54 protein-coding genes (1 of these 54 running past the window's edge) are annotated in these 56615 nt (G+C 69.7%); 18 read left to right on the forward strand and 36 right to left on the reverse strand.

The annotated features are described in order from the left end of the window. Positions 1 to 910: sensor domain-containing protein (locus BST44_RS09450; RefSeq protein WP_142274434.1), on the forward strand; the 910-nt coding region annotated here is incomplete at its 5' end. A gap of 10 nt (positions 911 to 920) precedes the next feature. Beyond that, on the forward strand, positions 921 to 1889 hold the full coding sequence (locus BST44_RS09455; RefSeq protein ID WP_083176969.1) for an aldo/keto reductase: 969 nt from the start codon (positions 921 to 923) through the stop codon (positions 1887 to 1889). A gap of 92 nt (positions 1890 to 1981) precedes the next feature. Here BST44_RS09455 and BST44_RS09460 read toward each other — a convergent pair whose 3' ends face one another. From BST44_RS09460 to BST44_RS09480, 5 genes are all read right to left on the reverse strand, one after another. Next, complete coding sequence (locus tag BST44_RS09460) at positions 1982 to 2767, reverse strand: SDR family oxidoreductase (RefSeq protein WP_083176865.1); 786 nt, start codon at positions 2765 to 2767, stop codon at positions 1982 to 1984. A 78-nt stretch (positions 2768 to 2845) separates the two neighbouring features. Further along, a complete protein-coding gene (locus BST44_RS09465; RefSeq protein WP_083176866.1) occupies positions 2846 to 4600 on the reverse strand; it encodes a sensor domain-containing diguanylate cyclase in 1755 nt (584 codons plus the stop codon). A gap of 173 nt (positions 4601 to 4773) precedes the next feature. Continuing rightward, positions 4774 to 6933, reverse strand: a complete 2160-nt coding sequence (gene glgX / locus BST44_RS09470) for a glycogen debranching protein GlgX (protein WP_083176867.1) — start codon at positions 6931 to 6933, stop codon at positions 4774 to 4776. A 69-nt stretch (positions 6934 to 7002) separates the two neighbouring features. Continuing rightward, positions 7003 to 8184, reverse strand: a complete 1182-nt coding sequence (locus tag BST44_RS09475) for a zinc-dependent alcohol dehydrogenase (protein WP_083176970.1) — start codon at positions 8182 to 8184, stop codon at positions 7003 to 7005. Positions 8185 to 8233: 49 nt separating this feature from the next. Then, positions 8234 to 8941 carry a GAF and ANTAR domain-containing protein gene (locus tag BST44_RS09480; protein ID WP_083176868.1) on the reverse strand — a complete coding sequence of 236 codons (708 nt, stop codon included), beginning with the start codon at positions 8939 to 8941 and terminating at the stop codon, positions 8234 to 8236. Between the two features lie 307 nt (positions 8942 to 9248). Here BST44_RS09480 and BST44_RS09485 point away from each other — a divergent pair, with 307 nt between their 5' ends. Further along, positions 9249 to 10559 carry an NAD(P)/FAD-dependent oxidoreductase gene (locus BST44_RS09485; RefSeq protein WP_083176971.1) on the forward strand — a complete coding sequence of 437 codons (1311 nt, stop codon included), beginning with the start codon at positions 9249 to 9251 and terminating at the stop codon, positions 10557 to 10559. Between the two features lie 7 nt (positions 10560 to 10566). Here BST44_RS09485 and BST44_RS09490 read toward each other — a convergent pair whose 3' ends face one another. Both BST44_RS09490 and BST44_RS09495 read right to left on the reverse strand, forming a co-directional pair. Next, positions 10567 to 11103 carry a DUF1360 domain-containing protein gene (locus tag BST44_RS09490; RefSeq protein ID WP_083176869.1) on the reverse strand — a complete coding sequence of 179 codons (537 nt, stop codon included), beginning with the start codon at positions 11101 to 11103 and terminating at the stop codon, positions 10567 to 10569. Positions 11104 to 11181: 78 nt separating this feature from the next. Next, complete coding sequence (locus BST44_RS09495) at positions 11182 to 11565, reverse strand: MerR family transcriptional regulator (protein WP_083176870.1); 384 nt, start codon at positions 11563 to 11565, stop codon at positions 11182 to 11184. A 144-nt stretch (positions 11566 to 11709) separates the two neighbouring features. Between BST44_RS09495 and BST44_RS09500 the strand changes: the two genes are divergently transcribed. Further along, positions 11710 to 12159 (forward strand): Hsp20/alpha crystallin family protein, encoded by a 450-nt coding sequence (locus BST44_RS09500; protein WP_083176972.1) that lies wholly within the window; start codon positions 11710 to 11712, stop codon positions 12157 to 12159. Positions 12160 to 12258: 99 nt separating this feature from the next. Continuing rightward, positions 12259 to 12939: a PAS and ANTAR domain-containing protein gene (locus tag BST44_RS09505; RefSeq protein ID WP_083176871.1), complete on the forward strand. Its 681-nt coding sequence runs from the start codon at positions 12259 to 12261 to the stop codon at positions 12937 to 12939. On the opposite strand, the gene BST44_RS09510 is transcribed toward BST44_RS09505, so the two are convergent. Next, complete coding sequence (locus tag BST44_RS09510; protein ID WP_083176872.1) at positions 12934 to 14310, reverse strand: WS/DGAT/MGAT family O-acyltransferase; 1377 nt, start codon at positions 14308 to 14310, stop codon at positions 12934 to 12936. The genes BST44_RS09505 and BST44_RS09510 overlap by 6 nt on opposite strands. A gap of 244 nt (positions 14311 to 14554) precedes the next feature. Here BST44_RS09510 and ppsA point away from each other — a divergent pair, with 244 nt between their 5' ends. Continuing rightward, positions 14555 to 16975 (forward strand): phosphoenolpyruvate synthase, encoded by a 2421-nt coding sequence (gene ppsA, locus BST44_RS09515; protein ID WP_083176873.1) that lies wholly within the window; start codon positions 14555 to 14557, stop codon positions 16973 to 16975. Positions 16976 to 16991: 16 nt separating this feature from the next. Here the strand turns inward: ppsA and BST44_RS09520 are convergent, their stop codons facing one another. The 5 genes from BST44_RS09520 to BST44_RS09540 form a co-directional block, all read right to left on the reverse strand. Then, a complete protein-coding gene (locus BST44_RS09520; RefSeq protein WP_083176874.1) occupies positions 16992 to 17900 on the reverse strand; it encodes a beta-ketoacyl-[acyl-carrier-protein] synthase family protein in 909 nt (302 codons plus the stop codon). Further along, positions 17884 to 18987: a 3-oxoacyl-ACP synthase III family protein gene (locus BST44_RS09525; protein ID WP_083176973.1), complete on the reverse strand. Its 1104-nt coding sequence runs from the start codon at positions 18985 to 18987 to the stop codon at positions 17884 to 17886. The genes BST44_RS09520 and BST44_RS09525 overlap by 17 nt, the downstream gene beginning before the upstream one ends. Before the next feature lie 37 nt (positions 18988 to 19024). Further along, positions 19025 to 20023, reverse strand: coding sequence for an Acg family FMN-binding oxidoreductase (locus tag BST44_RS09530; RefSeq protein WP_083176875.1), 999 nt, complete (start codon positions 20021 to 20023; stop codon positions 19025 to 19027). Between the two features lie 100 nt (positions 20024 to 20123). After that, positions 20124 to 21584, reverse strand: coding sequence for a bifunctional aminoglycoside phosphotransferase/ATP-binding protein (locus tag BST44_RS09535; protein WP_083176876.1), 1461 nt, complete (start codon positions 21582 to 21584; stop codon positions 20124 to 20126). Positions 21585 to 21599: 15 nt separating this feature from the next. Further along, on the reverse strand, positions 21600 to 22487 hold the full coding sequence (locus tag BST44_RS09540; RefSeq protein ID WP_083176974.1) for a universal stress protein: 888 nt from the start codon (positions 22485 to 22487) through the stop codon (positions 21600 to 21602). 190 nt (positions 22488 to 22677) lie between these two features. On the opposite strand from BST44_RS09540, the gene otsB reads away from it, so the two are divergent. Both otsB and BST44_RS09550 read left to right on the forward strand, forming a co-directional pair. Then, on the forward strand, positions 22678 to 26310 hold the full coding sequence (gene otsB / locus BST44_RS09545; protein ID WP_439330707.1) for a trehalose-phosphatase: 3633 nt from the start codon (positions 22678 to 22680) through the stop codon (positions 26308 to 26310). Between the two features lie 121 nt (positions 26311 to 26431). Further along, positions 26432 to 27265 carry a universal stress protein gene (locus BST44_RS09550; RefSeq protein ID WP_083176878.1) on the forward strand — a complete coding sequence of 278 codons (834 nt, stop codon included), beginning with the start codon at positions 26432 to 26434 and terminating at the stop codon, positions 27263 to 27265. Between the two features lie 7 nt (positions 27266 to 27272). Here the strand turns inward: BST44_RS09550 and BST44_RS09555 are convergent, their stop codons facing one another. The 11 genes from BST44_RS09555 to BST44_RS09605 form a co-directional block, all read right to left on the reverse strand. Next, complete coding sequence (locus tag BST44_RS09555) at positions 27273 to 27641, reverse strand: SpoIIAA family protein (RefSeq protein WP_083176879.1); 369 nt, start codon at positions 27639 to 27641, stop codon at positions 27273 to 27275. 35 nt (positions 27642 to 27676) lie between these two features. Continuing rightward, positions 27677 to 28555: a universal stress protein gene (locus tag BST44_RS09560; protein ID WP_083176880.1), complete on the reverse strand. Its 879-nt coding sequence runs from the start codon at positions 28553 to 28555 to the stop codon at positions 27677 to 27679. Between the two features lie 11 nt (positions 28556 to 28566). Then, positions 28567 to 29100 (reverse strand): GNAT family N-acetyltransferase, encoded by a 534-nt coding sequence (locus BST44_RS09565; protein WP_083176881.1) that lies wholly within the window; start codon positions 29098 to 29100, stop codon positions 28567 to 28569. 86 nt (positions 29101 to 29186) lie between these two features. Beyond that, positions 29187 to 30833: a GAF domain-containing sensor histidine kinase gene (locus tag BST44_RS09570; protein ID WP_208619766.1), complete on the reverse strand. Its 1647-nt coding sequence runs from the start codon at positions 30831 to 30833 to the stop codon at positions 29187 to 29189. A gap of 186 nt (positions 30834 to 31019) precedes the next feature. Further along, positions 31020 to 31691 (reverse strand): hypoxia response regulator transcription factor DosR/DevR, encoded by a 672-nt coding sequence (gene dosR / locus BST44_RS09575; RefSeq protein WP_083176883.1) that lies wholly within the window; start codon positions 31689 to 31691, stop codon positions 31020 to 31022. 62 nt (positions 31692 to 31753) lie between these two features. Then, positions 31754 to 32572 (reverse strand): universal stress protein, encoded by an 819-nt coding sequence (locus BST44_RS09580; RefSeq protein WP_083176884.1) that lies wholly within the window; start codon positions 32570 to 32572, stop codon positions 31754 to 31756. Positions 32573 to 32663: 91 nt separating this feature from the next. Further along, entirely contained in the window at positions 32664 to 33683 is a 1020-nt protein-coding gene (locus tag BST44_RS09585) for a 1-phosphofructokinase family hexose kinase (RefSeq protein ID WP_083176885.1), read from the reverse strand. A 20-nt stretch (positions 33684 to 33703) separates the two neighbouring features. Further along, on the reverse strand, positions 33704 to 35743 hold the full coding sequence (locus tag BST44_RS09590; protein WP_083176886.1) for an erythromycin esterase family protein: 2040 nt from the start codon (positions 35741 to 35743) through the stop codon (positions 33704 to 33706). A gap of 122 nt (positions 35744 to 35865) precedes the next feature. After that, positions 35866 to 36105, reverse strand: a complete 240-nt coding sequence (locus tag BST44_RS09595) for a hypothetical protein (protein ID WP_083176887.1) — start codon at positions 36103 to 36105, stop codon at positions 35866 to 35868. 7 nt (positions 36106 to 36112) lie between these two features. Beyond that, positions 36113 to 36382, reverse strand: a complete 270-nt coding sequence (locus tag BST44_RS09600; protein ID WP_083176975.1) for a DUF1918 domain-containing protein — start codon at positions 36380 to 36382, stop codon at positions 36113 to 36115. Between the two features lie 43 nt (positions 36383 to 36425). Beyond that, positions 36426 to 37412 (reverse strand): Acg family FMN-binding oxidoreductase, encoded by a 987-nt coding sequence (locus BST44_RS09605; protein WP_083176888.1) that lies wholly within the window; start codon positions 37410 to 37412, stop codon positions 36426 to 36428. A 186-nt stretch (positions 37413 to 37598) separates the two neighbouring features. On the opposite strand from BST44_RS09605, the gene acsA reads away from it, so the two are divergent. From acsA to BST44_RS09640, 7 genes are all read left to right on the forward strand, one after another. After that, the gene (gene acsA / locus BST44_RS09610) at positions 37599 to 39401 is read left to right on the forward strand and encodes an acetate--CoA ligase (protein WP_083176889.1); all 1803 of its coding nucleotides are present in this window, start codon (positions 37599 to 37601) and stop codon (positions 39399 to 39401) included. Positions 39402 to 39483: 82 nt separating this feature from the next. Further along, on the forward strand, positions 39484 to 40461 hold the full coding sequence (pdhA, locus tag BST44_RS09615) for a pyruvate dehydrogenase (acetyl-transferring) E1 component subunit alpha (RefSeq protein ID WP_083176890.1): 978 nt from the start codon (positions 39484 to 39486) through the stop codon (positions 40459 to 40461). Beyond that, positions 40458 to 41444: an alpha-ketoacid dehydrogenase subunit beta gene (locus tag BST44_RS09620; protein WP_083176891.1), complete on the forward strand. Its 987-nt coding sequence runs from the start codon at positions 40458 to 40460 to the stop codon at positions 41442 to 41444. Before pdhA ends, BST44_RS09620 begins: the two co-directional genes overlap by 4 nt. Continuing rightward, a complete protein-coding gene (locus tag BST44_RS09625; RefSeq protein ID WP_083176892.1) occupies positions 41441 to 42670 on the forward strand; it encodes a dihydrolipoamide acetyltransferase family protein in 1230 nt (409 codons plus the stop codon). The genes BST44_RS09620 and BST44_RS09625 overlap by 4 nt, the downstream gene beginning before the upstream one ends. Positions 42671 to 42676: 6 nt before the next feature. Beyond that, positions 42677 to 42928 (forward strand): acyl carrier protein, encoded by a 252-nt coding sequence (locus BST44_RS09630; protein ID WP_083176893.1) that lies wholly within the window; start codon positions 42677 to 42679, stop codon positions 42926 to 42928. A gap of 60 nt (positions 42929 to 42988) precedes the next feature. Continuing rightward, positions 42989 to 43966: an Acg family FMN-binding oxidoreductase gene (locus BST44_RS09635; RefSeq protein ID WP_083176894.1), complete on the forward strand. Its 978-nt coding sequence runs from the start codon at positions 42989 to 42991 to the stop codon at positions 43964 to 43966. 125 nt (positions 43967 to 44091) lie between these two features. Then, positions 44092 to 44511, forward strand: coding sequence for a pyridoxamine 5'-phosphate oxidase family protein (locus tag BST44_RS09640; RefSeq protein WP_083176895.1), 420 nt, complete (start codon positions 44092 to 44094; stop codon positions 44509 to 44511). Here the strand turns inward: BST44_RS09640 and BST44_RS09645 are convergent. From BST44_RS09645 to BST44_RS09675, 7 genes are all read right to left on the reverse strand, one after another. After that, positions 44497 to 45891 carry a bifunctional lysylphosphatidylglycerol flippase/synthetase MprF gene (locus tag BST44_RS09645; RefSeq protein ID WP_244184765.1) on the reverse strand — a complete coding sequence of 465 codons (1395 nt, stop codon included), beginning with the start codon at positions 45889 to 45891 and terminating at the stop codon, positions 44497 to 44499. The genes BST44_RS09640 and BST44_RS09645 overlap by 15 nt on opposite strands. A gap of 29 nt (positions 45892 to 45920) precedes the next feature. After that, on the reverse strand, positions 45921 to 46712 hold the full coding sequence (locus BST44_RS09650; RefSeq protein ID WP_083176896.1) for a universal stress protein: 792 nt from the start codon (positions 46710 to 46712) through the stop codon (positions 45921 to 45923). A 36-nt stretch (positions 46713 to 46748) separates the two neighbouring features. Next, positions 46749 to 47393 carry a hypothetical protein gene (locus BST44_RS09655; protein ID WP_083176897.1) on the reverse strand — a complete coding sequence of 215 codons (645 nt, stop codon included), beginning with the start codon at positions 47391 to 47393 and terminating at the stop codon, positions 46749 to 46751. A 92-nt stretch (positions 47394 to 47485) separates the two neighbouring features. Next, a complete protein-coding gene (locus BST44_RS09660; RefSeq protein WP_083176898.1) occupies positions 47486 to 48286 on the reverse strand; it encodes a ribosome hibernation promotion factor in 801 nt (266 codons plus the stop codon). 46 nt (positions 48287 to 48332) lie between these two features. After that, positions 48333 to 49382, reverse strand: coding sequence for an acyltransferase family protein (locus BST44_RS09665; RefSeq protein WP_083176899.1), 1050 nt, complete (start codon positions 49380 to 49382; stop codon positions 48333 to 48335). Between the two features lie 47 nt (positions 49383 to 49429). Continuing rightward, positions 49430 to 50251, reverse strand: coding sequence for a slipin family protein (locus BST44_RS09670; protein ID WP_142274440.1), 822 nt, complete (start codon positions 50249 to 50251; stop codon positions 49430 to 49432). Between the two features lie 143 nt (positions 50252 to 50394). Next, entirely contained in the window at positions 50395 to 50880 is a 486-nt protein-coding gene (locus BST44_RS09675; RefSeq protein ID WP_167380177.1) for a flavodoxin family protein, read from the reverse strand. A gap of 239 nt (positions 50881 to 51119) precedes the next feature. Here BST44_RS09675 and BST44_RS30070 point away from each other — a divergent pair, with 239 nt between their 5' ends. The 3 genes from BST44_RS30070 to BST44_RS09685 are packed head-to-tail and all read left to right on the forward strand — an operon-like array spanning position 51120 to position 53123. Further along, on the forward strand, positions 51120 to 51296 hold the full coding sequence (locus BST44_RS30070; protein WP_158086647.1) for a hypothetical protein: 177 nt from the start codon (positions 51120 to 51122) through the stop codon (positions 51294 to 51296). After that, entirely contained in the window at positions 51293 to 52702 is a 1410-nt protein-coding gene (locus tag BST44_RS09680) for a trypsin-like peptidase domain-containing protein (RefSeq protein WP_244184766.1), read from the forward strand. Before BST44_RS30070 ends, BST44_RS09680 begins: the two co-directional genes overlap by 4 nt. Positions 52703 to 52718: 16 nt before the next feature. Next, positions 52719 to 53123, forward strand: coding sequence for a DUF302 domain-containing protein (locus tag BST44_RS09685; RefSeq protein WP_083176901.1), 405 nt, complete (start codon positions 52719 to 52721; stop codon positions 53121 to 53123). Here the strand turns inward: BST44_RS09685 and BST44_RS09690 are convergent. The 5 genes in view from BST44_RS09690 to BST44_RS09710 are tightly spaced (each overlapping or abutting the next) and all read right to left on the reverse strand, a layout consistent with a single transcriptional unit that may run on beyond the window. Further along, entirely contained in the window at positions 53074 to 53565 is a 492-nt protein-coding gene (locus tag BST44_RS09690) for a hydrogenase maturation protease (protein WP_083176902.1), read from the reverse strand. The two genes, BST44_RS09685 and BST44_RS09690, sit on opposite strands and share 50 nt — an antisense overlap. Beyond that, a complete protein-coding gene (locus BST44_RS09695) occupies positions 53562 to 54851 on the reverse strand; it encodes a Ni/Fe hydrogenase subunit alpha (protein ID WP_083176903.1) in 1290 nt (429 codons plus the stop codon). The genes BST44_RS09690 and BST44_RS09695 overlap by 4 nt, the downstream gene beginning before the upstream one ends. Further along, positions 54848 to 55606 carry an NADH-quinone oxidoreductase subunit B family protein gene (locus BST44_RS09700; protein ID WP_083176904.1) on the reverse strand — a complete coding sequence of 253 codons (759 nt, stop codon included), beginning with the start codon at positions 55604 to 55606 and terminating at the stop codon, positions 54848 to 54850. Before BST44_RS09700 ends, BST44_RS09695 begins: the two co-directional genes overlap by 4 nt. Then, positions 55606 to 56448, reverse strand: a complete 843-nt coding sequence (locus tag BST44_RS09705) for an FAD/NAD(P)-binding protein (protein ID WP_167380178.1) — start codon at positions 56446 to 56448, stop codon at positions 55606 to 55608. The genes BST44_RS09700 and BST44_RS09705 overlap by 1 nt, the downstream gene beginning before the upstream one ends. Next, positions 56441 to 56615, reverse strand: partial view of a 4Fe-4S dicluster domain-containing protein gene (locus BST44_RS09710; RefSeq protein WP_083176905.1) — the 3' portion only. It continues 950 nt past the right edge of the window; only the last 175 of its 1125 coding nucleotides appear in the window; the start codon falls outside the window, past its right edge; it ends in the stop codon at positions 56441 to 56443. Before BST44_RS09710 ends, BST44_RS09705 begins: the two co-directional genes overlap by 8 nt.

Below are 56615 nucleotides of genomic sequence, written 5' to 3' on the forward strand. Positions count from 1 at the left end.
CCCCAGGATCGCCCCGCCGCCCGCGCCGTACCGACCGCCCGTCAACGTGCTGGCCACGCTGTCGCTGGTGTTCGCGTTCGTGTTCGCACCCGTCGGGGCGATCCTGGGGCACGCCGGGCTGGCGCAGATCCGCCGCACGGGCGAGCTCGGCCGGGACCGCGCCCGCGCGGGAGTGGCGCTGTCCTACACCTTCATCGCCGTCGCCGTCGTCGCGTTGGTCGCCTGGGCGGGCCTGGGCGCGGCCCCGTCCACCCGGACCGCGGCGCCGGGCACCACGTCCGCGAGCGCGGCGCCCCCGGCGTCCCCGGGCCCGGTCGCGGCGGACGCGCTGGCGACGCTGCTGCCGGGCGCCGACGCCCTGAAGACCCTCACCGCCGACCAGAACCTGGAGGCCGGCCAGACCTGGAACAACCCGGGCCGATCCAACGCGGAAAGGGCCATCGACCGGCCGGAATGCTGGGGCAGCGTCGCGCCCGGGACGCCGGACGCCTACACCGGCGACGTCGCCGGCTACCGCGCGGCGGAGTTCCGCGACTCGCACACCTTCCTCAAGTCCACCCAGGTCATCGAGGCGGTCGTGGCGTTTCGCGACGCCGCGGCGGCCCAGTCGCAGCTGGCGGCGTTGCTGTCGGGGTGGCGCCAATGCGGCGGTTCGACCGTGACGCTGACGCCGCCCAACGGCGAGGCGCTGCCGTTCGCGGTGGGCGAGCCCGCCGACGCCGGCAACGGCATCACCACGCTGGACCTGACGCCCAAGGGCCTGCAGATCCGCTCGGCCCGGGCGCTCGCGGCCAAAGCCAACGTGATCGTCGACCTGATGGTCTCCTGCAGCGGCACCACGGACGGCGGCCAGCCCCGGCTGGCCGGGGTGGGCATCGCCACCTACGTGCTGGGCAAGATCCCTGGCTAGGGTGGGGCTCATGAAATATGTCGACGTCGACGGGGTGGGCCGGGTCAGCCGGATCGGCTTGGGCACCTGGCAATTCGGGTCACGCGAGTGGGGTTACGGGGACGACTACGCCTCCGGCGCCGCGCGCGACATCGTGCGCCGCGCCCGCGCCCTGGGGGTGACGCTGTTCGACACCGCCGAGGTGTACGGCCTGGGCAAGAGCGAACGGATCCTCGGCGAGGCGCTCGGCGACGAGCGCGCCGACGTCGTCGTGGCCAGCAAGATCATGCCGGTCGCGCCGTTGCCCGCCGTGGTCAAGCAGCGCGCGCGGGCCAGCGCGCGGCGGCTGGGCCTCGACCGCATCCCGCTCTACCAGATCCATCAGTCCAACCCGGTGGTCCCCGACACGGTGATCATGCCCGGCATGCGCGACCTGCTCGACAGCGGCGAGATCGGCGCGGTCGGCGTCTCCAACTATTCGCTGGCCCGGTGGCGGAAGGCCGACGCCGCCCTCGGGCGCCCGGTGGTCAGCAACCAGGTGTACTTCTCGCTGGCCCACGCTCGCGCGCTGGACGACCTGGTGCCCTTCGCCGAGCGGGAGAACCGCATCGTGATCGCCTACAGCCCGCTCGAGCAGGGGCTCCTGGGCGGCAAGTACGGCCTGGACAACCGCCCCGGCGGCATTCGGGCGCTGAATTCCTTGTTCGGCACCGAGAACCTGCGCCGCGTCGAGCCGCTGCTGCAGACGCTGCGCGACGTGGCGACCACGGTCGGCGCCAAGCCGGCTCAGGTGGCGCTGGCCTGGCTGATCAGTTATCCGGGCGTCGTCGCCATCCCTGGCGCGTCCAGCGTCGAACAGCTCGAGTTCAACGTCGCCGCGGCCGACGTCGAGCTACCGCCGGACGCCCGCGAGGCGCTGACCGGGGCGGCCCGCGCCTTCCGCCCCACCTCGGCCGGGCGTTTCCTCACCGACCTGGTCCGCGAGAAGCTGGGCCGCTAGTTTTGCGCCGAGATTGCCGTTAGGGCTGTGGCCGGCCGTCGACGACAGCCACCACGGCAATCTCGGCGCAGACCCGCTGCGCCGCAGCGCGGCTAGGACTGCGCCGGCGCGGAATCCGCGAACGCCGCCGGGCTGGCCGGCGCGCCCCTCGCCACCACCACCGGCATCGAGGTGGCGGCGTTGGTCCGCAGGATGGTGTGCACCACGTCGATGAGGTCCTCCACGGGCATCAGCTTGCCGGGCATGCAGCCGCGGGAAGCCCACAGTGGGACGGCCTTCATCGCGAGGTCCATGTCCCAGCCGGCGTTCATTCCCGTCGCCGCGTCGCCCTCGCCACCCGGGCACTCCCCGACGATGAAGGTGGTGAAGCCGATGTCGGGGTGTTCGGCCCGCCAGGCGTCGACCATGCGCTCGAGCGCCGCCTTGCTGACGCCGTACGCGCCCAGGCCCGGCCACGGTGGCCCGAACGTGCCCGCGTCGGAGGACAGGTAGACCGCCTTGCCCGCGGAGACCGTCAGGTGCGGCACCGCCGCGGCCGTCACCAGCGCCGCGCCGATGACGTTGGTGTCGAAGATGCGCCGCCAGGTCGCGGCGTCGGTGTCGACCATGCGCACCAGGGGCCCGACCGCGGGGGTGTAGACGATGTTGTCGATGCCGCCCAGGGCGCCGGCGGCGGCGGCGATCGCCGACCGGCACGACGCCTCGTCGGTGACGTCACATTCGATGGCGATCGCGCCCGGGCCGGCCTCCTTGGCCGCCGCCTCGATACGCTCGCGGCGCCGGGCCAGCAGCGCGACCTGGTCGCCGCGCTGGGCCAGGCCGACACCGATGCAGCGACCGAGTCCGCTCGAGGCGCCCACGACGACTGTCCTTGACATATTTGCCCTCTCTTGTAACGAGCTGCCGTGGGCAAAAACCTACCCGATGTCCCCGCCGCGGGGCGATGGCTCGGCCGCCTAATTCCGGACGACGGTGTTCCGGTCGCCCAACTTGGCCTGGTACATGGCCGCGTCCGCCCGGGCCGTGATGGTGTCGACGGAGTCGCCGGGAAGGGCAAGCGTGGCGCCGATGCTCAAGGTGGCGTGCAGCGCCTCGCCGGATACGCCGATGGGCTCGGCGGCACGGCAGCGGATCTTCTCCGCGATCTGGGTGACCTCGTCGATGCTGCCGACGCCCGGCAACAGGACGAGGATCTCGTCGCCTCCGGTCCGGCCGACGGTGTCCCCCCGGCGAACGCTGTCCTGAATCCGCGCGGCCAGGGTGGCCAGGACGAGGTCGCCGATCCCGTGTCCCCACCTGTCGTTGATCTCCTTGAACTGGTCGACGTCGCAGAACAGCACGCCGAGATACGTTCCGGCGGGTTGCGGCTGCTCCAGCGCGGCGGCGAGCCGGCCCGTGGCCTCGGCCCGGTTGACCAGGCCGGTCAGGGTGTCGAACGTGGCCAACCGTTCCAGTCGCTGCTCGGCTTTCACCTGATCGTCGACCACGCGGACCGCGGCGATCAGGCCGTCGGTGTTGCCGTCGGCGTCGACGTAGGGCTTCCCGTGGCCCTCGACCCAGTGGTAGGTGCCGTCGGCCGCCCGGACCCGGAACCGTTGCAGGACCGCTTCGCCGGCGGCGACCCTGCGGAGCGCGGCGATGACGGCCCGCGCGTCCTCCGGATGGATGTGGCGGTCGAAATCCGAGGCGTCCCAGCCCTCCGGCGGCCGGCCCAGCGCGGCCTCCACCGACGGCGAGACCCAGGCGATCTCGCCGTCGCGCAGGTGCACGATGATGTCGACGGCGTTGTCGGCGAGGATCCGATAGCGCGCCTCGGCGTCGGCGCGCTCGTTGCTGACCAGCTCCTTCTCGATCAACAGTTTCTGCTCGCGCTGGATGAAGAAGAATGTGATCGCCCCGACGATCGCGGTGCCCAGCATGATCGAGAAGGTCCACTCCGCGTGCTGGCCCAGACCGAGCCGCAGGAAGACGGGCCGCGCGAGCGCGACCACCACGGGGAAGCCGGCGAGGGTGGCCGCCAGTCGCAGCAGCGACTTGCGGTCGGGCCGGGCGAGCAGCCAGGCGACCGGGAACCGGTCGGGGCGGGCCAGCGACGTCGCGGCGGCGAGGAGCAACAGAGCCACCGCCGTCATGATCGCCTGGCCCGTCGACGGCGAGTAGCCCACCAGCGCCAACGCGTTGAACAGGTAGGCCCCCACGGTGACGAACGGGATGGCCCCGCCGGCCGCCATGCAGGCGGGCCAGATCACCCGGGTCCCCCGGTCCACCCGGATCAGCGCGGCGGCGGCCGCGAGGAACAGGGCGGAAACCGCCGTCTGCGGGCTCGGACGGCCCGGCCAGGTCTGCTGTGCGGTGCGCACCGCGTCCCCGAACCACATCAGGTCCAGGCCGGTCGAGCGCCCACCGGCGGCGTACTCGAGCAAGGTGATGCCGGCGAGGGCACCGACCACCAGGGCCAGGCCGCGCCCAGCCCAGACCCGGCCCCGCGCGGGGTGGCCGGATTGCGCCAGGATCGCCGTGCTCAACGCCACCAGCCACAGCGCGGTCCACGGCATCACCTGCGGCCAGCTCGGATCGATCCGGGTCAGCCGGTCGATTCCGGATGCCCAGCCCGCCCACGTCGTGGCGGCGAGGGCGAAAACCACCAGCATGGCGATCCGTCGGACCCAGGCGACGTCGTTCAGGCAGGCCTCGGGGCTCGACCTCGGCATCGGCGGCCCCTTCCTCCCCCGGGCTGCGCAACCGAAAGTATGCGCCGAGGGGCGCCCGGTGCCTGGGGCACAAGGTCATCAATCTTGGGGCGCAAGGTAACTGGCGCGGGGGTAACAGGCGCGGGTGCGATCTGGCGCCCCCGGTCGCGCCGCCGCGCCGGTCGTCCGGCTCGTCAGGCCCCGTCGGGGGCCTGCAACACCACGGCGGTGTGCGCGTCCACGGTGAGCGTGCCTCCCCCGGGCACCTCTTCGGCGGGCGTCTCCTCCTCGGGCCCGGTGAAGACCACCAGCTGCCATGAAGCGCCGAATTCCTTTGCAGGCAAGGTGAATTCGATCGGCTCGTAGTGGGCGTTGAAGCAGAGCAGGAACGAGTCGTCGAGCACCCGCTGCCCCCGGGCGTCGCGGTCGGGGATACCGTGCCCGTTCAGGAACACCGCGACGGACTTGGCGAATCCCGCGCCCCAGTCCTCCTCGGTCATCTCGGTTCCCTCGGGGGTGAACCAGGCGATGTCGGGCAGCCCGTCCTGGCCACCAAGGCCCCTGCGGCCCAGCGGCTTGCCGGAAAAGAACCGGCGCCTGCGGAACACGGGATGGTTGCCGCGCAGCGCCGACACGAGGCGGGTGAACTCCAGCAGTCCGTTGTCCGCGTTGGACCAGTCGATCCAGGTGAGCTCGTTGTCCTGGCAGTAGCCGTTGTTGTTGCCGTTCTGGGTGCGGCCCAGCTCGTCGCCGTGGCAGATCATCGGCACGCCCTGGCTCAGCAGCAGCGTGGTGAGGAAGTTGCGCTGCTGGCGGGCGCGCAGCGCGTTGACGTCCGGGTCGTCGGTCGGCCCTTCCGCTCCGCAGTTCCAGGACCGGTTGTGGCTCTCGCCGTCGTTGTTGTCCTCGCCGTTGGCCTCGTTGTGCTTCTCGTTGTAGGACACCAGGTCACGCAGCGTGAAGCCGTCGTGCGCGATGACGAAGTTGATCGAGGCCACCGGCCGGCGCGCGGTGTGCTCGTAGAGGTCAGCGGACCCGGACAGCCGGTAGGCGAACTCGTCGAGCGTGGCCGGCTCGCCGCGCCAGAAGTCGCGGACCGTGTCGCGGTACTTGCCGTTCCATTCGGTCCACTGCGGCGGGAAGTTGCCGACCTGATAACCGCCCGGGCCGACGTCCCACGGCTCGGCGATCAGCTTCACCTGGCTGATCGTCGGATCCTGTTGCACGAGTTCGAAGAACGTCGCCAGCCGGTCCACGTCGTAGAACTCGCGGGCCAGCGTGGAGGCCAGGTCGAACCGGAAGCCGTCGACATGCATCTCGAGGACCCAGTAGCGCAGCGAGTCCATGATCAGCTGCAGCGCGTGCGGGTGCCCGACGTTGAGGCTGTTGCCGGTGCCCGTGTAGTCCATGTAGTACCGCTTGTCGTCGTCGACCAGGCGGTAGTAGGCGGCGTTGTCGATGCCCCGCATCGACAGCGTCGGGCCCATGTGGTTGCCCTCCGCCGTGTGGTTGTAGACCACGTCGAGGATGACCTCGATGCCGGCCTCGTGCAGCGCACGCACCATGGCCTTGAACTCCTGCACCTGCCCGCCCGGCGACGTCGCGCTGGAGTATTTGAAGTCGGGTGCGAAGAAACCGATCGTGTTGTAGCCCCAGTAATTCGAGAGGCCCTTGTCCACCAGGGTGGAGTCGTTGGCGAAGTGGTGCACCGGCATCAGTTCGATGGCGGTGACGCCGAGGCCCTTGAGGTGCTCGATGATCACCGGGTGCGCGACGGCCGAATAGGTGCCGCGCAGCTGTTCGGGGATGTCCGGGTGGGTCTGCGTCAGGCCCTTGACGTGCGCCTCGTAGATGACGGTGTCGGCGTACTGGTGGTCCGGCGGCCGGTCGTTGCCCCAGTCGAAGTACGGGTTGATCACCACCGACTTGGGCATGAAGGCGGCGGAGTCGTCGTCGTTGCGGCTGTCGGGGTCGCCGAAGTTGTAACTGAACAGGGCCTGGTCCCACTCGAACGAGCCGTCGATGGCCTTGGAATAGGGGTCCACGAGCAGCTTGTTCGGGTTGCACCGCAGGCCGTTCTGCGGGTCGTACGGGCCGTAGACCCGGTAGCCGTAGCGTTGGCCGGGCTCGATGTTGGGGATGTAGGCGTGCCAGACGAACCCGTCGACCTCGGGCAGCGCGACGCGGCTCTCGGTGCCTTCGGCGTCGAACAGGCACAGCTCCACCCGCTCGGCCACTTCGCTGAACACGGCGAAGTTGGTGCCCGCTCCGTCGTAGGTGGCGCCGAGAGGGTAGGCGCGGCCCGGCCACACCTCTCCGGTGGGCGTGGGGGCGGGGGCTTCTGCGGATGTCATGGCGCTTTCAATACCCTGCGGGCCCCGGCCTCAAACGGCCGCGCAGGAAGCCTTGCTACACAGCGGTTTTCAAGGTCGTAACATGACCTTTACCGCGCCGTCCTGCTTCTTCTGGAAGATCTCGTAGGCGTGCGGGGCCTCGTCGAGCGGCAGCACGTGGGAGGCGAAGCTGTCGACGCCGAGCGGGTCGTCGTCGGTGAGCAGCGGCATGATGTCGTCCACCCACCTCTTCACATTGGCCTGGCCCATCCGCAGGGTCACCTGCTTGTCGAAGAGCGTGAGCATCGGCAGGGGGTCGGCCATCCCGCCGTACACCCCGATCAGCGATATCGTCCCGCCCCGGCGCACGATGTCGATGGCCGAGTGCAGGGCGCTCAGCCGGTCCACCCCGGCGGTCTGCATCAGCCGCTTGGCGACCATGTCCGGCAACATGCCGGTGGCCTGCTGGGCCAGCTTGGCCGCCGGGGAGCCGTGCGCCTCCATGCCGACCGCGTCGATCACCGAGTCGGATCCGCGGCCGTCGGTGAGGTCCCGGATCGCGTCGCCCAGCGGGGAGTCGAGCCGGCCCAGGTCGATTGTGTGGATGCCGCGCTGCGCGGCACGGCCCAGGCGTTCGGCCACCAGGTCGACGCCGATCACCCGGTAGCCGAGGTGATGCGCGATGCGTGCGGCCATGTCGCCGATGGGGCCCAGGCCGAGCACGGTGAGGGTGCCGCCGTCCGGGATGTCGGCGTAAGCCACCGCCTGCCAGGCGGTCGGCAGCACGTCGGACATGTAGACGAACCGCGAATCCGGCGGTCCCACAGGGACTTTGATATGGGTGAACTGCGCCTGGGGAACCCTCAGCAACTCGGCCTGCCCGCCGGGGACCTCGCCGTAGAGCTCCGAGTAACCGAACAGGGCGGCCCCCATGCCCTGCTCGCGGACCTGGGTGGTCTCGCATTGGGTATAGAGCTGCTTGTCGCACATATAGCAACTGCCGCAGGAGATTTGGAACGGGATCACGACCCGGTCCCCGACCCGCAGGTCACCCGTTTCGGCGCCGACCTCGCGGACGATCCCCATGGGTTCGTGCCCGAGGATGTCGCCGGGTTTCATGAATGCCCCGAGGATCTCGTAGAGGTGCAGATCGGAACCGCAGATGTTCGTCGACGTGACCTCGATGATGGCGTCGGTGGGCTTCTCGATCTTCGGGTCGGGCACCGACTCCACTCGCACGTCGCGTTTGCCGTGCCACGTGACTGCCTTCATGTGCAGCCACATACCCGCCTGGCCGGCTCCGAAACTCGGTGGTCCGGCGTCAGCGGCGGCGGCGCTTGAGCGGATGCTCGCTGTCGATCAATGATTTCGCGATGTCGATGAGCCTGGTGTTGGATTGTTGCGAGAGCCGGGTCAGCAGTTCGAACGCCTCGACGGCGTCGAGGCCGAAGCGCTCCATGACGATTCCCTTGGCCTGTCCGATCATGTCGCGCGACGCCAGGGCGCTGCGGAATTGGTCCTGGCGGCGCAACATCGACCACGCCAGCGCGATGTGGGTGGCGTAGACGGCGCCGAGCTCGACCGAGTCGTCGGGGAACGCGTGCGGGGTGTCGGCGTAGAAGTTCAGCGCGGCCATGCCGCCGCGGTCCACGAACAGCTCGAACGAGAGGATCGATCGGATCGGGGTCTGCTCGAGCGCGTGCCGCCGGTACCGCGGCCACCGCTCGTCTTCGGTGAGGTCCTCGACGTGCATCACGTGGTGGCGCCACGCCGCCTCCACGCACGGCCCCTCCGCGTACCGGTTCTGGATCTCGTCCAAAAGGACCGGGTAGCGATGCGTGGCGGCGATGTTGACGACCGCCCTGCTCCTCTCGGCCATGGTGATGCCCGCGTACTGACTGCCCACCACGTGCAGGACGCCGTTGCCGATGAGCTCGTTGAGCCCCGCCGCGGTGTCCATCTCCTCGCGCTCCATGCTGGACACCAGCTCCGCGAGCTGAGCGACGACCACGGTAGTGCCGTTCTGCATAGCACCCCTCTCGACGGTCTTCCCCAGGGCGATGAAAGCTGGACACGCTACTTCTCGAGAGCCACCCCTCGCTCACTAAAGCCTCCGGATGGTCGTTCGGGCGTGTCAACCCACGAAACGAAGTGTAAGGGCCAAATAACGAAGTGCAAACCCACCGGCGGCGCCGCGACACCGATCGCGCGAATTACCTTCCGCCCAGACGGAGTACACGTAATGCGCTGGCGTGGAACCGTTTTCGCGGCACGCGCCGACGGTCGTGCCGCGAAGCCCCGGACCTTCGCGTCGCGGCCGCCCTACACTCGGATTGGTGACCTCAATCGTGATCGTTGGCAGCGGCTTCACCGGATTCACCTGCGCGCACCGCCTGGCCCGCATCCTGCGGCGACGGCGCGCCGAGGTCGACATCACGATCATCTCTCCGGTGGACTACATGCTGTACACCCCGCTGTTGCCCGACGTCGCCGGGGGGGTGGTCGATGCCCGGTTCGTGGCGATCCCGCTGGCCAACACCCTCAAGGGCGTGCACGCCGTGCGCGGCCGCGTCGACGGCGTGGACTTCGCGCGCCACACGCTGACGTGGTGCGATCCCGAAGAACGCAGCCACAGCATGTCCTGGGACCGGTTGGTGCTCACGCCGGGTTCGGTGACAAGGCTTTTCGACGTGCCGGGGCTCGCGACCTGCGCGCGCGGGCTGAAGACCACCGCCGAGGCCCTTTACCTGCGTGACCATTTCGTCGAGCAGCTGGAGCTGGCCAACATCGATGACGACCCGCGGGTGGCGGCGGCCCGGCGCACCGTCGTCGTGGTGGGGGCCTCCTATTCGGGCACCGAGCTGGTGGCGCAGCTGCGCGCGTTGGCGGACGCGGCCGCCAAGCAGATGCGGTTCGACCCCGCCGCCGTCCGCTTCGTGCTCCTCGACCTGGCCGAGCAGGTGATGCCGGAGGTCGGCAAGAAGCTGGGCGACGCCGCGCAGAAGGTCCTGCGCCGGCGCGGCATCGACGTCCGGCTCGGCCTGACGCTCAAGGAGGCACACGCGGACCATGTTGTGCTCAGCGATGATTCCCGCATCGACACGCGCACGGTCGCCTGGGTGACCGGTGTCACCGGCGCCCCGCTGATCCAGAATCTGGGACTGCCGACCGAACGGGGCCGGCTCACAGTCCGGGCCGATCTGCAGGTGCCCGACCACCCGGAGGTGTTCGCGGGCGGTGACGCGGCCGCGGTCCCCGATCTGACCCAGCCCGGCAAGATCACCCCGCCGACCGCCCAGCACGCGACCCGGCAGGGCAAGGTGCTGGCCCGCAACGTGGCTGCCAGCCTGGGGTATGGCACTCCCAAGGACTACAAGCACCGCAACCTGGGCCTGGTGGTCGACCTGGGCCCGTGGCACGCGGTGGCCAACCCGCTGAACATCCACCTCTCGGGGCTGCCGGCCAAGGTCGTGACCAGGTCCTACCACCTGTATGCGATCCCGCGGGGAGTCAACCGGTGGGCGGTGTCGCTGGCCTACCTCACCGACCTCCTGTTCGCCAGGTCGGTGGTCTCCATCGGGTTGGCGTCGGAGGAGGACGCGCAGTTCGCGGCCAGCGAGGGCATCCCGATGCCGAAGACCGGGTGAGGGCGGCTCAGCCCTCGGCCGACTGCTGGGCCATCGCGTAGGCCAGCTGCAGGAAGTCGGCACCGGTCAGCACGGTGAAGACGCCGGCGACCAGGCGGGTGGCTCGCGGCGCGAACACCAGGCCGATGGCGAACCCGGTCGCCACCCACATGTCCAGGCAGAACGGGCAGGTCAGCAGCTCGCCCAGGCTGTGCCGCAACGGGCTCTCGTCCCGGACCTCCTCCATCACCTCGGCCGGGCCGCCGCTACCCGAGAAGCGGGTGAACGGCGCGCGCAACGGGCTGGTCACCGCGTCCTTGGCCAGCGTCCGCGAGAGTTTGTGGGTGCCCAGGGTCACCGTGATCAGGTCCTGGACGCGCCACCGTGTCGGCAGCGTGCGCCCGGTGAGCAGCGCGGCGACGGTCGCGACGGCGACGACGGCGCCGTAGATCGCCAGCACCGCCAGGTAGCCGCCCAGCGGCCGGGGCGCGTCGCCGCGGTATGCGTCCGCTTCGCGCCGTGCACCGTCGACCACCTCGGCCTTGGCTTCCGCCACCTCTCCCATTGCATCTCCTTCAACCTCGAGGCCCAGCTGGCCGGGTACCCGAAGTCGGTGAGCGCAATCGCGGGGCCGCGGGTGGCCTCACGCGTCCCGATCGCCGGGTTCGGTGGCCGCGTCCGCGAACCTCGCCGTTCTGGCTGCCTTGCGCAGGCTGCGATTGGTGGTCCGCAGGTCGGTGTTGGCCGCCGCCAGCGTGGCGTTGTGGTCCTCGAGGTCGAGGATGCGCGCGACGCCGGCCAGGTTGATGCCGGCGTCGACCAGCTCGCTGATGCGCCGCAGCCGGGCCAAATCGGCGGCGCTGTAGCGCCGGGTTCCGCCGTCGCTGCGCGCCGGCGTTAGAAGTCCATACCGTTCGTACAGGCGCAACGACTGGACCGGGATGCCCGAGAGTTCGGCGGCCACCGAGATGCCGTACACGCCGTGATCGGGCGCCGGGGCGGCGGAATCGCCGCGCTGGTCGGTCATCACGCGTCTCCTCGAAGCTAGCTGGCTCAGAAAATCTATTTATCACACTTGCACCATGGTGTCGACGGTGCTATATAAAATCTATGTCATTGGACATAGGTAATAGCCTGACCACAGCCTAGATTGGAGTGAGAGGTGACCACCATGCTGATGCGAAGCGACCCCTTCCGTGACCTCGACCGCTTTGCCCACCAGGTGTTCGGCACGGCCGCCCGGCCGGCGGTGATGCCGATGGACGCGTGGCGCCAGGGCGAGGAGTTCGTCGTCGAGTTCGACCTGCCCGGCGTCGACGCCAACTCCCTGGACATCGACATCGAGCGCAACGTGGTGACCGTGCGCGCCGAGCGGCCCGGACTGAACCCCGACCGGGAGATGCTGGCCACCGAGCGGCCGCGCGGCGTGTTCAGCCGGCAACTGGTGCTGGGCGAGAACCTCGACACCGACAAGATCGAGGCGTCCTATCGCGAAGGCGTTCTGCGCCTGCGCATTCCGGTCGCCGAGCGGGCCAAGCCGCGCAAGATCGCCGTCGAACACGGCGACGCGCAGACATCCATCGACGACAACGTCAAGCGGCACGAGGTCATCAACGCGTGATCGGGAAGGGCGGGTGGCCCGGGTCCGTGCCCGGCACCCGGGCCACCCGCCCCCGGATCGCCTGAAGCAACGGGTCTCAACGACTACCCAGGGTGCGACATGAAGTGGGAACTCGACGGCCAGACGGCGAACGTGGAACAGGCGTTGGCCGGCGGCTCCGCGCACCCGGCCGGCTGGTTTCGCTTCTACTTCACCGACCAGCGCTGGGAGTGGTCGGAACAGGTGCAGCGGATGCACGGGTACGAGCCCGGCAGCGTCACGCCCACCACCGATCTCGTGCTCTCCCACAAGCATCCGCAGGACCGCGGACAGGTCGCGGCCACCATCGACCAGATCGTGAACACCCGCCAGTCGTTCAGCACGCGTCATCGCATCGTCGACACCGCCGGGAACGTGCACCAGGTGGTCGTGGTGGGTGACCGGCTCTTCGACGACGACGGGGACGTGGTCGGCACGCACGGGTTCTACATCGACGTCTCCCCGCCCCCGGGACAGGCCGACGAGGAAGCCGTCAGCGCGAGGCTGGCCGAGATCAGCGGGAACCGGGCCGGCATCGAACAGGCCAAGGGCATGCTGATGCTGGTCTACGGCATCAGCGAGGACGCGGCCTTCGAATTGCTGAAATGGCTCTCCCAGGAGGCGAACATCAAGCTGCGCCCGTTGGCCGAACAGATCGCCGAGGACTTCCGCGACGCCGGCCTGCGGCTGGGCGCCCAGACGGAGTTCGACCACCTGCTGCTGACCGCGCACGAGCGCGTCGCCCAGAGCGACCAGTCATGACGACTTGCGGCGCCGCCGGGCGCGGGCGGCCGCGAGCAGTTGCGCCATGCCCTGCTCGATGCCGGTAGCGAGCGTGTCGATGTCGGGCGCCGTGTCGTAGTCCGCGGTGATGCCGAAGACGAACGTGTCGGCGTAGCTGAGCATCGCGATGCCGGTGCGCACCTGAAGGGCGATCGGCGGGACCGGCAGCAGCTCCAGCACCCGGCGGCCCATCAACCGCTGCCGGGTCCGCGGACCCGGAACGTTGGTCGCCAACGCGACCACCGCCCGTTGCGGCAACCGCGACAACACGCGAATCGTCCACGCCGACAGGGCAAACGGGGTGCGCTTGGCAGCCACCACCACCGCGGAACCACCCTCGCTCTGACCGCTGGCCTTGGCGCGGGCGAGCCGATCATGCACCAGCTCGAGCTGCCGCACCGGGTCTTCCTCGTCGACCGGCAACAGCGGCAGCATCGCCGAGACCCGGTTGCCGGCCACGTTGAAGTGGTCCACCGCGCGGACCGACACGGGAACCAGGGTGCGCAACGAGTCCCGGCCGGGGTGTTCCCCGCGCGCCAGCAGGACGGTGCGATAGCTGTTCGTGATCGCCGCCAGCGCAACGTCGTTCAGCGTGACTCCGAACGCCCGGGCGACCTTGTGCATGTCCGTCAGCCGAACACGGGCCGCGCTGTACCGCCGCATCGTGGTGACCGGTCCGTTCAGCGACGATTCGGGGGCGGGCCGCAGCAGCCCCGCCGCCAGCTCGGCGGCGCCGATCGCCGCGTGTTCGGCCGCGGTCACCGCACCGAACACGCCCCGCCCGATTCCGCTCGCCCAGCTCAGCGGGTTGAGGGTCAGACCCGCCCGCGGCGAAACCGACTTCCTGGCGGCGCCGACGTCGGCCGCGAAGGTGTCGCGGTCACCGTCGTCGCTGAACTTCGCCAGCAGTTGCGTCGTCGCGATGCCGTCGGCGATGCAGTGATGCACCTTGGTGAGCAGCGCCCAGCGGCTTTCGCTGAGCCCCTCGATGATCCAGCACTCCCACAGCGGGCGCTCGCGGTCGAGCCGGCGCTCCATCAGCGACGCGATCATCTCGAACAGCTCCGGGTCCCCGCCCGGGTGCGGCAGCGCGATCCGGTGCAGGTGGCGCCCGAGATCGAAGTGCGGGTCGTCCACCCATTCCGGTGGCCGCAGGTCGAGCGGATGCGTGCGCAGGATCTGCCTGCAGCGCGGGATCGTCTCGACCCGGGCGGCGAACGCGGCAACGAACTCCTCGTGCGTCGGGGCCGGGCCCTCCACGATCGACGCCGCACCGACCGCCAGGCTCACGTGCGGATCCGAGTCCTCGACCTCCAGGAAGCCGGCGTCCAGGGCGGTCAATTGCTCCATGGTGCTACTTTCCGCGCCGCAATGCCCCGCTTGCAGGGCCGTAAGTCCCCAACTACTGAGGCCCAACGGCGGCTGTGGCGGCACGCCCCCGGCCATATCGTGAGGGGGGTGACGGGAGAGCTATCGAGCAGCGAGGCAGATGATTTCGCCGCCGCGTCCGGCACCGACCGCACCGCCCGACTCACGTCGATCTGCTGTCACTTCTACGAAGCGTATTGATGCAACCCGCCAGAGGAAGAACACCATGAGCGATTTCACCTACGTCCGCTTCTTCGAAGAGATCGGCATCTCCGACGTCCCGCTGGTCGGCGGGAAGAACGCCTCGTTGGGCGAGATGTTCCAGAAGCTGACCGGACAGGGAGTGCGGGTCCCGCACGGGTTCGCGATCACCGCCGAGGCCTACCGCCACATGCTGGACACGGCCGGGGCCTGGGACGCGCTGCACGCCGCGCTCGACGACCTCGACGCCGACGACGTGACCGCGCTGGCACGCAAGGGCAAGCTGGCCCGCGAAATCGTCTACGGCGCGGGGCTTCCCCCGGAACTCGCCACCGAGATCACGGCCGCCTACCGGCGACTTCAAGACGAATACGGCGAAGACGTCAGCCTGGCCGTGCGCAGCTCGGCGACGGCCGAAGACCTGCCGACCGCCAGCTTCGCCGGCCAGCAGGAGACCTTCCTCAACATCAAGGGCACCGAGAGCCTGCTGGACGCCTGCCGCCGGTGTTTCGCCAGCCTGTTCACCGATCGGGCCATCCACTACCGGATCGACCAGAACTTCGACCACTTCAAGGTGTCGCTGTCGATCGGCGTGATGAAGATGGTGCGCTCCGACCTCGCCTCGTCGGGGGTGATGTTCACCCTGGACACCGAATCCGGTTTCCACGACGTCGTATTCATCACCGGCGCCTACGGGCTCGGCGAGAACGTGGTCCAGGGCGCCGTGGACCCCGACGAGTTCTACGTCCACAAGCCGACGTATCAGGCCGGCCACCGGGCGGTGCTGCGCCGGCTCATCGGGGACAAGGCGGTCAAGATGATCTTCGTCGAGGGCGAGACGAAGAACACCACCCGCAACATTCCCACGCCGAAGGCCGACCGGGCCCGGTTCTGCGTCACCGACGACGACGTCCTCGAGCTGGCGGGCTACGCGTGCGCCATCGAGCGCCACTACGGGCGGCCGATGGACATCGAATGGGCGAAGGACGGTCTCGACGGGCGGCTCTACATCGTCCAGGCACGCCCCGAAACCGCGGCCTCCCAGCGCAGCCAGACGGTGGTCGAAAGCTACGTGCTCGAGGGCAGGGGCGCCGAACGCAACGAGGTCCTCGCGGAGGGCCGCTCGGTCGGCGAGAAGGTCGCCGCGGGCGTCGCCAGGCGGATGGACAACCTGGGGAAGCTGTCGGAGTTCCAACCCGGCGACGTGCTGGTGGCCGACATCACCACGCCCGACTGGGAACCCATCATGAAGATCGCCGCGGCCATCGTCACCAACCGCGGCGGGCGCACCTGCCACGCGGCGATCATCGCCCGCGAGCTCGGCATCCCCGCCGTCGTCGGCGCGGGTGACGCCACCACGCGCGTGCCGGACGGGGAACTCGTCACGGTGTCGTGCGTGGAGGGCGACACGGGGCGGGTTTACCGCGGCCAGTTGGGCTTTCGCGTCGATCGCACCGAGGTGTCCGACCAGGAGCGCCCGCACACCGAGATCATGGTCAACCTCGGCAACCCGGATCTGGCGTTCAAGACGTCGTTCTTGCCGAACGACGGCGTGGGGCTGGCCCGGATGGAGTTCATCATCAACGAGTACATCCGGGTGCATCCGCTGGCCCTGCTGCACCCGGACCGGGTGGCCGACCCCGAGGCCCGGCGGACCATCGACACGCTGACGTACGCCTATTCCGACGGCGCCGAATTCTTCGTGGAGCGCCTGTCGGAAGGGATCGGCACCATCGCCGCCGCCTTCTGGCCCAAGCCCGTCGTGGTGCGGATGTCGGACTTCAAGACCAACGAGTACGCCAGCCTGGTCGGCGGCAGCGACTTCGAGGCGGCCGAGAGCAACCCGATGATCGGCTTCCGCGGCGCCTCGCGCTACGCGCACCCGGCCTACGCCGAGGGATTCGCGCTGGAGTGCCGGGCGATGAAGCGGGTGCGCGAACAGATGGGGCTGACCAACGTCGTGTTGATGTTGCCGTTCGTGCGCCGGGTGGCCGAGGCGGACCTGGTCCTGGCGGAGATGGCCAAGCACGGTCTGCGCCGCGGGGAGAACGGGCTCAAGGTGTACGCGATGTGCGAGATCCCCAACAACGTCATCCTCATCGACGAGTTCGCCAAGCGCTTCGACGGGTTCTCCATCGGGTCCAACGACCTCACCCAGCTGACCCTCGGCGTCGACCGGGACAGCGAGATCGTGGCCTTCGACTACGACGAACGCGACGAGGGTGTCAAGGAGATGATCCGCCTGGCCGTTGCGGGCTGCCGCCGCAACGGGATTCACTCCGGGTTATGCGGTCAAGCGCCGTCGGACTACCCGGACATGGCCGAGTTCCTGGTTCGCTGCGGCATCGACTCGATCAGCCTGAACCCCGACGTGGTGGTCAAGACCACCCGGCAGATCCTGGACCTGGAGCGCTCGATCCGACGGCCGAGCGTCACGCCAGCGTGACGCCGGAGCTCGAGCGTCACGCCAGCGTGGCGCTCGAGGCGCCGCGGGGCGGCTGGCGATAGAGGGCGGCGCCGGCGACGACGTCGGCCCCGGCCGCGACGAACAAAACCCGCGCGCCCACCGACAACCGCTCGGCCCGCTGCCCGAACGCGGCGGCCAGGGCGGCGGTGTGCATGCGTTCGTCGTCGGCGACGCTGATCGCCTCGACCGGCACGCCCAGCCGTGCGCTTAGCGCGGCGCGGTATCCGGGGCGGGCGGGGGCGGCGACGATCGCGTCGACGTCGGACAGCCGCACCGACTGCTCCTGAAGGCACGCCGCTACGGCCCGGCCGGCCGCCGCGGCGAACCGCTCGTCCATCGCCGTCGACTGGCAGAAGCGCAGGACGTTGCGGGAGTCGGCGAAGCCCACCGTGGCGCTGAAGGTTTCGTCGCCGGCTGCACTCGGGTCGTTCACCCAAAAGATCCGGCTGAGGCCGTAGTCGTCGTCGGACCAGCCGCACAGCATCGCGGCGCCGGCGGCCGAGAATCCGAAGTGCTCGCTCATCCCGTGCCCGGGGTCGGCGTCGCTGGCGACCACCAGCGCGCGCCGGATGGCGCGGCTGCGCATGAACCCGTCGATGATCTGCAGCCCCGTCAGCAGGCCGCACGTGCCGTTGGCGATGTCGAAGGAGAAGGTGCCGTGGGCGCCGGCGTGCGGGTCCTCCGGGTTGGCGCCGATGTCGTCCTGGATCAGCGCGGCGAGCGCCGGCTCACCGAGGTTGCGGTCGCGGTAAATGCCGGCGTTGATGACGAGGTCGAGGTCTTTAGCCTCGCATCCGGCCCGCCTCAGGCAGTCCTTGGCGGCGACGACGGCCAGGTGCAACGCGCTGTGGCGCCCCCGCAGGCGCGGATGCGAGACGTCGATCCGATCAATCACCGTGCCCATAGCGGCTCACCACATCCTCGTCCAGGGTCAACAGGACCACACCGATCTCCAGCCCGGAGGCCAAGGCCAGCAACGCGATTCGCTCCCCGGGCCTGATCCGCCCGGCCTCGAGTTCCTCCACGAGCGCCACCGTGTGGGTCGTGGAGGCGGTGTTGCCGTAGCGGTCGACGGTGATCACCGCGTCGTGGCGCGGGCTGTCGCCGAACACCTCCGACATCCGGGCCATGCCCTTGCGGATGGCGCGCGCGGACGTCTGGTGGGTGATGACGTGGTCGATGTCGTGGATCGAAAGACCAACGGTGTCAAGCACTTCGCTCAACAGCAGCGGGGTGTTGGCGATCGCGGCCTTCTGGATGGCGCGGGAGTTGGTGAACATCCGCGCGCCCGGGTCGTCCCCCTGCGGATACGCCAGGCAGAGCCGGCTGTAGTCGGCGACGGTGGTGAAGCCCGCCAGCGCGATACCGGCCGAGCCGGCCGACGCCCGCTCCAGCAGCAGCGCGGCGCCGGCGTCGCCCAGCGTCAGGGAGGCCAGCTCCTTGCTCATGATGTTGCGGATGTGGCGGGCGGCGTTGTTGCCGAGCTGCGAGATGTACTCGCCGCTGACGACGAGCCCCCGCTCGACGACGCCCTGGCGAATCCAGTTGTTCAAAATTGTTACGCCCGTGAGCATTCCGGCGCACGCGTTGGACACGTCGAACGTCATCGCGTTCACCGCCCCGATTCCGCGCGCCACCGCGCTGCTCATGGTCGGCTCGAGCCACTGGGTCAGCCCGCCGCGGAACTTGGTGATGCTGCAGCTGATCACCACGTCCAACGCCGCCGGATCCTGCTGCGCGGTGGCCAGGCAGTTCAGCGCCGCCGAGCTGGCCAGGGTGTAGGAATCTTCATCGCCCACCGACACCCGGCGTTCGCGGATCCCGGTCAGCCGTTCCAAATCGATGTGGGTGCGGTGGCGGGTGGACGCCATCAGCTCGTCGGTCGTCAGGTGGGTCCCGGGCAGATGCCGGCCCGCGGCCGCGACCCGCGCGACGAAGGGGGCCGCACCGCCCTTCCCGGTTGTCTCCATCACCAGCCAGTGCCGAGTCATCGATGGCACCTCCTTGGCGTTGTGCTTGGCATGTCGGTCACCCACGCATCTCGAGGACTTCGGTCACCGGACGCCGCGCGGTGGGTTTCGCGTGCGGGTCGTCGGCCGGTGACCGCCCGATCCGGATCAGCAGCTGCGGCTGGCCGGGGTCGCCGGTGACCTGCCTGATGATGTCGCGGCTCAGCGGCAGCTCCGTCATGTGGGTCAGCGTGCAGGTGGCCATGCCGGCCAAGGTGCATTCGAGCAGCACCGCCGACAGCGCCTCACCGCAGCGCAGCACTTCGGCCGGCGAATCGTCGTGATGAGTGGACAGGACCACGACCGTGGAGTGGTCCGCCTCGATCGCGGCGCGGCGGTGGCCCCCGCCCCCCGGCGGGAACGCGCGGGCGATGTCGACCCGCGCGGCCTCGGAACTGGACAACAGGGCGCTCTCGGGCACGTGGTCGGCGTTCGCTTCGAAGGGCGACGTCCACCAACGTAATTCGGTCAGGTAGGACGTATCGCTTCGACGCAACTGTTCGGTGAGTCGCGACGCCTCGGCCAGCCTCGGTCGCTCGTCGTCGTCGACCACGTCCAGCAACACGCCGTACGGGGTCACCGCGCGGCTCAGGGCCGAATGCAGCGTGGGCCACGCGGTCGGCGCGCCCAGCGGCAGCCGGTCGGTGCGGCGGCGAAGGATCGCATCGGCCCGCAACCGGCACTGCGCCGTCACGTTCTGCACGGGCAAGAACCCCACACTCGCGAGGTGATCCGGCCTGCCCTCGGTGGGAAAACGTTCGGTGACGCTCTCCCAGCCCGCGGCGGCCATGGCGACCCGCAGGTGGTCGAGCACGGCGCCGCAGCTCAGGATCAGCTCCCGACCGCTGTGGTCGGTGGCGTGCATCGCGTGGCGCGGGTCGGCCCACAGGTGCAACCTCGTGCCGTCGGCCACCCACCGCCAGGGCTGGCTGTTGTGCAGCGACGGCGCGCGGCACGCGAGCGTCACCGCGTCGCGGATGACCCGCTCCGTCGGCATTTTCGCGTCCATCTCCACCATTTCGTCGACTCCGGTGAGACAAACGGTATGCCCCGTCCGGCGGGTGCGGGCAGGGCCGTAGGTCCCCGACGCCCGGGACGTTGGAACCTCGCGGGGGCTGTTACGTCGCGCGGGCCCAGAGGTCGTGCGCTTCGCGAGCGACCAGGCCGGGGTTCCGGGAGGTGTCGATCCGGTGGGCGCCGGCCCAGTCGGCGTGCCCGGCGGCCAGTTCGGCGGCGATCTCCGGGGTCACCTCCGAAGTGCCCGCGGGCCTGGTCTTGATCCGGTCGGCCGCCACGCCGGCCGCCGCCGAGCACACGAATTCGACGAGCGCCGAATGCGTCTCGGTGGCCAGCCGGTGAGCCTGGTCGCGCGCATGCGGATCGCGCCAGGTGCCGTCGAGGATCACCGAGTGCCCCTCGCTCAGCAACTGCCGCGCGCGGCGCAGCGCGGTCTCGTACACGACGGCGACCTGCCCGGGGCTGTAGAGCCCGGCATTCAGCACGCCGGGCTCACCGGCGATGGCGCCCGCGTCGCGCAGCTCCCGCCGGACGTCGTCGGTCGAGATGACCTGGGCGCCAACGCGTTCGGCCAGGCCACGGGCGACCGTCGACTTGCCGGTGCCCGGGTTTCCGCCGACCAGCGCCAGGCGGACGGCGCCGGCCTCGAGGTGACCGATCGCCATGGCGAGGTGGCGGGCCGCGTCCGCGGCCGCGGCGTGCTTGCCCTGCGACAGGCGCACGCAGTCCACCTTCGCGCGGACCACGGCGCGATAGGCGATGTAGAACTCACGCAGCGACGGCGGCGCGGTGTCCTTCGCATGATGGGTGTAACGCTCGAGGAAGTGGTCGGCGAGGTCTTTGCGCCCCAGGAACTCGAGATCCATTGCCAGGAAGGCGGCGTCGTCGATGCAGTCGACGTAGCGCAGGTCGTCGTCGAACTCCAGGCAGTCCAGCAGCGCCGGTTTCCCGTCCACCCAGAAGATGTCGTCGGCGAGCAGATCGCCGTGGCCGTCGACGATGCAGCCGTGCGCGACGCGGGCGCTCAACAGGGGCGCGCGGCCGGCGAGGAATTCGCCGGCCAGGCGCTCGATCCGCGACACCGCGTCGGGAGCGACCCCGGGTGTGGCGGCGTCCGCGTAGCGGTGCAATTCGGACAAGTTGTCGTGCCAGCGGCGCCCGACCGCCTGCGCCTCGCCCTGGGCGCTGATCGCCGCGCTCCGCCCGGCGTCGCGGTGGAAGCGGGCCAGCACGCCGGCGATCGCATCCAGCGCGCCGCGGACGTTCTCGTCGGAATCGCGAAATGCCATGGTCGCCAGCCGGTCTTCGTCGCGGTAGCGCCGCATGACGATGACCGGTTCCGGCGGGCCGCCGGCCGGATCGGACAGCTGCGCGATCCCGAGGTAGCTCTCGGGCGACAGCCGGCTGTTGAGCTCGACCTCCCGGCGGCAGGCGCGCTCGCGCTGCTGCGGCGTGCGGAAGTCGAGGAAGTCGGTCAACACCGGCTTCTTGGCTTTGTACGCGCGGTCGCCGGCGAGAATGACGACGCCCGTGTGGGTTTCGTGCAGGTCGAGATACGACACGGTCGCGGCGCGGCCCTAGGACGGCCGGGCGACGATCACCGGCATCCGGACCGAGTGGACGACCGCGTTGCTGACCGAACCCAGCAGCACGCCGGACAGGCCGCCGCGCCCGTGGCTGCCCACGACGACGAGTTGGGCCGATTCCGACTGCTCGATGAGCTGCCGGGCCGGCCGGTCCGAGACGACCACCCGTTGCACGGTGACGTCGGGGTAGCGTTCCTGCCAGCCCGCCAGTTGTTCGGCCAGGCTCCGCTCGGCTTCCGCCTTGACCGCCGACCAGTCCACCCCGGGCAGTTCGAAGACGTCGACGTCGCTCCACGCGTGCAGCGCGGTCAGGTCGACACCGCGGCGCGATGCTTCGTCGAACGCGACGGCCACCGCAGCCTCCGAGGCGGGCGACCCGTCGACGCCCACGAGCACCGGAGCTTGCTGGGGATGCTCCATGAGCGGGTCTTCGTCGCGGATGACCGCGACCGGGCAGCGCGCACCGCGCACCACGCTGCTGCTCACCGAGCCCAGCAGCAGCCTGCCCAGCGCGCCGCGCCCGTTGCTGCCCACGACGACCATCTCGGCCTCTTTGGACATCTCGACCAGCGTGGGCACCGGGGGCGCACACCTCAGCTCGCTGCGGACGTCGACCTTGCGGTCGGTGGTGACGGCGTCTTCGGCGATCTTGACCGCCTGCTCGAGAACCTCACGGCCCTGCTCCTCCTGCCACACCGCCACGCCGGTCGACAGCGGAAGGGCCGGATACATCGGCACCATCGCGTTCACCATGTGGACCACGGTCAGCGGGACGTGTCGCAGCGCCGCGTCGCGGGCCGCCCAGCAGACGGCGGCGTTCGCGGCCGGCGACCCGTCGACTCCGACGACGATGCCATGGCGGTTTGCGAGTGCGGACATAATGTTCTTCCTCTCCTCGCCCAAAACGCTATGGCGCGAACGGCCGTCGATCATGAGGCTTTAGTCACCAACCCCATGGCCATGAGGCCCCCCTGCGCCGGCGCGCCTTGACGCGCGCCCGCACTGTGGCATCGTCACAAACGTGACCGAATGGCCCGTCACTGTCGACAGGCGCTACCACGACGCGGTGATCCTCGGGCTCGACTGTGTGCTGGCGCGGACGGCGCCGGGCGTGGCCCAGGCCCACGATTCGACCGCCGCATTCCTGCAGCGGCTGCGCGACGGCGGCATCGCCACCGCCGTCTATTCGGCCACCCATGACTGCGCGCCCCTGTTGCGGACGGCGGGAATCGAGGAGCTCGTCGGCGTCGCCGTCGGGGCACCCGACACCGCCGAGCAGATCGATGCCGCGCTGACCATGACGGTGGCGCGCCTGGGCGTGCGTCCGGTGCGTTGCGTCCTCATCGACTGCTGCAACGGCGGGATGGCGGCCGGGCGGGACACAGGACTCGGACTCGTCATCGGCCTCGAGCGCAACGGCGGGGCGGACGAATTGCTGTCCAGCGGGGCGGACATGGCCATCGCGGACCTCGCGGAAATCTCGGTGCGGCGCGGCGGCGCCGCCCTGTCGACGATCGCCGACGCGATGGGTGTCTACAGCCAGTTGAAGGAGTTGGTGGCGAGCCGGCGGCCGGCGGTGTTCCTTGACTTCGACGGCACGTTGTCCGAGATCGTCGCCGAGCCGGAGTCCGCCACGCTGGTCGACGGCGCGCGGGAAGCGCTGCGCGCGCTCGCCGCGCAGTGCCCGGTCGCTGTGATGAGCGGCCGCGATCTCGACGACCTGCGCGAGCGCCTGCAGGTCGACGGGATCTGGTACGCGGGCAGTCACGGGTTCGAACTCGTCGCACCCGACGGCACCCACCACGACAACGCCGCGGCCGGCGACGCCACGGGCACGCTGGCGCGCGCCGCCGACCAACTGGCGCAGCTGCTCGACGATGTCCCCGGGATCCACTTGGAGCGCAAGCGGTTTGCGGTCGCCTTTCACTACCGCAACGTCGACCCACATCAGGTTGACCGCGTGATCGCGACGACACGCAGGCTCGGGCGATCCCAGGGCCTGCGGGTCATTATGGGCCGCAAGGTGATCGAGCTTCGCCCCAGCCTGGATTGGGACAAGGGCAGGACGCTGCGCGGGATCCTCGAACAGATCGAGGGCTTCGGCTCGGGCGCCATGTTGCCGATCTACGTCGGCGACGACATCACCGACGAGGACGCCTTCGACGCGGTGCAGTTCGACGGGGTGGGAATCACGTTGCGGCACAACGAGGACGGGGACCGAACGTCCGCCGCGCTATTCAGCCTGGCGGACCCGCCCGCGGTGTGCGACTTCGTCCGGCGCCTGGCCGACGATCTGCACGACGCCGCGGCCGCGCCCGACGATCCGTGGGAACTCGTCTACGAGGGCTATGACCCCAGCTACGAGCGGCTGCGCGAAACCCTGTGCACCGTCGGCAACGGCTACGTCGCCACCCGCGGCTGCGCCCCGGAGGCGACGGCGACCGAGGCGCACTACCCGGGCACGTATGCGGCGGGCGTGTACAACACGCTCGCCGATCGCATCGCCGGCCGGACGGTCGAGAACGAGAGCCTGGTCAACCTGCCCAACTGGTTGTCGCTGACCTTCCGGGTCAACGGCGGGCCGTGGTTTCACATCGACGACACCCAGTTGCTTTCCTACCGGCAGACATTCGACCTGCGGCACGCGACGCTGACCCGCAGGCTGCGCTTCCGGGACGGTGCGGGCCATGTCACGGAGATGACCCAGGAGCGGTTCGCGTCCATGGACCAGCCACACGTGTTGGCCATGCGGACCACGATCCTCGCGGAGAACTGGTCGGGCACCGTCGAGTTCCGGTCACTGCTGGACGGGACCGTGCGCAACACCATGGTGGATCGCTACCGCTCGCTGTCGAGCACGCACCTCGCGTCGCCGGTGATCGACGAATCGGCGGACGAGGCGGTGATCTTGCGCACCGAAACGACGCAGTCGCGCATCGCCATCGCGGTGGCCGCGCGCAGCACCGTGTGGTGCGGCGACGCACCCGCCGCGGCGCATTACACGTCAGTGCGGGAAACCGGCCGCGGCGGTCACGACATCGAGGTCGCGCTGGCCACGGGACAATCGGTCAGCTGCGAGAAGATCGTGACGATCGTCACGGGCAGGGACAGCGCGATCTCGGAGCCGGCGAGCACCGCCCAGCTGCACCTCGACGCCGCGGGCCGGTACGACGAGCTGCACCGGCAGCACACCCGGGTCTGGGAACTGTTGTGGGAACAGTGCACGATCGGGCTGACCGACGGGCCGGACGCGCTGCGCATCCTGCGGCTGCACCTGGTGCACCTGCTGCAGACGCTCTCGCCGCACACCGCCGAACTCGACGCCGGCGTCCCCGCGCGCGGGTTGCATGGCGAGGCGTACCGCGGGCATGTCTTCTGGGACTCGCTGTTCGTCTCGCCGGTGTTGTCCGTGCGCATGCCCAACGTGGCGCGTTCGCTGCTGCTGTACCGCTACCGCCGGCTCCCCGAGGCCCGGCGGGCGGCGCGCAGGGCCGGCTACCTGGGCGCGATGTACCCCTGGCAATCGGGCAGCGACGGGCGCGAGGTGAGTCAGGAGCTGCACCTCAACCCGCAGTCCGGCCGGTGGAATCCCGACGCCAGCGCCCGCGCCCACCACGTCGGCCTGGCCATCGCCTACAACGCCTGGCAGCACTACCAGGTGACCGGCGACCGGCAGTTTCTGGTCGACTACGGCGCCGAGATGCTGGTGGAGATCGCGCGATTCTGGGTGGGGCTGGCTACCTTTGATGAAGCTCGCGGCCGCTACACGATCACCGGCATCGTCGGCCCCGACGAGTTCCATTCGGGCTACCCGGGCAAGGAGTACGACGGGATCGACAACAACGCCTACACCAACGTCATGGCGGTGTGGGCGATCCTGCGGGCGATGGACGCCCTGGACCTGCTTCCGCTGCGTGACCGCCTGGACCTGGTCGGCAAGATCGATCTCAGCAGCGACGAGTTGGGTCGGTGGGAGCACGTGACGCGCCGGATGTTCGTGCCCTTCCACGACAACGTGATCAGCCAGTTCGAAGGCTATTCGCAACTGGCCGAGCTGGACTGGGAGCAGTATCGGCGGCGCTACGGCAACATCCAGCGCCTCGACCGCATCCTGGAGGCCGAAAACGACAGCGTCAACAACTACAAGGCCTCGAAGCAGGCCGACGTGCTGATGCTGTTCTACCTGCTGTCGTCGGACGAGTTGCTGGCGCTGTTCGGTCGGCTCGGCTACCGCTTTGCGCCCGAGCGGATCCCGGAGACCGTGGACTACTACCTCGCGCGCACCTCGGACGGGTCGACGCTCAGCTCCCTCGTCCATTCGTGGGTCCTCACCCGCGCCAACCGGCATCACGCCATGAAGTACTTCGTGCAGGTGCTCGCCTCCGACGTCGTCGACATCCAGGGCGGCACCACCTCGGAAGGCATCCACCTGGCCGCGATGGCCGGCAGCATCGACCTGCTGCAGCGGTGTTTCACCGGGCTGGAAACCCGCGACGACCGGCTGATCCTCAGCCCGCAGTGGCCCAAGGCGCTGGAACCCATCGAGTTCCCGTTCGTGTACCGCGGCCAGCGGCTGCACCTTCGGGTCAGCGGCCGGGCGGCCGACCTGACTTCCGAGGCGGACAACAGCGAGTCGATCGCGGTGGAATGCCGTGGCCGGCTCCAACAGCTGCTGCCCGGGCACTCGGTCGAGGTCGTCTGACCCCTGGTGACCTATGCGCCCGAACGGGGGCCGAACGGCCCTGCTGAGCCGGGCCGTCTCCCCATAACGTTGGCGATGCCGGGCGGGGACGCCGGGACGGTCGGTCATACAGGAGGACTCGATGAACAATCCGCAGTCGTCGCAGCGGGTCGTGGTGGGTATCGACGGCTCGGACGCCGCGATCAAAGCGGCCAAATGGGCGGCCGCCGAGGCCGTCAGCCGCAACGTCGCGCTGCGGCTGATCCACGCCATCCCCGAACGGCGCGCGGGCGAAGCCGGTGACGACAGCCTGGACATCGAGTACGCCCAATCGTCGTTGCGGGCCGCCGATGCGGCGCTTCAGGCCACGGGCATGCCGGTCAAGGTCGAATGTGACGTCGTGCGCGGTTCGTCGGAGAGCGCGCTGATCGACGAATCTCGGGACGCCGCAATGGTATGCCTGGGGTCGGTCGGCACGGGCTGGGTGGCTCGCAAGGTGTTGGGCTCGACCGCGGACACCGTGGCGCAGCGGGCGCACTGCCCGGTGGCCGTGATCCGCAGCAGCCGCGACGCCGCCGACCGGGACGGCGGATACGTCGCCGTCACCGTCGGGGAGTCGGCCGCCAACGACGCGGTGCTCGAGCATGGCTTCCGCGAGGCGCGGCTTCGGGAAGCACCGATCCTGGCGCTGGGAGTCTGGCGGTGGGGGCTCGGTGAGATTCCTTACCGCCAGCTGGAGCATCGACTCGGCCCCTGGGTGTCGCGGCATCGCGAGGTACACGTCCAACCCGCCGCCGCCAGGCGGGGGGCGGCCGAATTCCTCACGCACACACAGGAACCCGTGCAACTGGCGGTGGTGGGCAGCGAGGACGCCGACAAGGTCGCCCGCATGGTCGGCCCGATCACCACTCACCCGGGCGGCCACAAGGGATGTTCGGTGCTCGTCGTGCGCGACCAGGGGCACCAAGGGGACTGACGGCGAACTACCCGGCCGCCCACTGGGTGGCGCGCTCGAGCTCGTCGAGCCGGAACACGGCGATCTCGCCGGGAACCATCCACGCCAGCGCGTGCAGAACCGGGGCGACCCAATCCTTGTCGGAGACCACCGCGATCCGCTTGAACGCCGAATGGTGCGGCAGGACGGTTCCGAAACCCAGCTTGAGGTCCTCGAGCAATCCCCCGGGTCCGAATCCCTCGTAATCGGATGCGATGACCTCGACGATCCGCACCTCACCCGCCTGCAGCACCCGGTCGATTTCGGGCCTGAAGTCGCGCAGCTCGTCACCCCGCAACCGGCCCGACACGCGGATGCCGATCACCTTCTCCGGCATGCCCGGCAGCAGTTCGATCATCTACCGGCCTCCCCGCCGGACGGCGCTTTTCGCGGTCACCGGACCACCAGCACGGGCACCCGCGCCGACTGCGCCACCGCGGAGCTCACCGAGCCGAGCAACATCCCGGGGAATCCGCCGCGGCCACGGCTGCCGACCACCACCAGCTGAGCACGCTCGGACTCCTTGAGCAACCAGTCGGACGGCTTGTCGCAGAACAGCTTCCGCTCGACGTGCACGTCGGGATAGCGTTCCTGCCAGCCGGCCAGGCGCTCGGCCAGGATTTCGTCGGCTTCCTTCTCGCGGTCGTGCCAGTCCATGCCGAGAATGGGGAACACCCCCACGTCGCTCCACACGTGGACGGCCACCAGCCCGACCCGCCGGCGGGAGGCCTCGTCGAAGGCCAGCGCGGTGGCCGCCTCCGACGCGGGGGATCCGTCGATGCCCAGCACCACCGGCCCGCTCGGGTGCGGGGCGGCGCCCTCGTCGGAATGGATGACCGCGACCGGGCAGTGAGCGTAGTGCACGAGCCCCGCGGTCACCGAGCCGAGCAACAAGCGGCCCATCGCACCGAGCCCCTGGCTGCCGGCGACCAGGACCCAGGCATCTCTGGATGCCTCGATCAGCGCCGGAACGATGGCCGAATACACGGTCTCGGTATGTATTTCGGGTGGTTTCGCGTCGCCCAGGCTCGCGTTGAGCGTCTTGCGGGCCTGGTCGATCACGTGCTGGGCGCTGTCCTGCTGCCATTCGGGCATGTCGGCATACAGTTGGCCCACCGGCCAGCCCACCACGACGGGCGGCACGGCATGCATCAGCGTGATGGGCAGGTCGCGCATGACGGCCTCGCGTGTTCCCCAGGCGACGGCGACGTCGGAGGCGGCCGACCCGTCGACACACACCAGCACCCCGTATTTCTTCGCGTTGACCGCCATGTTCCGCTCCTCTACGCCGGCGCCTCGTCGAATTTCGGCAGCTCGATCTCGAGGTGCCTGATAGATCCGTAATCGTTTGGCCGGCAGGGCCAGCCGAGGTCGAAAAAGACCGTGAGCATGAGGTGGTTCTCGCCGAGGACGTCGGCGACGAACCGCGTGACCCCGTGCGCCCGGGCGAGGGGGGCCAGGTGCTTGAGCAGGGCCGTCCCCACGCCCACCGAATGGTCCCGGTGGGCGACCACGACCGCGACCTCGGCGACCTCCGGGTCGTCGACGACGACGCAGTGGGCGACACCGATCAGCCGGTCCCCGTCGAAGGCGCCGAGAGCGTACAACCCGTCGGCGGGCTCGGTCAGCTTGGCGACGAGGTCGTGCAGCGGCGACAACTGCAGCGTGAAGAACCGGAAGTATCGGTCGTGGTCGGACAGGTGCTGGTGCAGCGCCAGGACGGCCTCGGCGTCGGCCCCGGTCAGGGGCCGCAACGACACCCGCCGCCCGTCGAGCAGACGGGCCGAGTCGGCGGCGTCCACCGAGCGATCACTCACGGTGCCACGCTAAAACCGGGGCGGCACGGTTGGGCAGGGCCGTTGGACCCCATGGCCGCCCCCATTGGTCCCGTCGCACGCGATCGCTACTGGTCGATCAGCGGGGCGACCCAGTGCACCCGGGTGCCGCCCTCCGGGGGGCCGGTGATCTCGCAGGCGCCGCCCAGCCGTTCGGCCCGGCGCTGCATGTTAGCCAGGCCGCTGTGCCGGGTGTTGCCGTCGGGTATGCCGGTGCCGTTGTCGATGACGTCGAGGACGAACATGTCGGCGACGCTGATCTCGACGGTCAGCCGCGTCGCGCCGGAATGGCGCAGGGAGTTGCTGACGGCTTCCGCGGTCACCGCCTCGGCGTGGTCGGCAAGCTCGCCGCCCACGGCGGTCATGGGCCCGTGCATGCGCACGGTGGTCACGATGTCGCGGTCCTCGGTCAGGTCGGCAACCACCTGCTGGATGCGGTACCGGAAGTCGGTCTTACCCGGCGGGGATTTCAACTGGAAGATCGTGGTGCGGATCTCCTCGATGATGGTCTGCAGGTCGTCCAGCGTGCGGTTGAGCCGCTCGACCACCTCCGGGGAGCGCGCCCGCGCCAGCGTCCCCTGCAAATCCATGCCGGCGGCGAAGAGCCGCTGGATGACGTGGTCGTGCAGGTCGTGCGCGATGCGCTCCCGCTCGGCCAGGATGGTCAGCCGGCGCGCGTCCTCCCGGGCCGAGGCCAGCACGAGCGCGATCGCGGCGTGCGTGGCGAAATCGCTGACCAACTCGAGGTAGCTGTCGTCGAAGGGCGGCTGGTCGGCGCCGCGCGCGATGGCGATCACCCCGACGACCTCGTCGCGCGCGCGCAGCGGCATCAGGATGGCCGGGCGCTGCCCGACGTCGGTGAACGCCTGGATCGGGTACCGCAGCGTCTCGGTGATCAGCGGTTGGCCGGAACGGAACACCGCGCCGCTGGTCGAGGCGTCCACCGGGACGCGCTGACCGACCACCTCGGCGGCGTGCAGGCCCACCGCGGCCGACACCACCAGGGTGTCCACCTCGTCGTCGGGCAGGTCGGGGTCGGCGGGGACCAGGACGATCGCCTGCTCGGCGTCGGTCAGGTTCCGGGCGCTTTCCGCGATCACCTGCAGTGGGCGCCGGTGCGGCTCCGGCCTGGACAGCAGCGCGGTCGTGATCTCGCGGCTGGCCTCCATCCACTTCACCGCCGTCCGCTCGCGCTCGAACACCTGCGCGTTGTCGATGGCGACCGCGGCGGCGAACGCCAGGGCGCGGGCGGCCACCTCGTCGGACTCGGAGAACACCCGCTCCGGATCGACGTGGGTGAGGTAGAGGTTGCCGAACACCGTCTCGCGGATGGTGATCGGCACCGCGAGGAATGCGCGCATCGGCGGGTGGTGCTCGGGAAACCCGGCCGAGGCCGGGTGGGCGCTCAGGTCGTCCATCCGCAGGGCCGGCGTGTCCAGCAGTGACAGGCTCAGCAGGCCCTTCCCCACCGGCAGGTGCCCGATCCGCGACACGGTGTCGGGGTCCATCCCCTCGTGGACGAACGACATCAGGTTGCCGTCGGGGTCGCGGATGGCCAGCGCCCCGTAGGGGGCGGAGGTCAGCCTCCTGGCCGCGGCGATGATCCGGTGCAGCGTGGCGTCGAGGTCGAGCCCCGCGCCGATCTCGACGATGACCCGGAGCAACTGCTCCATCTGATCGCGGGCGGCCAGCAACTCGTCGAGTTGCTCGTGCATCCGGCTGACCAGCCCACGTTGGCCGAGCCCGGCGAACGCCGAGCCGCTATCGTCGCTCGTCACCCCGATAGTCTTCACCCCGCTTCGAATGCGCCGCAATTTCAGATGGCACGTTCAGCCTAAACACAAATTGTCAAGCGCCCAAGCGAAGACTTGTCGTCGACCGCGTGGCGTCGTCCGCCCACGTCAGGCGGGTGGCGTCGGCTCCGGCGGATGCGGCTGGCCGGGCCGCTGGTCCAGTTTGGAGGCGAACACCGCCGCCTGGGTGCGGCGCTCCATGCCGAGCTTGGCCAGCAGCCGCGAGACGTAGTTCTTCACCGTCTTCTCGGCGAGGAACATCCGGGCGGCGATCTGCCTGTTGGTCAGGCCCTCGCTGAGCAGACCCAGCAGCGTGCGCTCCTGTTCGGTGAGCCCGGACAACGGGTCTTCGCGTTCCGCCGCGCCGCGCAGCTTCGCCATCAGCGCGGCCGCCGCCCGGTTGTCCAGCAGCGATTTGCCGGCGCCCACCTCCTTGATGGCGTGGGCCAGCTCCATGCCCTTGATGTCCTTGACGACGTAGCCGCTCGCGCCGGCCAGGATCGCCTCGAGCATCGCCTCGTCGGAGGTGAACGACGTCAACATCAGGCAACGCAGGTCGGGATGGTCGGACACCAGGTCGCGGCACAGCTCGATGCCGTTGCCGTCCGGAAGCCGCACGTCCAGCACGGCGACGTCGGGCTGCAGCGCCGGGATGCGTGCTTTGGCTTCGGAGACGGAGCCCGCCTCACCGACAATCTCCAGCTCGGGGTCCGAGGCCAGCAGATCGGCGAGACCGCGCCGGACGACTTCATGGTCGTCGACCAGGAAAACCTTGACCACTACCAACCCTTCCTGCCGTTCGCGCCAAGGCCCAATATCCCACATCTGGTGACCGACCGGCCTCACAAGTGCTGCGGATTCACGATCAGAAGCGAACAGTTGGCGTCCTGCATCACCGAACTGCCGACCGGGCCGACCAGCTCGGCCACATGCCGGCGATCGTGGGCGCCGACGATGACCAACCCGACCGGACCGCGGTGGGCGGCCAGGTAGTCCAGCAGCCTGGCGTGTACCGCCACCGATTCGACTCGCAGCTGCGGATGGCGGCGCTTCCATCGGGCCAGCCGGCGATCGAGGTCGGCGAGCGCGCGCCGGTCGGCCTCGGTGTCACCGCGTTCGGCGGGCCCGCCGCGCCGCGAGACGACCGCCTCGAGGGCGGCGTCGCGCAGCAGGGCCTCCTCGACGGCCGCGGTCAGCAGCACCGAGTCCGGCGACCCGTCGATCTCGACGACCGTCTTGCCTTCGGGTTGGTCGCGGCGACCGTCGCCGCCGCGGACGATCGCCACCGGGCAGTGCGCCGAGATGGCGAGGGCGGCGGCGGTAGAGCCGACCCGCCCCCGTTGAAAGTGGCGTAACCCGACCGCCCCGACGCAGACCATGGCCGCCGAGGCCGAGGAGCGGATGAGCGACCCGACCGCGGGCCCGTGAGCGATCTCCGTTTCGACCCGCACCGGCTTGCCCGTCGCGCGGATCGCCGCGACCGCGTGCCGGAGCGCCAGCTCGGCGGCTTCTTCACCGTCGCCGGGGTCGGTCGCATACAGCAGGCGCAGCGGAACACCCCGGCTCTCCGCCTCGTCGACCGCCCACAGGGCCGCGCGTATCGCCGCTTTGGAACCATCGACACCGGCCACGATCGACTGGGTCGTCAGTGAATCCGTCATCGGTCTCGGTGGCGGACCACGAGCGCCGAACGGTCGGGGTAGCCGACGGTCGGATGGCGGTTCGGGGTGGTCACTTCGGCGCGCGGCCGGTTCATGTCGGCTCCCGGTAGGCCCGGCCGCTCAATTCCAGGCTATTGCTCGTCCCCACCTCTGCCGGTTCGGCGACCAGCTCGAACAACCGCTCGATGTCGGCGCGCTCGAAGACCGCCGTGCCGGGTGTCATCAGCATCGCCGTGCCCGCCGCGATCCCGTAGCGAACGGATTTGGCGAGCGACCACCCGTGCGTGATACCCACCGTGATCGCGGCGACCATCGCGTCGCCGGCCCCCACGCCGCTCTCGCTTCGCATCGGGACCGCCGAAAACCGCTGGCTCGCATAAGGTGTCGCGAGGAGTGCACCGTAAGCGCCCAGGGACACCACGACGACCTGGGCGCGGCCACTGTCGATCAGCTCGTGGGCGGCGGCCAACTGCTCGGCCTCGGTGGCCAGCCGGCGGCCGACGCACTCCCTGAGTTCCCGCACGCTCGCCTTGAGCAGGAACACCCCCGAGGAGATGTGCTGCAGGCCGCCGCCGGAGGTGTCCAGGATCAGCTTCACGTCCAGCTGCCGGCAGATGTCGGCCACCCGCTGGTAGTAGTCGGCCGGAACACCCGGCGGCAGACTGCCGCTGGCCACAACGACTTCGGCCGATTGAGCCGCCATCCGCAGCTGGTCGAGGCATTCCTCCTGCACCGGGGCGGTCAGCTCCGGACCCGGCAGCACGAACCGGTACTGCTGGCCGGTGCTGGTCTCGTTGACCGTGAAACTCTCCCGCGTCTGGGCGGCGATCGGGATCTGCCGGAACGGCACCTGCGCCTCGCTGAGCAGGGTCATCAGCAGACCACCGTGCGACCCGCCCGCGGGAAATACCGCCAACACCGAGCTGCCGAGGACCTTGGCGACCCGGGCGACGTTGATCCCGCCGCCGCCCGGGTCGTAGCGGGTCGCCGAGCAGCGCAGCTTGTCGGTGGGGCGCACGACGCCGACACTCGTGGTGATGTCGAGCGCGGGATTCATGGTCAACGTGACGATCCGCGTCGGGCCCGGCGACCGTTCGGCCTGCATCTCCATCTTCGTTGGCCCCCCGGGGTTTACAGGCCGCTCGGGTACGTTTCCGGCGTTTCGCCGGCGATCCAGAGGCTGGTGACCTCGAGGGGTTCCAGCGCGCGCGTCCGATCGATGTGGATCATCGCGTCGAACTGGTCGGCGGGCCGGACGTGGAAGTAGTGGCTCTGCCGTTCGGTCTCGGGCCGGTAGATCACGCCGATGGCGCGGCCCAACCGGACCGCGCTCAGCGGCTCGGCGGCTCCCGGGCTGATCTGCGCCGACACCAGGAACGCGCTGCGGCCCGTCTCGTGCAGGAGCTCCTCGATGCTCCCGTTCAGCGCCGGGCGGACGACCTTTCGTTCGGCGATGCCGCCCCAGTCGCCGGCCGCGGTGACCGTGCCCGAGTACGTGCTGAAGCCGATCAGGCGGGCTTCGTCGCCGCGCCGCTGCCGGACCAGTTGGCCGAGCGTGAGTTGCCCATCGGCCCACACTTCGGTGGCGCGCGCATCCCCGACGTGGGAGTTGTGTGCCCACACCACAATTCGGGTAGAGGGGACGTCCTGGTGGCGGTCCAAGTGCTGCAGCAGCGCGTCGAGCGTCTGCGCCATGTGCTTGTCCCGCAGGTTCCAGGAGGTCACCCGCCCGCTGAACATCGCCCGGTAGTACACCTCGGCGTTGTGCACCGTCTGCGCGTTCTGGTGGGCATAGAACAATTCGTCCTCGGCGAGCAGGCCGTCCCTGCGCGCATAGGCCAGCTGGTTGCGCTGCAGGTCGACCAGCTGATCGATCGCTTCCTGCTCACACGACGGGCCGGCGCCGAAGGCCGCCGAGAAGCCGTACGCCTGACCGTCGTCCGCCGATGCGTGGTCGAAGCACCCATAACGTTGCCGCGCCCGCGCCGCCGCCCTGGGATCGACCTTGTCGAGGTAGCCGATCACCTCCTCCATGGACCGGTGCAGGCTGTACAGATCCAGACCGTAGAAGCCGGCCTGACGCTGGCCGTTGTTCTCGTGCAACCGGTTTCGGGTGCGCAGCCACTCGACGAAGTCGCGGACGACGGTGTTGCGCCACATCCAGGCGGGAAAACGCTCGAATCCGCTCAACGCCTCGTCGGCGCTGGTGTCCTCGCCGAGGCCGCGAACGTAGCGATTCACCCGGTAGGCGTCGGGCCAGTCGGCCTCGGCGGCGACGGCACAGAAGCCCTTCTCCTCGATCAGCCACTTCGTGATCTCGACGCGGGCCTCGTAGAACTCGTGTGTGCCGTGCGAGCTTTCACCGATCAGCACGATGCGCGCGTCACCGATCAGCTCCTGGAGCGTCTCGCGCGGCGGGACACCCCCCGGCGCGTCGATGGCCACCCGGCCGATCACCTCGGCGGGGGTGCGCGCGGCGGCCTTCCGCGGCGCCCCGGTCGTCGGCGTGGCGAGCAGGCCACGCACCTCGTCGTCGGTGACCTGCCGGAAATCCCAGAAGGACTCCCCGACCGCGAGGAACGGGGTGGGCATGCTCGCGCACACGACGTCGTCGACCTGGCCGGCGAATTCCCGGCAGGTGGATTCGGGGGCCGCAGGTACGGCGATGACGATGTGCGCGGGCTCGGCTTCGCGCAGCGCCTGCACCGCCGCGGACATGCTTGCGCCGGTGGCCAATCCGTCGTCGACGAGAATGACCGTCTTGCCGGCCACGTCCACCGGTGGACGCCCGTCGCGGTAGGCGGCCTCCCGCCGGATCAGTTCCCGGCCTTCCCGCTCGGCGACGGCGCGCAGTTCCTGCGGGGTGATGCGCAAACCCCGCACCACGTCGTCGTTGACCACGACGCGGCCCCCGCTCGCGAGCGCTCCGACGGCGAACTCCTCGTGGCCGGGGGCGCCGAGTTTGCGGACGATGAACGCGTCCAGCGGGGCGTGCAGCGCCGCCGCCACCTCCCACGCGACGGGGATGCCGCCCCGCGCCAGGCCCAGCACGATCACGTCGTGCCGGTCACGGTAGGCGCCCAGCAGGTTCGCCAGCACCCGGCCGGCCTCGGCGCGGTCGCGGAACACGCGCCGCGGCGACCGGCGGGTGGCGTCAGCTGCCCTGGTCATCACGCACCATGCCTGTAGTCATGGCAATCTCCTCGACCTTCACCATCGACGACTCCATCCGACCAGCGCGGCGTAATCGGCGGTAGGGACCGAAGTCCCGGGCTCGCGGGTCGTTCGTCGGCTCAGCGCCGTCGGCGCAGCTCGCCGATGTAGGCCATGACCCGGTTGAGGATGAGGCCGTAGGCGTCGCCGTCTTCGACCAGGCGGACCAGTCCGCGGTGCCGGAGAAAGCCGTCGAGACGCTGGTCCAGCCGCCAGTCGAGGTAGGTGTCGCCGGCATAGGGTGAGTGCAGGAACTCGAACGCGAGCTCGTCGACATCGGCGTCGGTCAACGACGGACACCCGTCTGTGGTGGAAGGCATCGGCCGGCTACCTACCCCGGGCGTGATCCCGGATGGCGGCTTGCACCGCGGTGAACCGGGACTGGGCCCGCTCGTCGGCCGCCCGCTGTTCGGCGGCCGTGACGACGATCGCGTCGGGACCGGGGAACACGGTCGCCTCCTCGCCGGTGGCCAGCCACCGAACGTGGTAGGGCGGTTCACCCTCCGGCGAACCCACCGACGTGATGAGCCCGCGCAGGTCCGGACGCCCGATCGTCGCGCTCTTGATGACCAGCCAGTCCCCCGCGTGGGCGTTCACCATCGTATCCCTTCGAAGATATTGCGGCACAATGTCTTTCGCCCTAGGGACGCAGCTCCAGTACGTCACGGACGGGCCGGCGCGGGGTCGGCTCCGGACCGCCCCTGCCCGCGGGCGCGGTGCCCACCCGGATCAACACCTGCGGTACCGCCTGTGCGTCGGCGATGAGACCGGAGATCATGTCGCGACCGGCCGGCAGCTCCGTCACGTGTGTCACCGTGCAGGTCGCCAGCCCGGCCATGGTGCACTCCAGCAGAATCGCCGAAAGCGCCCGGCCGCACCGAAACGCGTCCGCGCGGGTGTCCCCCGGCGTCGACAGGACGAGCACCTCGGCCTGGTCGGTCAGACCCGCGGAACCCGCCCGGGCGTGTTCGTCGGCGGGAAATCGTCGGTTCACCCCGACGGCGCGCGCCTGCGCCTCATTCGCCAGCGCGGCTTCCGGGATGCCGTCGTCGTGCCTGCTCGGTGCCGTCCACCAACGCAATTCGTGTTCGTAGAGGTCGTCGTAGCGGCGCAACGCCTCGGTGAGGCGGGCGGCCTCCACCAGGCGGGGCCGGGCGTCGTCGGCCAGCACGTCGAGTCGTGCGACGTCGTCGTCGAACGCGCTGCGCAACACCGGCTCGAAGGAAGACCACCCCCTGGGCGCGCCGAACGGGCGCCGGTCGGTCCTGCGACGCAGGATCGCCGCGGCGCGGTCGCGCCGGGCGACGGCGACGTAGTCGGCCGGAACGAAATCGATCGAGGCCAGGTGGTCGAGGTTGTTGGGGTTGGGGAACTCGTCGACGCCGCTGTCCCATCCGTCGGCGGCCATCGCGACCCGGAAATGATCGAGCACGGCGCCGCAGCTGATGATCGACTCGCGGCCCGAGCTGTCGGCGGAGGACACCATGCGGTCCGGGTCGGCGAACAGGTCGACCGTCGGGCCCCCGGCGACCCAGCGCCACGGTTGGCTGTTGTGCAGCGACGGGGCACGGCAGGCGAGTTCCACCGCCCGGGTGAGCACTTTGGTGTCGACCATCGTCGGGGTCATTGCTCGTCGCCTCTCCTGTCTTACTTGGACCCTCTGGCATGCGCGCACCCCGCGCCAGGGTCCTTGGTCCCCAGCGTGGCGTCGTTGGGCCCGACGCGTGACCGGCGCGACTGATGACCTTTGTCTCTATTGCGGCATCGTCGCGCGGCAAACGATGAAGACGACCCCGCCGACCGAGGATCCCCCATGGATGTCATCCACAAGACGGCCGCCGACTTGCGAGTCCGGCCCAACCTGACGGACTACGAACGCGAGCGCGCCCGGTTCCACTGGTCCGATGTGCCGAATCCGTGCGAGGGCATGGGGCGCGGCCTGTGCAACATCGCCTACGCGGCCGTCGACCGTCACAGCACCGGACCGGACGCGACGCGCACGGCGCTGCGATTCGTCACCGATGCGCCCTGGGACGGCGCGATGACCACCCGGGACCTCAGTTACGCCGAGCTCGGGCGGCTGTCCAGACGGTTCTCCAACGCGCTGCTGTCGCTGGGCATCAACAAGGGCAACCGCGTGTTCACCCTGATGGGCCGGGCACCCGAGCTGTATATCGCGATGCTGGGCGCGCTGCGCAACGGCAGCGTCGTCTCGCCGCTGTTCTCGGCGTTCGGGCCCGAGCCGATCGCCACCCGGGTCAACATCGGCCAAGCCGACGTGCTGGTCACCACCCGGGCGATCTACCAGCGCAAGGTCGCCAAGATCCGCGATCGGCTGCCCTCGGTGCGGCACGTCTTCGTCGTCGACGACGGCCAGGCCGGCGGCGCCCCGCCGGACACGCTCGACTTCTGGCAATGGGTGAACGCGTCCGACGAGGACGCGCCGATCGAGCCCACCACCGCCGACGACCCGGCCCTGCTGCACTTCACCAGCGGCACCACGGGTACCCCCAAAGGCGCCATCCACGTACACGGCGCCGTCATGATGCATTACGTCACCGGCCTGTACGCGCTGGACCTTCACCGCAACGACATCTATTGGTGCACAGCCGATCCCGGCTGGGTGACCGGCACGTCCTACGGCATCATCAGCCCGCTGCTGCACGGGGTCACCTGCATCGCCGACGAGGCGGACTTCGACGCCGAACGGTGGTATCGCATCCTGCAGGACCAGGGCGTGTCGGTGTGGTACACCGCGCCGACCGCCATCCGGATGCTCATCAAGGCGGGACCGGAACTGCCCGCGCAGTACCACTTCGACCGGCTGCGCTTCATCGCCAGCGTGGGTGAGCCGCTCAACCCGGAGGCGGTCTGGTGGGGAAAACGGGTGCTGGGCTTGCCGATTCACGACAACTGGTGGCAGACGGAAACGGGCGGCATCATGATCGCCAACACGCCGGCGTTCGACATCAAGCCGGGCTCGATGGGCCGCCCGTTGCCCGGCGTGGACGCGTTCGTCGTGCGCCGCGCCGACGACGACGGGCCCGTCGAGGTCATCGAGGAACCCGGTGTCGAGGGCGAGCTCGCGCTCAAGCCGGGCTGGCCGTCGATGTTCCGCGGTTACCTGAACGCCGAAGAGCGCTACCGGAAGTCCTTCGCGGACGGCCTGTACCTGACCGGCGATCTGGCGAAGAAGGACGCCGACGGATACTTCTGGTTCGTCGGCCGCAAGGACGACGTGATCAAGTCCGCGGGGCACCTGATCGGGCCGTTCGAAGTGGAAAGCGCCCTGACCGATCATCCGGCCGTCGCCGAGGCGGCCGTCATCGGCATCCCCGACCCGACGGTCGGCGAGATGGTCAAGGCCTTCGTCACCCTCAAGAACGGAGTCGTGGCCGACGAGGACCTGCGGCTGCAACTGCTGGGCCACGCGCGCAAACGCCTCGGGGCCACGGTGGCGCCCAAGGAGATCGAGTTCGTCGACTCGTTGCCGCACACCAGCAGCGGCAAGATCATGCGGCGCCTGCTGAAGGCCCGCGAACTCGGCCTGCCCGAGGGTGACACCTCCACGATCGAGCAGCATCCGGTCCAGCACGCGGAGGGGGTGCCGTCGTGAGTCGCGCCGGCGACGATGCAGTGGGGGCGCCCCCAGCCGCGCAGCGGCGAGGGGGACGAAGCGATGAGCAGGAGTGGCGCCGATGACAACCGTGAAGCTGGCCCACGAGCTGCTCTCCGACATGGTCCGGGTGCGGCGCATGGAGGAAAAATGCGCGGAGCTCTACAGCGCGGCCAAGATTCGCGGCTTCCTGCACCTCTACGTCGGCGAGGAGGCCGTGGCGGCCGGATCGCTGCGCGCGCTGGCCGACGACGACGCGGTGGTCGCGACGTACCGCGAGCACGCGCACGCGCTGCTGCGCGGCATCCCGATGACCTCGATCATGGCCGAGATGTTCGGCAAGCAGGAGGGCTGCTCGCGCGGCCGCGGCGGTTCCATGCACCTGTTCGACGCGGCGAAGCGGTTTTACGGGGGCAACGCGATCGTCGCCGGCGGGTTGCCGCTCGCGGTGGGCATCGCCCTGGCCGACGCCCAACTGCAGCAGAAGCGGGTGACCGCGTGCTATTTCGGCGACGGCGCGGTGGCCGAGGGCGCCTTCCACGAGTCGCTGAACATGGCGGCGCTGTGGAACCTGCCGGTGCTGTTCTGTTGCGAGAACAACCTTTACGCGATGGGCACCGCGCTGGACCGGGCCCAGTCGCAGACCGACCTCACCGTCAAGGCCGCGGCCTACCGGGTGCCCACGCGGGCCGTCGACGGCATGGACGTCGAAGCGTGCCACGCGGCCGCGCAAGAGGGTGTCGACCACGTCCGCGACACCGGCGGGCCGTTCTTCATCGAATTCCGCACCTACCGGTTCCGGGCCCATTCGATGTTCGACCCCGAGCTGTATCGGGACAAGGACGAGGTGCAGCGGTGGCGCGAGCGCGACCCGATCCAGGCGTTCACCGAGAAGTGCCTGGGCGACGGCACGCTGTCGGACGCCGACGTGCGTGAGATCGAAGACGCGGCCGCCGCCGAGATCGAGGCGGCGGTGGCGTTCGCCGAGGCCGGAACGTGGGAGGACGTGGCGGATCTCGAGCGCGACGTGCTGACCCCGGGAGCGGAGGCGACGCGATGAAGACGACGAAGACCAGTTACCGGACCGCCGTGCACGACGCCCTGCGCGACGCCCTGCGCGACGACCCGCGGGTGGTGCTGATGGGTGAGGACGTCGGGCGGTACGGGGGCACCTACGCCGCGTCCAAGGGCCTGCTGGAAGACTTCGGCCCCGACCGCGTGCGGGACACACCGCTTTCGGAGTTGGGCTTCGTCGGCATCGGGATCGGCGCGGCGCTGAACGGCTTACGCCCGATCGTGGAAGTCATGACGGTCAACTTCAGCCTGCTGGCGCTCGACCAGATCGTCAATACCGCTGCCGCCCTGCGCCACATGTCCGGCGGACAGTTCTCCGTGCCGATCGTCGTCCGGATGGCGACGGGCGCCGGACGCCAGCTCGCCGCCCAGCACTCCCACAGCCTCGAGCCGTGGTACGCCCACATCCCGGGCATCAAGGTGCTGGCCCCGGCCACCGTCGAGGACGCCTACGGCATGCTCGGCCCGGCCCTGGCCGACCCGGACCCGGTGGTGATCTTCGAGCACGTCCAGCTGTACAACACCTCGACGGATGTCGGCGTTCTGGCCCCGACGGACATCTCGCGGGCGGCGGTCCGGCGCACCGGCGCCGACGTTTCCCTGATCACCTACGGCGGCAGCCTGCCCAAGACGCTGGACGCCGCCAACGAGCTCTCGCTCTCCGGGATCGACTGCGAGGTCATCGATTTGCGGGTGCTGCGCCCGCTCGACGACGACACCATCCTGGACTCCGTCCGCAAGACGCATCGGGCGGTGCTCATCGACGAGGCATGGCGCACCGGCAGCCTGGCCGCGGAAGTCACCGCGCGCGTGATGGAGGGCGCCTTCTACGACCTCGACGCGCCGGTGGCCCGGGTGTGCAGCGCCGAGGTGCCGATGCCCTACGCCAAGCACCTCGAAGAGGCCGCCCTGCCCCAGACCCCCAAGATCGTCGCCGCCGTGCAAGACCTGTTCGGGGAGCGGCCGTGATCGAATTCAAGATGCCCTCGCTCGGCTCCGACATGGATGAAGGCACCCTGAACGAGTGGCTGGTCAAGCCCGGGGACAAAATCACCCGCGGCCAGGTCGTGGCGATCGTCGAGACCACCAAGGCGGCGGTCGAAGTCGAATGCTGGCAGGAGGGCATCGTCGACGAGCTCGTCGTCCCCATCGGTGAAACCGTCCAGGTGGGAACGACATTGGCGACGCTCACGGCGCCCGGCGAGCAGGCGGAGAAGCGGCCCAAGCCCCGGCCGGCCTCGAAGGCGGCCACCGAGCCGGCGGCCGCGCCGGCGCCGCCCCGGCCGACGACCCCGCAGGCCCCCGGCGCTCCCCCGGCCACACCCGGCCGGCGCCGCTGGGTGTCCCCCGCCGCGCGGCGGTTGGCGACGTCGCTGGGCATCGACATCGACGGGGTGACGGGCACCGGCCCGCAGGGTGCGGTCACCATCAACGACGTCGAGCACGCCGCGAGCAGATTGGTGGCCAAGCCCGCCGCGCCCAAGCCCGCCGCCCAGCCGGGAACCAAGCCGACGGCGGCCGACCGCGCGCAGCAGATGCGAAAGTCGATCGCGGCGGCGATGAGCCGGTCCAAGCGCGAGATCCCGCACTACTACCTCGCCGAAGAGATCATGCTGCAGAAGTCGCTGTCATGGCTGACGACGCGGAACGCCCAACGATCCATCGACGAACGCGTCCTGCCGGCCGTCCTGCTGTTGAAGGCCGTCGGCCTCGCCGCGCAGCGGTTCGGTGAATTCAACGGATTTTGGCGCGAAGACGGGTTCGAGCCGGCGAACGGCGTTCACGTCGGCGTCGGGATCTCGCTGCGCGGCGGCGGGCTCGTCGCGCCGGCCATCCACGACGTGCCGGAGAAGAAGCTGGACGAATTGATGAACGACCTCACCGATCTGGTGGCGCGGGCGCGGTCGTTCTCGCTGCGCAGCTCGGAGATGTCGGACCCGACCATCACGGTCACCAACCTCGGCGACCAGGGCGTCGACGCGGTCTTCGGCGTCATCTACCCGCCGCAGGTCGCGATCGTCGGTTTCGGCCAGCCGGCCGAACGGGTCTGCGTCATCGACGGCGGGATCCGCGTCGTCACCACGGTCCAGGCCACGCTCGCCGCCGACCACCGCGCCAGTGACGGGCACCGGGGCGCGCTCTTCCTCGCCGCGATCAACGAGCTGCTCCAGCAGCCCGACCTCCTAGAAAAGTGATGCGCAATGACCAATGAAGACACTCGCGCCGTGGTGCTGTCGGTGCTGACGAGCATTGCCCCGGAAGTCGACCCCGACGACATCGCCGACGACGTGCTGCTGCGCGACCAGGTCGACCTCGATTCCATGGACTGGCTGAGCTTTTTGCGCGGGATACACAAGCGGCTGCACGTGGACATCCCCGAATCGGATTACGCGTCGCTGCGGACGCTGGCCGACGTGGTCAACTACGTGCAGACCAACGCGTCCACGGTATAAGCGGCGCGGGGCAAGGGGCGCACCGTTTTTCGGCCGCGCACTGAAACAGGGGGTTTTACCATGGCAGGGACGCCGGACAACGACGTGCTGAAAAAGGCGGTGCTGCTCGCTTGCCGCGCACCCTCGGTGCACAACAGTCAGCCCTGGCGCTGGGTGGCCGAGGGTGGCACCCTGCGCCTGTTCGTCGACCGGAACCGGGCGATACGGGCCACCGACCATTCCGGCCGGGAAGTGATCCTGTCCTGCGGCGCCGTCCTGAACCACCTGTGCATCGCGATGACCGCCGCGGGCTGGGATCCGAAAGTGGTGCGGTTTCCGGACCCCGGGGACCCCGACCAGCTGGCCTCGGTGACCTTCAGCACCTCAGAACACGTCACCGAGGCCCAGCACCGCCGCGCCGAGGCGATCCTGCAGCGCCGCACCGACCGGCTGCCGTTGGGCCGCCCCACCTACTGGGACCTGTTCGAACCGACGTTGCGCGACACCTTCGACGACGCCCAGGTCGCCCTGGACGTGCTGGCCGACGACGTGCGGCCCGTGTTGGTGGAGGCGTCACAACTCACCGAGGAGCTGCGCCGCGACGACTCCTACTATCACGCCGAACTCGATTGGTGGACTTCGTCTTTCGTGCTGGCCGAGGGGATGCCGCCGAGCGCGCTGGCCTCCGACAGGGAGAGCTGGCGGGTGGACGTGGCCCGCAGCTTCCCGGTCAGGAGCCACGCGGACCGGCGCGGCGAGGTCAAGGTCGACTGGGCGAAAATCCTTGTGCTGTCGACGCCCGACGACGCCAGGGCGGACGTGTTGCGGTGCGGCGAGGTGTTGTCGACGGTGTTGCTCGAATCCACGGTGGCCGGGATGGCGACCTGTCCGCTCACCCATCTGATCGAACTCGAGGAGAGCCGTGAGATCGTGCGCGAGCTGATCGGCCGGCGCGGCGAGCCGCAAGTGTTGGTGCGCGTGGGGATCGCCCCGCCGCTGGAACACCTGCCGGCGGCAACACCACGACGCCCGTTGGGCGATGTGCTGACGATCCGCTAGCGCGACGGTGCGGTCGAGTGGTCAGACAACGTTGGTCCTCGCGCGCCGGGACTTTCGGCCGACGCCGCGCGTGGTCCTCCGCAATACCATCGAGTGTGTAGTGCCGTCGACGAAGGGGATGACTGATGTCGCTGATCGATAATGGGGTTTCCATCCTGCCGGTGACCGAATGCTGGGACCTGCTGGCGGGCGTGACACTGGGGCGCCTGGTGACCAGCGTCGGCGGTCAGCCCGAGATCTTCCCGGTCAACTACGTCGTCCAGCGCCACACCGTCCTGTTTCGCACCGCGGAGGGCACCAAGTTGGTCAGCACGGCGATCAACAACCGGGTGCTGTTCGAGGTCGACGACCACAATGTCTCCGAGGGCTGGAGCGTGATCATCAAGGGCACCGCGCGCTCCCTTCGGTCCGACGAGGAACTCGAGGAGGCCGAACGCGCCCAGGTGCTGCCCTGGACGGCGGGCGCGGAGAAGTCGCACTACGTGCGGATCGTCCCGGAGACCGTCACGGGCCGGCGCTTCCGTTTCGGTTCACCGGTGGACTGACCGCTGCCAGCCCGCCCGCATGCGCCGCGGGCGCGGCACGAACTCCAGGGACAGCAACACCAGCAGCGCGGCCGGAATGTGGTGGGCGCACAACACCACGTAGCGCCGCTCGGACAACGCGTGGAACTTACGCAGGTAGCGGTAGAGGGACTCCAGCCGGATCAGTGGGTCCAGCAGGTGGATGAGCCAAAGCGCGGTCCGCTGCAGCGCCCCGGGCCGAGCGGCTTCGAAGATTTCGGGGAACGCCGCGAAGGCCAGCGAAAGGCGCTCCCCGCCAGTTCTTTCGGCGTGGGCGATCATGTCGACGGTGAGCCGCTCGTCGACGCCGTTGGGGGCGTCCGGGCGGCGGAACGGCACGTCTAGGCTGACTTCGGACCTCCCGCCGGCGGTCAGGTACCGGTGAAACGCGACCGCACGGCCGCTCCCGTCCCGCGCGATGGCCAACGCGACACCGGGAAAACGGCCCTGCAGCGCCCCGTCGAGGTTCATGCAGAAGCCGCGGTCGGTGCGCACCGCGCGGTGCGCGGCGTACAACACCTCGGTCAGCTCGGCCAGCGTTGTGCCGCCGAGTCGTTGTTCGTCGACGATCTCGGTGGTGACTCCGCAGTTGTGCGTGCGTTGCACGGCCTGGCGCAGGTTGCGAAAGCGGCGCCCGCGCAGGGAGAAGTGGCGGATGTCGACGACGACGTCGCGGCCGATCGGCACCGACAGCATCGGCTGGCCCACGGTGTCCCTGCGCCACAACCGAAGGTGGCGCTCGCCGGCGGCCAGCACGATGATCTGCCAGCCCCGGCCGCGACACATGCGGACGAAATCGGCCACCAGCTCGTCGAATTCCGTCGCATCTCCGATCGGGTCACCGCTGACCACGGCGAACCCGAGCCGCGTGCGGAAGGCGATCGCCGCGGTGCCGCCGGTGCTGAAGTGGTAGCTCTTGGACGAGTGCATGGCGAAGGGCGCCAACGGATCCCCTCGGGTGGCGTCGACCAGCGCCCACACCCGGCCCAGCAGCTCCGGCTGCGGTCTGGCCGTGGTGGGCGACATCAGGGCGAGCCCGCTGGAGGCGATCAGGACGTTGCCCAGCACCGCCCAGGACAGGAAATGGGCGCCCAACCCGGCGGTCACCGCGGCGGCCGCGTACATCGCGTGCGCGGCGGTCACCGGGCGGCCGAGGAAGATGCCGCGCGCGATCAGTGTGACGGCGCCCAGTAGCGCCACCGACCAGCCGAACCGGCCCGGGCCCACGCGTTCGTAGCCGAGATATTCGCGGGCGCCCAGCGCCGTCAACCAAACCAGGACGCCGAACAGCAGCAGCACGCTGACGACCCGCGCCGCCGGGACGTCGGCCCCGACCAGGACGCGTTCCCTGCCCCGCAGCACGCCGGCGCTCTTCGGCTTCAGAATGGCCCCTAGCGCACCACGAGCACCGAGCAGTCGGGGTGACGGAAGAGCGGATGCCCTTGCGGCCCGACCAATTTCGCCAGTTGACCGGCCTCGTCCGCGCCGATCACGGCGAGCTGGACTCTTTCGTCGTTCGCGCTCAGGTAACCGGCGACGGCTTGCTTGGTGGTGATCGGGTAGACCCGCACCTCGGGATAGCGCTGCTGCCATTGCGCTACCCGGCGCTCGAATGCGCCGTCGGCGTGTTCGGTGAGCTCCTCGGGCCGGCCACCGAGAACCAGCATGGGGGCCTTGCGCAGCTTCGCTTCCGCCGCGGCGCAATTCACGACGGCGTCATTGCCGGGTGTGTCCGTCATCCGGACCACGATCCAGTCGATGTCCGGGGGCGGGCGGTCCGAGCCGGTCCGCACGACCGCGACCGGGCAGCGCGCCTTTTCGACGAGCTCCGTCGCCGTCGAGCCGACGATGGAGCGGGCGTAGCGGCCGATGCCGACGCATCCGACGCAGATCATCGCGGCATCCGGGGACGTCTCCAACAGCACCGCACCGGCGGGGCCGCGCGGCATGGCCGTTTCGACCGTGACGGCCTTACCGGTGGCCTCGACCGCGGATCGCGCCTCGAGGAGCGACTTCTCGGCGTGCGCGACGTCGCGCTCGTAGTCTTCCGGCGACTCGTGCGCGGGCTTGACGACGGAGATGAGACGCAGCGGCACGCCGCGAGAGATCGCCTCGTCGACACCCCACAGCGCGGCCGCGACGGCCGCCGACGAACCGTCGATTCCCACCAGGATTGGTTTCATCGTCGGGCCTTTCGCTGTCGAAATCGGGCAGGAGTGTCAACGTGTTTCGACGGACGACCGGATCGGCGCCACCGGGGCGAACCGCTCCGCCCGGCGCTTGGTCGCCAGCAACAACGCCCGGGTCCCGAGCGCCACCAACGGCCTGGCCAGTTCCATCACGAGGACCTCGCCCGGGTAGCGCAGGGCGATCCGGGCGCGGGCCAGGAGCCGGACGCGGTCCTCCCAGTGTGGCTGCAGGTGAAAAGACAAGACGACGTTCCAGCGCGGCTCGGCCCGGATGGCGTTGAGGACGACGTACTTTTCGGGCGCCAGCTCGGCGACCCGCAACGTCAAGCCGTCGGGGAACCCCGGCCAGCCCCCGGGAGCCAGCCGGATCGCATCGCCGACCCGAAGCGGCTCGTTGCCGTTCTCGCCGATCGGAATTTGCAGTCCCCCGTCGCCGTAGCGCTCCGCCCGATCCTGGCCCAGCTGCAGGAGCCAAGACCAGACCGTCGCCGCGGTCGCGTCGATGTCGACCGCCTCGGTCGTCTGAACCGCCGGATCGCTCACCAGGGCGTCGCCCGGGACTCGCATCTGCGACTCGGCCTTGGTGGCGCCCCAGTTGCGGTAGTACCTGCGCGCGCCGTACAGGACGGTGAGCAGGACGGCGGTCTGGGCGAGCCGCCTCGTCGTGTTGGCCATGGCGCCAGTCTGCGCGGACCGTCCCGCCGTCCACAGGGTCCTTGGTCCTTGGCGAGCGCGCCGATGTGCCCTGCGCGCCGCGGGCGGGCGCGCTATCCGGCCGGGGTGATCAAGCCGTAATGCCCGTCGTAGCGGTGGTATAGAACGCTGGCGCAGCCATAGTCGGCGTGGATGAAGAACAGGAACGGCAGGCCGAGCAGGGCCAGCCGGTCGGCGGCGCCCGCTTCGGTGAGACACGGCAGCGATTGCCGGCTGACCGTCACGGGTAGCGTGTGCGGACCCACCCGGTCGGCGAGCTCCGGCGCCGCCAGCGCCAGGCGGTGACCGGTCGGCCCCGCGCGGTAGAGCACACTGGCGACGCCGGCGCCCTCCTCCGTGAACAGGTGAAAGTCGTAGTCGAGCAGGTCCATTTCGCGGGCGGCGTCGTCGAGGGTGCAGGGCGCCATCGTGAACGACTTACGCCGGATGACGCGGCGCTGGTCCGCCGGGCGGGGGAAGTAGTGCGGCCGCCGCGCCGGCTGCGACTCGTGCCGCCATTCGCCGGGCCGCGCCGGTGCCTCGCCGCGGCGCGCCTCCCGGGGTTCGGCGGCGCGTTCGAGGCCGCGGCGCAGCCGCGCCGCGAGCAGGTCGACCGCTTCGCGGGCCGTGTCGGCCTGGACCTGGGCGCGGACGGGCCGGCCGTCGACGTCGAGGTTGGCCTGCGCGACGACGGGGCGCCGCACCGCCGGATCGCGATGCCTGGTCAGCCGGACGCGGGCGTGCAGCACCGGCCGGCCGGCGTGCCGGGTGATCTCACCGATCTTGGCGCGCGCGTACTCAGCCGCCGCGGGCAGATCCTCCCGCGGCGTGACCTGGACGTCGATCCGCTGTGCCGATGTAGCTCTGTGCCCCATAGGTCAGTGCTACGTCACCGAACCGGTTGCGGGACAGGGCCAAAGGTCATCGGGCTTCCTGCAGCTGGCGAGCCGGTTCGGTCCGCTTCAGCCGCACTGCCGGTTTCTCGATGGCGAACCAACTTGCCGCGGCGAGCGGCACAGTGGCCGCGGTCGCCACGGCCGCGAAGATCAGCGGATTGAGGTGCCGCAGCCCGCAGATGACGAGAAGCTGCTGCGTCGGCCACGCGTAGATGTACACGCCGTACGACAGGTCGTTGTGCAGATGGAGTCTGTGCAACAGGATGCCGGACACGATGACGCCGTAGGCCAGCGGCAGCGCACCGACGATCCGGTAGTCGGGCAGCAGCAGGCCGGAAATCGCAACGACCGCGAAGCTCGCCGCGACCCAGGTCCATCGGGCGGGTATCGCATCGCGAAATTGGTAGAGCACGGCACCGGCGGCGAACATGATCGTAAAGCGTGCGACGCATTGCGGGATGGTCCACGACAACGGGTCCGTCATGGGCCCCAACAGCAGCGCCGCCACCACGCCGATGATCAAGAGAGCCAACGATGTCCACCGATTTCGTGCCAGGCCGGCGACACCGATGACGAGCACCGCCAGGTAGCACATCACCTCGTAGATCAGGGTCCACAACGACGCGTTCCACACGCCGGGATGCGGGACCCCTCGCGGGGTGTCCCCCACGTCGAGTTTGAGTTGCGCGATGGCGCCGTTGAACAGGACGAACTTCAGCGGTCCGCTGGAGCGCAGCAGGCCCATCGCGGAACCACCCTGAAGCGCGAGACCGATTGGCGCGAAGACGAAAGCGGTGACGATCAAACAGGTGTAGAAGCCCGGCAGGATGCGCAGCGCCCGGGCCCGCAGATATCGTCGCGGTTCCGGTCGGTTCAGCCAACTGGCGGCAACCAGGAAGCCGGACACCGCGAAAAACCCGTCCACGCCCACCGAAAACACGAGCCGCTCGACGGCGGGCGACGAAATACGGTGGCCGGTCACCGGAAACGAGTGCCAGAAAATCACCTCGACGGCCAGTACGAGCCGCCACAGGTTGAGGGCATTACCGCGCCGGTCGAAACTCTCTCCGATCACGCATGCCTCCCTCCGGGGTTCTCGCGCTTTCTCCCGCCGCCGCGGGTTCAGCGCAGCGCCGCCGCTCGCGCCAGCGTCTCCTCGGGATGGCCCGGGGCCCTGGACGCGTCCGTCTCGCGCGCCAAGAAGGCGGTGAGCTCTCCGATCGCCGTCATCAGCGGGGCGGGGAAGACGATCGTGGTGTTCTTCTCCACTCCAAGTTCGATCAGGGTCTGCAGGTTGCGCAGCTGCAGGGCCAGCGGGTGCCTCATCATGGTGTCCGACGCGTCGCCGAGCGCCGCGGCGGCACGCGCCTCTCCCTCTGCCGCAATGATCTTGGCCCGCTTCTCCCGCTCGGCCTCGGCCTCGCGCGCCATGGCGCGTTTCATGCTGTCCGGGAGCTGGATGTCCTTGAGCTCCACCAAGGTGACTTCCACGCCCCACTCCACCGTGGTGGCGTCGAGGATCTGGCGGATGCTGCCGTTGATCTTCTCGGTTTGGGCAAGCACCTCGTCGAGGGAATGCTGCCCGACGACGTTGCGCAGGGTGGTTTGTGCGATCTGGTCGATGGCGGCGTTGACGTTTTCGATGACGACGACGGCCTTGCGGGCATCGACGACCCGGAAGTAGGCGACGGCGGCGATGTCGACGCTCACGTTGTCCCGGGTGATGATGCCCTGGGACTGGATGGGCATGGTCACGATGCGCATCGAAATCCGCCACAGGCGGTCGATGACCGGAATGATGATCCGCAACCCCGGCTCCCGGACGCCGATCACGCGGCCGAGGCGGAAATGCACCCCACGCTGGTATTGCTGGACCACCCTGATCGACGCCAGGGCCAGCAACACCGCGACGATGACCCCCGAAACGGTCAGGAGTGCGGCCATTTGGTTCATGACAACCACCTCGATCGGCGTCGGCAACGCTCGCCGCGCACAGCACGACTTGCTGCTGACGCTAGAACCGCGACGGTTGGGCGGGCAGCGGCCGAAAGTCCCCACCCCCGCGACCGAAGGACCCTTACTCTGCGTTACGACGCCGCCGGGGAGCCCGCGGCGCGCTTGCGCACCCGGGCGGCGAACGCGGCGGCCCGATCCAGGTCGTGAACGTTGGGCCGCCCCCGGTTGATGCCGCCGACGAATCCGAACGGGCCAACGGTGTCCAACCCCCGGCACGAGAACGACCCGATCACCTCGAAGCCCTTGTCCTCGAGCTTGTCCCGGAGCGGCCGGTGATACCCCAGCAGCGGGATCTCGCGTGCACCGCTGGTGAAGAACGTGAACGCCGCGGTGTGGTGGTCGGCGGCCGGAAGTTGCCGAATGAGTTTCCGCAGCCTCGCGTCCGCCATCATGTAGTAGATGCCCGAACCGAAACCGATGAGGTCGTAGTCGCGAACGATCTCCGGACCGACCGACTCGGGCGTCACGACCTCGGCATCCAGCACCTCGGCCATTCGATCGGCTACCAGGCGGGTGTTGCCGTGTGACCTCGACGCGCACACGATGAGCGACCTCATGGCCCAACTCCTTCTCAGCGCGGACAGCTCCATGCTGCGCGGGAACCCGCGGCCCGATAAGGGCGCAAAGGCACGGCGGTTGGGGGCCTTGGTCACTTCCGCCGATCACCCGGCGGCGCCGGAGACGACGGGCGAACGGAGGTCCCTCGGGGTCGGGACTTCGGTCCCTACCGACTTGCGTCGCGAACAGCTCAAATGAGGTTGTGACTCTGAGGGCTCCCGCGGCGGAGCGAAACGACGTGGCATCCGTTGCCGGTGCCGGTGCCGGTGCCGAAGTGATCTTCCTCGAGCTCCATCCGGCGTGGATATCGGCGCGCCGGCATGCGGCGGAACTCGTCGAGGCGATGGCCCGCCATCCGTCCTCGGCGGCCCCACCACGCTTCGCCCAGCCCCGGACCGGGCGGTCCCGGCCGTGACCGGACTGTCGGCGGGCGCGGCGGCCCGCAGGTTGGCGGCGGTGGCGGCGGCAGCCCTCGCGGCCTGGACCGGCGCGCCGGGCATGGCGGCCGCCGATGACGGGCGTCCGCAAGCCAAGCCCGAGGAAAGGGCGGCGGCCCTGATCCGCCCGTCCATCATGTACCTCGCCGGGGAAGGTTACGGCCTGGTCCGGCTGCCCTCCGGAGAGGTCCTGTCGCAATTCGGGCGGGGCTCGAGCATGCCCTTCCTGGCCACCTGGAATTGCACGGCGTTCGTGGTCAACCCCGACGGCTGGGTGGCGACCGCGGGCCACTGCGTCGACCCGGCGAGCGCCACGGTCCTCATCCTCAAGCGGGCCGCCGAGGAATATCGCAGCGAGTACCCGGATGCGCCCGAATCGAGCGATTCCGCAACCACTTTGGAGTGGCTGCAGAAGAACGCCCGGGTGGAGGGCGACGCGCCGGGCCAGGGTCCGCACGTGAGCGTCGCCCTGATGTCCGGTTCGGGAACCAAACTCACCGACAAAGTGGTCGCCAACGTCGTCGATTTCCGGCCCCTGGGCAAGGGTGACGCGGCCCTGCTCAAAGTCGCCAAGCACAACCTTCCGTCGTCCGAACTCGATACCGACGCCGACGTCACCATCGGTACGCCCGTCCTGGCGGTGGGCTTCCCGGAGAGCACCCAGAACATCACCGGCGCTTCGTTGGACCCCACCTACAAGAGCGGCACGGTCAGCAAGAAGTCGGTCGCCGGAACGAACCCCGCGTACGAGGTCGACGCCGCGATGACGGACGGCATGAGCGGAGGCCCGACGATCGACCTCAACGGCAAGGTGATCGGCCTGAACAGCTTCGCGCCCGTCGGCGAGACGCAGCCGTTCAATTTCGTCGCGCCCGCCGACGGCGTGGCCGCGATGTTGGCCAGCAAGGGCGTCAAGCCGATGCTGGGGCCCGCCGACCGGATCTACCGCAAAGGGCTGACCGACTTCTACGCGGGTCGCTACACCGACGCGATCGACGAGTTCGACCAGACCCTGGCCATGTCCCCCGGCTACCCCGGCCTGGACGACCTCAAGACGCTCGCGGTGAATCTGCGCGAGCAGTATGGCGATTCGTCGTCACTGAGCGGCACGAACCTGTTGTGGTACATCGTCGTCAGCGTGGCGTCGGTGCTGGGCCTGGGCGCGGCCCTGACGTTCCTGGGGCTGCGGATGCAGCGTCCCGGACACCCGGCACCCGAGGCGCAACCGCTTCGCCTGATGCCCAGGCACGAGGCGGCGGCCGAGGAACCACACTTCTGCGCCCATTGCGGGGCCGAGCATCATCCGGCCGAACAATTCTGCCCCAACTGCGGCAAGCACATCGAGCTTCCGGCGCCGGCCCGGGGGACCGGGCTGATATCTTGACCGACGGCGGATCGCGATGAGCGCGGGCCTATCGACCCGATTGGCGACCCGGTTCGACGACGCGGTGAACCGCACTCGAGACGCCTTGGCGCAGAACGGTTTCAGCGTGCTCACCGAAGTCGACGTCCGAGCGGAACTGCAGGCCCGGCTCGGCGTGGAGATGGAGGACTATCTGATCCTCGGTGCGTGCAACCCGGCCCTGGCGCATCGGGCGATCAGCCTCGATCGAGAGATCGGCCTGCTGCTGCCGTGCAATGTGCTGGTGCGCGCCGACCCGGGTGAACCGGGGACGGTGATCGTCGACGCGATGGACCCCGGCATCCTGATCGAGGTCACCGGCGAGGCGTCCCTGATCACCGTCGCCGCCGAGGTCACCGAGAGTCTGCGTGCGGCGATCGCTGCGCTGACCGGAAGCGATTGATCTCGGCGGCGACCATCCCGACCAACACCGGAACGGCCCGTTCGACCCGCGGGGTCAGTCCCGCCCCCGGCCCGGTGTCTTCCGTTTCGACGGCGAAGACCACGCCCGCGCCGGGTAGCCGTCCGAGCTCGCGGGCCAGCGCATGGGTGCGGCCGATGTCGATGCTGTGCGAGCTCAATCCGTCGCCGTCGGTGGGCAGCTCGTCCAGGCGGTACCGATGGATCCGGCCGGGAGTCGCCGGGGTGACGGTCGCCGCGTCGATGATCACGGCCAGCCCGGCGCCGGTCCACGCCTCGAGAACACCTATCGGTTCCGCGATGCCGGTCGTCACAACGACGTTGGGCCACGCCAGCTCCGCCAACGCGTCGGCGGCGGCGACACCGACGCCGTCGTCGCGGCGAAGGCAGTTGCCGAGCCCGATCACGGCGACCCCGCCGATCATCGCCGCACCGTCAGTTTCAGGAAGTGCGCCGAGCAGGAGATGCACGGGTCGTAGCTGCGGATCAGCTGTTCGCACAGCCCGGTCAGCGCGGCATCGTCGAGCGCGAGATTGTCCGACACCAGGTTGGCCAGGTCGGCTTCGATGGCCCCCTGGTTCTGCGACGTCGGCGGAACGATCGTCGCGTCGGACACCAGCCCGTGCTCGTCGATGCGGTACCGGTGATACAGCAGGCCGCGCGGCGCCTCGCTGACCCCGTGCCCCACGCCGGCGCGGGCGGGGACCGGGACGAACGGGCGGGAGGGGCGCTGGTATTCGCCGATGATGCGCAGCGCCTCTTCGATCGCGTATACCACCTCAACGGCACGAACGACGATGCTGCGAAACGGATTTCGGCACTCACCGGACAGGCCGGCGCGGGCTGTCGCTTCGGCGGCGATCGGCGAGAGCGCCGCGGCATTCAACGAGAACCGGGCCAGCGGGCCGGTCAGATGGCGACCACCGTCGAGCGTCGCGTGCAGGGCGGTGGAGTGTGGCAGCTGCGACTCGGCGACGTGATCGGTGAAATCGGCCACCGGAAAGGCCGCGCCGGCGCTGCGCCCGATCGTGCCGTTCTCGATCGGGTATACACCCGGCGCGGTGAGGGCCAGGAACTCGTGCTCGAGTTCGAGGTCGGGGAACTCGAAACCCGACACCCACTCGACCGTCGCCACCGCCTCGTCCAGCGCGCGGCGCAACTGCTCCTCGATCGGCTTGAACTCGGATCGTGTCGGGACGGAATAGAACCCGCCCAGCCGGACATTGACGGGGTGGATGGCCCGGCCGCCGACGAACTCCATCAGCCGGTTGCCCGCCTTCTTCAACGACAGGCCCCGCTCCACCACCTCGCGGTGGTCGCGCGCCATGCCGACGATGTCGGGGTAGCCCAGGAAATCCGGCGCGTGCAGCAGATAGATGTGCAGGGCGTGACTGTTGATCCATTCGCCGCAGTACAACAACCGCCGCAGCGCGACGAGTTCCTCGTCGACCCGGACCCCGCAGGCGTCCTCGATCGCGTTGCACGCGCTGACCTGATAGGCGACCGGGCAGATGCCGCAGACGCGCGCCGTCAGGTCGGGCGGCTCGGTGTGGGCGCGCCCGCGCAGGAAAGCCTCGAAGAATCGCGGCGGCTCGTAGATGTTGAGCTGCACACTCTGCAGTGCCCCGTCCCGCAGCGTGACGTGCAGTGCGCCTTCGCCTTCCACCCGGGTCAGCGCGCCGACGCTGAGCGTGCGCTCGGACGAATTCACCGCTTGCCCCGTTCGGCGGCGAACGTGGCGACGTTGAACGTGGCGAACACCCGCTCGACGTCGCCGTCGGACATCCCGTCGCGGCGCAGCAACGGGATGAGCGTCGCGGTCCGCGGCGCCGCCGACGGGCCGAAACAGCCGTAGCACCCGCGGTGGTGGCTGGGGCACAACGCCCCGCAGCCGGCGTGCGTCACCGGCCCCAGGCACGGAATCCCCTCGGCGACAACGACACACGCCACCCCACGGAGCTTGCATTCGGTGCACACCGTCTTGGCCGGCAGCCGCGGCTTGCGTCCGATCAGCAGGGCGGCCAGGGTGTCGAGCAGCTGGCCCCGGTCGATCGGGCAGCCCGGCAATTGGTAATCCACCTTGACGTGCGCCGAGGCCGGCGTCGACGTCGCCAGCGTGTCGATGTATTCCGGCTTGGCGTAGACGATGGAGGCGAACTCGGTGACGTCGGCGAAGTTACGCAGCGCCTGCACGCCCCCGGCCGTGGCGCACGCCCCGATGGTGACCAGCACCGTCGATTGCTGCCTGATCTCGTGGATGCGCCGCTCATCGTGGCGAGTCGTGATCGAACCCTCGACCAGCGAGACGTCGTACGGGCCGTCGACGATCGCGCTGGACGCCTCGGCGAAGTTGGCGATCTGCACCTGGTCGGCGAGGGTGAGCAGCTCGTCCTCGCAGTCCAGCAGCGTCAGTTGGCAACCGTCGCAGGAGGCGAACTTCCACACGGCCAGGGTGGGTCTACTCATCACAGCTCCTTCACCCGCAGCAGCGGGCCGGCGACGTCGTAGCCGACCACCGGGCCGTCGCGGCACAACAGCAAGGGCCCCAGCTGACAGTGCCCGCACATCGCGACCCCGCACTGCATGTTCCGCTCCAGCGACACTCGGATGTCCTGCGCGGCAATGCCTTTGGCAAGCAAGGCCTCGGCACCAAACCTGAGCATCGGCTCGGGGCCGCACAGGAAGGCGGTGGTCCGCTCGGGATCCGGCGTGAGCCGCCCCAGCGGCTCCGTGACCAGGCCCACCTCGCCGGCCCAGCCGGGGGTCTTCGCGTCGACGATCATGTGCAGTTCGATCTGCGGTTCGTGCGACCACTTTTCGAGCTGCGCGGCGAAGACGAAGTCGGCCTGCGACCGGGCGCCCACGACGAGCGTCACCTTGCCGTAGCGGGCACGCTGGGCCAGGGCTCCGAGTATCGCCGGGCGCAACGGGCACAGGCCCACGCCGCCGGCGACCATCACCAAATCCCGCCCCGCGGCTTCCGCCAGCCCCCAGGTCGTGCCGAAGGGGCCGCGCACGCCGATGACCGAACCGGGCTGGGCGTCGTGCAGGGCGCGGCTCACCGCGCCGACCGCGCGCACCGTGTGCGTGATCGAGCCGTCGGTGACGGTGGGATCGCCGCTGATGGAGATGGCGGCCTCCCCCACGCCGAACGCGTAGAGCATCATGAACTCTCCCGGTTGCGGCGCGCGCAGCACCTCGCCGAGCGGTTCCAGGCACAGGGTCGCCGAGTCGGGGCTTTCCACCACGCGGCTGCGCACCCGGTACGGGTTGGGCGCCATCACCGAGGCGCCCGGCGTGTCAGTCATCGCGCGCCATCTTGTTCATTTCCTCGGTGATGTCGATTCCCGTGGGGCACCAGGCGATACACCGCCCGCAGCCGACGCAGCCCGACATGTCGAACTGGTCGTGCCAGGTGCCGAGCTTGTGGGTCAGCCAATGCCGGTACCGCGAGGCACCGGACTGGCGGACGCTG

Origin of the sequence: Mycobacterium scrofulaceum (assembly GCF_002086735.1) — a bacterium.
Classification (GTDB): domain Bacteria; phylum Actinomycetota; class Actinomycetes; order Mycobacteriales; family Mycobacteriaceae; genus Mycobacterium; species Mycobacterium scrofulaceum.

Excerpts from the sequence above, each read along its gene's own strand:
- pdhA (WP_083176890.1), top strand. The coding sequence starts at position 39,484 with ATGACAACCGTGAAGCTGGCCCACGAGCTGCTCTCCGACATGGTCCGG.
- BST44_RS09495 (WP_083176870.1), bottom strand. The coding sequence starts at position 11,565 with ATGACCGACCAGCGCGGCGATTCCGCCGCCCCGGCGCCCGATCACGGC.
- BST44_RS09620 (WP_083176891.1), top strand. The coding sequence starts at position 40,458 with ATGAAGACGACGAAGACCAGTTACCGGACCGCCGTGCACGACGCCCTG.
- BST44_RS09635 (WP_083176894.1), top strand. The coding sequence starts at position 42,989 with ATGGCAGGGACGCCGGACAACGACGTGCTGAAAAAGGCGGTGCTGCTC.
- BST44_RS09605 (WP_083176888.1), bottom strand. The coding sequence starts at position 37,412 with ATGACCCCGACGATGGTCGACACCAAAGTGCTCACCCGGGCGGTGGAA.
- BST44_RS09640 (WP_083176895.1), top strand. The coding sequence starts at position 44,092 with ATGTCGCTGATCGATAATGGGGTTTCCATCCTGCCGGTGACCGAATGC.
- BST44_RS09590 (WP_083176886.1), bottom strand. The coding sequence starts at position 35,743 with ATGACCAGGGCAGCTGACGCCACCCGCCGGTCGCCGCGGCGCGTGTTC.
- BST44_RS09490 (WP_083176869.1), bottom strand. The coding sequence starts at position 11,103 with ATGGGAGAGGTGGCGGAAGCCAAGGCCGAGGTGGTCGACGGTGCACGG.
- BST44_RS09580 (WP_083176884.1), bottom strand. The coding sequence starts at position 32,572 with ATGACGGATTCACTGACGACCCAGTCGATCGTGGCCGGTGTCGATGGT.
- BST44_RS09685 (WP_083176901.1), top strand. The coding sequence starts at position 52,719 with ATGAGCGCGGGCCTATCGACCCGATTGGCGACCCGGTTCGACGACGCG.
- BST44_RS09630 (WP_083176893.1), top strand. The coding sequence starts at position 42,677 with ATGACCAATGAAGACACTCGCGCCGTGGTGCTGTCGGTGCTGACGAGC.
- BST44_RS09465 (WP_083176866.1), bottom strand. The coding sequence starts at position 4,600 with ATGCCGAGGTCGAGCCCCGAGGCCTGCCTGAACGACGTCGCCTGGGTC.
- BST44_RS09460 (WP_083176865.1), bottom strand. The coding sequence starts at position 2,767 with ATGTCAAGGACAGTCGTCGTGGGCGCCTCGAGCGGACTCGGTCGCTGC.
- BST44_RS09690 (WP_083176902.1), bottom strand. The coding sequence starts at position 53,565 with ATGATCGGCGGGGTCGCCGTGATCGGGCTCGGCAACTGCCTTCGCCGC.
- BST44_RS09670 (WP_142274440.1), bottom strand. The coding sequence starts at position 50,251 with ATGGCCGCACTCCTGACCGTTTCGGGGGTCATCGTCGCGGTGTTGCTG.
- BST44_RS09570 (WP_208619766.1), bottom strand. The coding sequence starts at position 30,833 with ATGCACGAGCAACTCGACGAGTTGCTGGCCGCCCGCGATCAGATGGAG.
- BST44_RS09655 (WP_083176897.1), bottom strand. The coding sequence starts at position 47,393 with ATGGCCAACACGACGAGGCGGCTCGCCCAGACCGCCGTCCTGCTCACC.
- BST44_RS09595 (WP_083176887.1), bottom strand. The coding sequence starts at position 36,105 with ATGCCTTCCACCACAGACGGGTGTCCGTCGTTGACCGACGCCGATGTC.
- BST44_RS09525 (WP_083176973.1), bottom strand. The coding sequence starts at position 18,987 with ATGACTCGGCACTGGCTGGTGATGGAGACAACCGGGAAGGGCGGTGCG.
- glgX (WP_083176867.1), bottom strand. The coding sequence starts at position 6,933 with ATGACATCCGCAGAAGCCCCCGCCCCCACGCCCACCGGAGAGGTGTGG.
- BST44_RS09705 (WP_167380178.1), bottom strand. The coding sequence starts at position 56,448 with ATGACTGACACGCCGGGCGCCTCGGTGATGGCGCCCAACCCGTACCGG.
- BST44_RS09555 (WP_083176879.1), bottom strand. The coding sequence starts at position 27,641 with ATGATCGAACTGCTGCCGGGCATGCCGGAGAAGGTGATCGGCATCCGC.
- BST44_RS09560 (WP_083176880.1), bottom strand. The coding sequence starts at position 28,555 with ATGGCGGTCAACGCGAAGAAATACGGGGTGCTGGTGTGTGTCGACGGG.
- BST44_RS09650 (WP_083176896.1), bottom strand. The coding sequence starts at position 46,712 with ATGAAACCAATCCTGGTGGGAATCGACGGTTCGTCGGCGGCCGTCGCG.
- BST44_RS09700 (WP_083176904.1), bottom strand. The coding sequence starts at position 55,606 with ATGAGTAGACCCACCCTGGCCGTGTGGAAGTTCGCCTCCTGCGACGGT.
- BST44_RS09455 (WP_083176969.1), top strand. The coding sequence starts at position 921 with ATGAAATATGTCGACGTCGACGGGGTGGGCCGGGTCAGCCGGATCGGC.
- BST44_RS09520 (WP_083176874.1), bottom strand. The coding sequence starts at position 17,900 with ATGGGCACGGTGATTGATCGGATCGACGTCTCGCATCCGCGCCTGCGG.
- BST44_RS09585 (WP_083176885.1), bottom strand. The coding sequence starts at position 33,683 with ATGGAGATGCAGGCCGAACGGTCGCCGGGCCCGACGCGGATCGTCACG.
- BST44_RS09510 (WP_083176872.1), bottom strand. The coding sequence starts at position 14,310 with ATGGAGCAATTGACCGCCCTGGACGCCGGCTTCCTGGAGGTCGAGGAC.
- BST44_RS09540 (WP_083176974.1), bottom strand. The coding sequence starts at position 22,487 with ATGTCCGCACTCGCAAACCGCCATGGCATCGTCGTCGGAGTCGACGGG.
- BST44_RS09530 (WP_083176875.1), bottom strand. The coding sequence starts at position 20,023 with ATGGTGGAGATGGACGCGAAAATGCCGACGGAGCGGGTCATCCGCGAC.
- ppsA (WP_083176873.1), top strand. The coding sequence starts at position 14,555 with ATGAGCGATTTCACCTACGTCCGCTTCTTCGAAGAGATCGGCATCTCC.
- BST44_RS09500 (WP_083176972.1), top strand. The coding sequence starts at position 11,710 with ATGCTGATGCGAAGCGACCCCTTCCGTGACCTCGACCGCTTTGCCCAC.
- BST44_RS09505 (WP_083176871.1), top strand. The coding sequence starts at position 12,259 with ATGAAGTGGGAACTCGACGGCCAGACGGCGAACGTGGAACAGGCGTTG.
- BST44_RS09550 (WP_083176878.1), top strand. The coding sequence starts at position 26,432 with ATGAACAATCCGCAGTCGTCGCAGCGGGTCGTGGTGGGTATCGACGGC.
- BST44_RS09475 (WP_083176970.1), bottom strand. The coding sequence starts at position 8,184 with ATGAAGGCAGTCACGTGGCACGGCAAACGCGACGTGCGAGTGGAGTCG.
- BST44_RS09480 (WP_083176868.1), bottom strand. The coding sequence starts at position 8,941 with ATGCAGAACGGCACTACCGTGGTCGTCGCTCAGCTCGCGGAGCTGGTG.
- BST44_RS09660 (WP_083176898.1), bottom strand. The coding sequence starts at position 48,286 with ATGGGGCACAGAGCTACATCGGCACAGCGGATCGACGTCCAGGTCACG.
- BST44_RS09675 (WP_167380177.1), bottom strand. The coding sequence starts at position 50,880 with ATGAGGTCGCTCATCGTGTGCGCGTCGAGGTCACACGGCAACACCCGC.
- acsA (WP_083176889.1), top strand. The coding sequence starts at position 37,599 with ATGGATGTCATCCACAAGACGGCCGCCGACTTGCGAGTCCGGCCCAAC.